The sequence below is a fragment of the Comamonas sp. NyZ500 genome (genome assembly GCF_016772095.1).
Lineage (GTDB): Bacteria > Pseudomonadota > Gammaproteobacteria > Burkholderiales > Burkholderiaceae_C > Comamonas > Comamonas thiooxydans.
Window position 1 is genome coordinate 1 of sequence record NZ_JAEIJE010000010.1, and the last position, 57126, is coordinate 57126.

Sequence of the window (57126 nt, forward strand, 5' to 3'; positions counted from 1 at the left end):
TTCATGCTCATCTTGACGTTGGCGATGTCCACACCCGTGCCGTCCGACTTCACGCGGACCTTGACGTTGTAGTCCACGACACGCTTGACGGGTACAAGGATTTTCATGAGAAAGCTCTTTCCTGGTTTTGAAGAGTGAAAGGCTTAGCGGGCCAGGCCCGCGAGCCGCTCGTTGATCAGTGCATGGGCCTGGTCCATGATGCCGGTGATCAGCTGCGCAACCGTAGGCACATCGTGGATCAGGCCCGCAACCATGCCGCAAGACCAGACGCCCGCGTCCATGTCGCCGTCGTGCATGATGCGCGGATAGACGCCGGCCACTTCGGGCGCAATGTCGGCAAAGGTGATGGCCGCGCCCAGCTCGCGCTCTTTTTGCAGCAGGCGCTCGGTGGCGGAGTTGGTCAGCACGCGCTCGGTGTTGCGCAACGGGCGCATGACCAGACGGGTGTCGAGCTCGCTGGCCGCCACGATGGCCTGCTTGACCTTGTCGTGCACGGGTGCCTCTTTCGTGGCGATGAAGCGCGTGCCCATGTTGATGCCTTCGGCGCCCAGCGCCAGCGCGGCCACCAGGGAGCGGCCGTCGGCCATGCCGCCCGAAGCGACAAAGGGAATCTTCAGTTCTTCGGCAGCGCGCGGCAGCAGGATGAAGTTGGGGATGTCGTCCTCGCCCGGATGGCCGCCGCATTCGAAGCCGTCCACGCTGATGGCATCGCAGCCGATGGCCTCGGCCTTGAGCGCATGACGCACCGAGGTGCACTTGTGAATCACCTTGATGCCGGCTTCCTTGAGCGCGGGCAGCCATTTCTGCGGGTTGTTGCCGGCCGTCTCGACCACCTTGACTCCGCCTTCGATAATGGCCTTGACATAGCCCGGGTAGTCAGGCGGGTTGACCGAGGGGAGAAAGGTCAGGTTCACGCCAAAGGGCTTGTCCGTCATCTCGCGGCAGCGCGCGATCTCGCGCGCCAGCAACTCGGGCGTGCGCTGGGTCAGGCCAGTGATGATGCCCAGGCCGCCCGCGTTGGAGACGGCGGCGGCCAGCTCGGCCAGGCCCACATGGTGCATGCCTCCCTGGATGATGGGGTGCTCTATGCCAAAGAGTTCGGTGATGCGTGTCTTCATGTCCTTGTCACTCCACTGCAATGCCCTTGTCGCGGATCAGCTGGCCCCAGCGCGTGTAGTCCTGCTGGATGCGCTGGCCCAGCTGGGCGGGATTCTGGAAAGTGGCGATGGCGCCCGCGTGGAGCAGCTTGCTCTGGACATCCTTGTCGGCCAGTATCTGCTGGACTTCGGAGGCGATGCGCTCGACCACCGCCTTGGGCGTGCCCTTGGGCGCGAGCAGACCGCCCCAGGAAACGGCGTCATAGCCCTTGATGCCCTGCTCGGCAATGGTCTTGATGTCGGGCAGCATGCTCACGCGCTGGGGCGAGCCCACGGCGATGGCTCGCAGCTTGCCTGCCTGAATATGAGGCAGCGCGGCCACGAGGTCGGCATACATGATGGGCACCTGGCCGCCGATGGTGTCGGTGATGGCGGGCACGCCGCCCTTGTAGGGCACATGCTGCATGTCGAAGCCGGCCATCTGCTTGAGCAGTTCCATGCTCAGGTGGCCAAAGCTTCCGGCGCCCGAGCTGGTGTAGTTGAGCGCTGATTTCTGAGCCTTGGCGTGGGCGATCAGGCTCTTGAGATCGGTGACATCGGGCAAAAGCGTGGGATTGACCACGATGACGATGGGCAGGTCATAGACCGTGGCCACGGGCGCGAAATCCTTGACGGTGTCGTAGCCGGCCTTCTTGTACAGATGGGGGGCCAGCAGCGTGGGCGTGGCCAGCATCATCAGCGTGTAGCCGTCGGCCGGACTCTTGGCGACCTGCACGGCCGCGATGGAGCCCGAGGCGCCGGGGCGGTTTTCCACCACCACGGTCTGCTTGAGGCGCTCGCCCAGCTTCTGGCCCACGATGCGCGATGCCGTATCGGTAGGGCCACCGGCCGGAAAAGGCACGACCAGGCGCAGCATCTTGGCTGGCCAGTCGGTCTCGGCCAGTGCGCCGCCGGCCAGGCCGGCCAGCAACGGCGCTGCGGCCAGGGCCAGAACGCTGCGCCGGCTGGTGCAGGCCTTAAGTGCGGGATTGCGCTTGTGCATGTAGTCTCCTGTCAAAGCTGTCTCAGCAGTCGTCGGTGGTGGCCCACTGCCGCAGGCCGTAAAAATCAGTCATTCAGTGATCCATGGCGCTGCGCGCCACCCACTGCCCATGAATCCGGCATGTCCCAAGGCGAGGGACACCGAGGAAGGGCCTACGCCGGCCGCGCCGCCCCGCGCCGAGGGTGTCGTCCCCCTCCCGCGAAGCGAGAGAGGGCGCCGTGCACACGGGGGAAGGCGCGGGGCCGCCCAGGCGAAGCGACTCAGGGGGTTCAATCAAGCTTGGCGCCGGCCTGCTCGACCAGCGCTTTCCAGATCGGCATATCGCGCTGGTAGTTGTCGCGGAAAGCCTGGGGACTGTTCATCATGGGTATGAAGCCGGCGCCCGCGATGCGCTCCAGCACCTTGGGGTCCTTGATGATTTCGCGCAGGTGGCCGTAGAGCTGGTCCACGACCTCCTTGGGCGTGCCTGCGGGTGCGCCCATGGCCACCCAGCCGAAGATGGAGTAGGCGTCGTCATGCACGCCCTGCTCGTAAATGGTGGGCAGCTTGGGCAGGATGTCCATGCGCTCCTTGCCGGTCACGCCGATGGCCTTGAGACGGCCAGAATCGATGAAAGGCTTGGTGTTGAGAGCGCTGGAAAAGCACAGCTGCAGCTGACCGCCGATCAGTTCCTGGATCATGGGTGCCTCGCCCTTGTAGGCGGCATGGTTCATGTCGGCATCCATGGTCTTGCTCATATAGGCACCGGCCAGATGGGCATACGAGCCCACGCCCCAGGACCCGTACGAGAGCTTGCCCTTGTGCGCCTTCACATAGGCCAGCAGCTCCTTCATATTGTTCGCCGGCACCGAAGGATGGACGACTAGCGTGACGGGCGCTGCGGCGATCTGGCTGATCAGCGCGATGTCTTTTTGCGGGTTGTAGGGCAGCTTGGTGTAGAGGAACTGGTTGATCAGCATGGAGGTGCTGAGCGAGACCATCAGCGTGTGGCCATCGGGTGCGGCCTTGGCCACGGCCTCGGTGCCGAGGATGCCGGCCGCGCCGCCGCGGTTGTCGATGACCACGGGCTGGCCCAGGCGCTTGGCCAGGACCTCGCCGATGGTGCGCGCGATGATGTCGGTGGCGCCGCCCGCGTTGAAGGGCACGACCACGCGGATGGGCTTTGCGGGCCAGGCCGGCTTGCCTGCCTGCGCGAGGGCGCTGCCGGCGCCCGTGGCCAGCAGGCTGCCGCCGCCGATGGCGGCCAGCCCTTGCAGAAGATCGCGGCGTGTGACTGGGATGCTCATGGTTTGTCTCCTATGAAGTCGCTGTCTTTATCTGCCGTCTTGCGCGGCCTTTAATCTTGCTTTTGAGTTATTTATGGCTCTAGAAGATGTCCGCGGCCTGTGAGCCTGACACGGCCCAACAGGGACACCGAGCAAGGGCCGCCCCCGCAGCGAGGGTGTCGTCCCCTCCCGCGAAGCGAGAGAGGGGAAGCCGCACAGCGGCTCAGGGGGTGCTTCATGAAGGCTCCTGGGGCAGCGTGAGAACGCCCTTGGCTTGCAGGTCCTGCAGTTGCGCATCATCGAGCGTCAGCAGGCGCTGCAGCACTTCTCGCGTGCCCTCACCCAGCGTGGGCGGTGCATGGCGGATGGGCAGACGCTGTCCGTCCAGGCGGTAGGGCGGCGCGAACACGGGCGTGGTGCCGACCACGGGATGGGGCATGTCGCGCAGCAGCCCGCTGCGGCGCGTGCGCTCGCTGGTCAGGGCCTCGTGCAGGCCGGCCACACGGCCGCAGGGAATGCCTGCAGCCGTCAGGCGCTCCAGCAGCAGATCGCGCGGGAAGCTGCCAATCAGTGCCTTGAGCATGGGCAGCAACTCCAGCCGGTTCCTGGCCCGGTTGACATTGGTGGAGAAGCGCTGGTCCTCGACGATGTCGGGGCGCATGATGACTTGACGGCAGAACTTGTCGAACTGGCTGTTGTTGCCCACGGCAATGATCAGCGGGCCGTCGGCGGCTTCGTACATGCCGTAAGGCACGATGGAGGGGTGGGCATTGCCGTAGCGCTCGGGGTCGTGCCCCAGTTGCAGGGCATCCAGGCCGTAGTAGCCGGTGACCGTGATGCCGCTGTCGTACAGCGCCATCTCTATGAGCCGGCCCTTGCCCGTGCGCTCGCGGCGGAACAAGGCGGCCAGCACGGCCTGGGCTGCATACATGCCGGTTACCAGATCCACCACGGCCACGCCGAATTTGAGCGGCGGCATGCCTGCCTCGCCGTTGAGCGCCATCAGGCCCGCCTCGCCCTGGATCACCAGATCGTAGCCGGGGCGCTTGGCCTCGGGGCCGCTGCTGTCATAGCCAGCCACTGCGCAATAGATCAGGTCGGGCTTGATGGCCTTGAGCTGCTCGTAGCCCAGACCCAGCTTCTCGGCGCCGCCGGTCTTGAAGTTGTGGATGAGCACGTCGAACTGAGGCAGCAGTTCATGGAGGATCTTCACGCCCTCGGGCGTTTGCAGATCCAGCGTGATGGACCGCTTGTTGCGGTTCATGCTGTTGTAGTAGGTGGTCTCGGTCTTGCCGATACGAATGCCCCAGTCACGCGTGTCGTCGCCGCGGCCCGGGTGCTCGACCTTGACCACCTCGGCGCCGAAGTCGGCCAACACCATGCCGCACAGCGGCCCGGCGAAGACGCGGGACAGATCGAGTACCTTCACTCCCTCCAGCGGGAAGTCGATGTCCTGGTTCTGTTCGGTATTGCTGTCGGCCATCTGCCTTGTCTCCTTGGAAAATCTTGGTTTGTTGAGCGCTCAAGCACGCAATTTGCTGAAGTCGGCGCTGCGCTTTTCGAGAAAGGCGGCAATGCCTTCACGGGACTCTTCGCTGCCCTGGGAGCGCACCATGTGCTGTGCCTCCAGCTCCAGCTGCTGCTCCAGCGTGTTGCGCGGTGCCTGGCGGCACAGGTCCTTGATCAGGGCCGTGGCCTGGTCCGGGCCGGTCGCGATCTGGGCGGCCAGCGCAACGGCATCGGCCAGAGCCTGGCCGGGCTCGGCCAGGCGATTGACGGGGCCCAAAGCGTGCATGCGTTCGCCGCTGATGCGCTCGCCGGTCAGGCACAGCTCGGTCAAGACCTGCCGCGAAACGAACTCGGCCAGAAAGGCCGTGGCGCCGCCGTCGGGCGTCAGACCCACTTTCACATAGGCCACGGAGAACAGGCTGTCGCGGGCGGCCACCAGCATATCGCAGGCCAGTGCCAGCGACAGGCCAGCGCCGGCCGCCGCGCCTTCGACGGCAGCGATGACAGGCTTGGGACAGTCGCGCACGGCGCGAATCAGGTCGTGCAGGCCTTCAAGCTTTTCTCGGCGCTGCTCCACGGGCAGTTCGCGGCGCCTGGCCAGTTGGCGCAAATCGCCACCGGCGCAGAAATGCCCGCCCTCGCCCGTGAGCACGACCGCGCCCACACTGGCGTCAGCCGCAGCCTCCGCCAGCGCGGTCGTGACGGCCGCGTAGAACGCGGGCGACAACGCATTGCGCGCAGCCGGGTTGTTATTGCTCAGCACCAGCACGGCAGCTTCGCGGCGGGTCAGCAGGACTTCACTCATCTTCGTTCTCCAGTTTTAGGCAGCACTTACCGCCTGTAGCCGACCCACTCCGCCAGGGACAGCCCGCCGGCCGCGCCGCAGCGAGGCTGTCGTCCCCCTCTCCTAGCGCGCAGCGCGTAGAGAGAGAGAGGGGGAAGGCGCGAAGCGACTCAGGGGGGAGCTCATTTCAGCTCAAGGCCATGAAACGCGCCAGATGATGGTCCTCGTCGCCAAACTGGTGGTCGATCATGATCAGTCGCTTGGCGTAATGCGCCAGCGGCAGCTCCCAGGTCATGCCGATGCCGCCATGCATCTGTATGCTTTCCTCGGCCACCAGGGTCCCCACCGAGCCCACGGTGTACTTGGCGGCAGACAGCATCTTCTCGCGCTGCGTGCCCTGGACGTTGTCGATGGCATCGGCCGCATTGATGACGGTGGAACGCACCTGCTCCACCTCCAGCAACAGATCGGCCATGCGGTGCTGCAGCGCCTGGAAGCTGCCGATGGCCACGCCGAACTGCTTGCGCGTCTGCAGATACTCCAGCGTGTTCTGCTTGGCTACATCCATGGCGCCCAGCGCCTCGGCAGCCAGCGCCAGCAAGGCAAAGCCCTGAACATGCTCGAGCACGCCATGGCCCTGGCCCTCGGCACCCAGCAGCACATCCCCGGCCAGCTGCACATTCTCGAAAGTCAGCTCGGCGGCGCGGCCGCCTTCCATGCGGCTATAGCCGCGCTTGGCGATGCCGGAGGCCTTGCCGTCGACCAGGAACAGGCTGATGCCGGCAGTATCGAACATGCCACCTGCGGTGCGCGCGGACACCAGCAGCAGATCGGCTTTCTCGCCAAAGGCGACCACGCTCTTGGCGCCGTTGAGCACCCAGCCCGTGGCGGTCCTGGCCGCCGTGGCCGTGACCTTGTTGAGCTCGTAGTGGCTGCCCGGTTCGTCGTGCGCCAGAGCGGCGATCGCGCTGCCGGCGATGATGTCTTCCAGCTGGCGCTTTTGCGCTTCGGTGCCTGCCGCAATCAGGGCCTGGCCCACGACCAGCGCGCCCAGCAAGGGCTCGGCCACCAGGCCACGGCCCAGTGCCTCGAACACCACGCTGATGTCAAAGCCCGAGCCGCCAAAGCCGCCCTCCTCTTCGGGGAACAGCGCGCCGATCGCACCCAGCTCGGCAAATTGCGCATACAGCGCGGGGCTGTGACCTTCTGCCCCATAGGCCAAATGGTTGCGCTGTTCGATACCGTACTGCTCAGAAACAAAGCGGTTCAGGCTGTCCGCCAGCATGCGGCGGTCTTCGGTGTGTGTGAAGTTCATGACAAATTCTCTCTACCCAATCGAACGAATCGGTGTCGCATGCCACCGCCCGGTTCGCCAGGGACGCCCTGCAAGGGCCGCCCCGCAGCGAGGGCGTCGTCCCCCCGGGGGGAAGGCGCGCAGCGACTCAGGGGGGTGGACATTTACAAGCCCAGAATCATCTTGGAGATGATGTTCTTCTGGATTTCGTTGGAGCCGCCGAAGATCGACAGCTTGCGGTAGTTGAAGTAGTTGGCCGAGGCCGTGGCGGCTTCGTCGATACCGCCCAGGGGCGCCTGGTCATAGCCTTCGTACTGGGCCTCGTCGATATAGGGCACGGCATACACGCCCATGGCGCGGCGGATCAGCGACAGGATCTCCTGGCGGATCTCGGTGCCGCGGATCTTCAGCATGGAGCTCTCCGCACCGGGCACGCCGCCACCGGCAACGGCCGCGATCACGCGCAGATTGGTGGTCTTCATGTTCTCAAGGTCGATCTCGACACGGGCCATGCGGGCCGCGAACAGCGGGTCCTGGTTCAGCGGCTGGCCGTTCTTGTGCACCTTGGCGGCGATGACCTTGAGCTTGGCCAGGGCCGAGATGCAAAAGCCCACGCCCGCAATGCCGGTGCGCTCGTAGGTCAGCAGATACTTGGCATAGGTCCAGCCCCGGTTTTCCTCGCCCACCAGGTTCTCGGCCGGCACCTTCACATCGGTGAAGAAGACTTCGTTGACTTCCTTGTCGCCGTCCAGCGTGCGGATGGGACGCAGCTCCACGCCGGGGCTGTTCATGTCCACCAGCAAAAAGCTGATGCCGGCCTGGGCCTTGGCCTCGCGGTTGGTGCGCACCAGGCAAAAGATCATATTGGCGTGCTGACCCTGGGTGGTCCAGGTCTTCTGGCCGTTGACGATGTAGAAGTCTCCATCGCGCACGGCCGTGGTCTTCACCGAGGCCAGATCGGAGCCCGCGCCGGGCTCGGAATAGCCCTGACACCACCAGTCCTGCCCGCTCAGAATGCGCGGCAGCCAGTACTTTTTTTGCTGCTCGTTGCCGTACTTGATCAGCACCGGCCCCAGCATGTTCACGCCGAAGGGCACGATGCGCGGGCCGCCCGCCAGGGCGCACTCGGTGTCGAAGATGAACTTCTCGACCGCCCCCCAGCCCGGACCGCCATGCTCCTGGGGCCAGTGATTCGCATACCAGCCGCGCTCGTTGAGAATGGCATGCCATTCATCCTGATCAGCCTTGCTCAGGCGCTGTCCGGCCTTGACCTTGGCCGAAATATGCTTGGGCAGCTTTTCCTTGAGAAAACTCTGCACCTCGGCGCGAAACGCCTCTTCCTGGGGGGTGAATTGCAAATCCATTGCTATTTCCTGGTAATCCATGGCGCAGCGCGCCTTTGCAGCCTCTGACACCGGCACGCTCTGAACCAGAGGCGCCGAGCAAGAGCCGTCTCGCAGCAAAGGCGTCGTCCCCCTCCCGAAGAGAGAGGGGGAAGCGGCGCCAGCCGCTCAGGGGGTGTTTAGAAAATCTCGAACAGGCCCGCAGCGCCCATGCCGCCGGCGATGCACATGGTCACCACGCCGTACTTGACCTTGGGGTTGCGGGCCTTGCGGCGCTGGCCTTCAAGCAGGATGTGGCCGGTCAGGCGTGCACCCGTCATGCCGAAGGGGTGGCCGATGGCAATCGCGCCGCCGTTGACGTTGAGGCGCTCGTTGGGAATGCCCAGCTGACGCTGGCAATACAGGGCCTGCGAGGCAAAGGCTTCGTTCAGCTCCCAGAGGTCGATGTCATCCACCGTAAGGCCGTGGCGCTTGAGCAGCTTGGGCACGGCAAACACCGGGCCGATGCCCATCTCGTCAGGCTCGCAGCCGGCCACGGCGAAGCCGCGGAAAGCGCCCAGGGGCTTGAGGCCCAGGCGCTCTGCCAGCCTGGCCTCCATCACCACGCAGGCGCTGGAGCCGTCGGACAGCTGCGAGGCATTGCCGGCCGTGATGAAGTTGCCAGGGCCCTTCACAGGCTCCAGCTTGGCCAGTCCCTCCAGCGTGGTGCTGGCGCGGTTGCAGTTGTCCTGCGTGGCCACCACGTCGCGGTAGGTGACTTCGCCGGTTTCCTTGTTCTTCTCCATCATGCGTGTGGAGCAGGCAATGATCTCGTCCTTGAACAGATCGGCGGCCTGGGCCGCAGCCGTGCGCTGCTGGCTTTGCAGCGAGAACGCATCCTGGTCTTCACGCGTGATGCCATAGCGCTTGGCCACCACATCGGCGGTGTCGATCATGGCCATGTACAGCTCGGGCTTGTGCTCCACCAGCCAGGGGTCCATGTCGGTGGGCAGATTGTTGCCGGCCCGGATGCCGGAGATGGTTTCGATACCGCCGGCCAGCATCACGTCCACGCCCTCGGCCACGACGCGCCCCGCCGCGATGGCGATGGATTGCAGACCCGAGGCGCAAAAGCGCGTGATGGTGGTGCCGGCGATCGACAGCGGCAGCCCGGCGCGCAACACGGTCTGGCGACCCAGATTGCGGCCCTGGAAACCGTCGGGGTTGCCGCAGCCCAGAATCAGGTCCTCGATCATTTCGGGATCGACACCCGAGCGCTCCACCGCCGCCTTGACGGAGAAAGCAGCCAGTTGGGCGGCAGGAGTGATGTTGAACTCGCCACGATGCGACTTGGTCAGCGGTGTGCGGGCGGTGGAAACGATAACGGCTTCACGCATGGTGCTTGTCTCTGTGAATGTTGAAAACTATTTTTGATAGCTGTCTTCGCTTGTCATTCATTGCTTTCAGATACTTTCCATACTGAAAACCATACAAATAAAGCGCTAGCAGCTACTTTTTTAAATTAACCGGGCGATAAAAACTGGCGCACTCCAAGCGCGAGACGCCGAGCAAGAGCCGCCTCGCGGCGGGGCCGCCCAGGCGATGGCGTCGTCCCCCTCCCGCGAAGCGAGAGAGGGGGAAGGCGCGAAGCGCCTCAGGGGGTGTTACTTATTCAAGCTTTCGAAGTCCCGGCCCTCGGCCACCAGCTTTTGCAGCAGCGGCGCGGGCTTCCAGAACAGCGCGTCTTCCTTGGCAAAGGCCTCGATATCGGCCAGCACCTTGGGAAGGCCCTGCATATCGGCCCATTTCATGGGGCCGCCGCGGTGGCGAGGAAAGCCATAGCCGGAGATAAAAGTCACGTCTACATCCAGCGGACGCAGCGCAATGCCCTCGCCCACCACCTTGGCACCTTCGTTGACCATGGCGGCCATGTAGCGGCGCATGATTTCCTCGGCCGTGAACGAGCGCGGCGTCACGCCCTTCTTGGCGCGTTCGGCATCCACGATGGCCAGCACCTCGGGGTCGGACTGACCGATGCGCGCGCCTTGCGGATAGAGATAAAAGCCGCGTCCCGTCTTCTGGCCGAACCAGCCGTTTTCACAGATGCGGTCGGCAATCTCCACATAACGGGCCTTGGGGTCGCGCGTGGCAGCACGGCGCTTGCGCGTGGCCCAGCCGATATCGCCGCCGGCCAGGTCGGTGACCTGGAAGGGCCCCATGGCAAAGCCGAAGCCGCGCACGGCCTCGTCGATCTCGTAGGGGCTGGCACCGTCTTCCATCAGGTAGTCGGCAGCCTGCTTGTAGGTGGCCAGAATGCGGTTGCCGATAAAGCCGTCGCAGACGCCGGCGCGCACGGGCACCTTCTTCATCTTCTTGGCCAGCCCGAAGGCCGTGGTCACCACATCGGGCGCCACCTTGGCGGGCACGACGATCTCCAGCAGCTTCATGATGTTGGCCGGGCTGAAGAAGTGCAGACCGATCACGTCCTGCGGACGGCTGGTGACGGCGGCAATCGCGTCGATGTCCAGATAAGAGGTGTTGGTGGCCAGCACGGCGCCGCTCTTGCAGACACGGTCCAGCTCCTTGAACACGGCCTTCTTGACTTCCAGGTCTTCGAAGACCGCCTCGATCACCAGGTCCACATCGGCAATGTCGTCATAGCGGGTCGAGGGCGTATAGCGCGCAAGAATAGCGGCCTTGGCTTCCTCGCTCATGCGGCCCTTGGCGATCAGGCCGTTGTAGACCTTCTCCACATTGGCCTGGCCGCGTGCGATGGATTCTGCATCGCGCTCGATCATGGTCACGACCAGGCCGGCATCCAGCGCAGAGACGGTGATGCCCGCGCCCATGGTGCCGCCGCCGATGATGGCGATCTTGCTGAAGGCGCGCGGCTGGGCGGCGCGGGCTTCGGGAATCTTGGCCGTCTCGCGCTCGGCAAAGAAGGCGTGGATCAGGCCGGCGCGCTGCGGGCTGTCGATGCAGGCCAGAAACTGGGCACGCTCGAACTTCAGGCCTTCGGCAAAAGGCAGATCCAGCGCGGCCTGAACGCAATCGATGATCTTCAGCGGCGAGAACAGGCCGCGCGACTTCTTGGCCGTGTCTGCACGCAGCACATCGAGCTCTGCCTGGGCTGCGGCCTTGTCGGCCAGACGACCCGGCGTGGCGCTGACGGGACGCAGCGGCGCGCCCTGGGCCAGCAATTCACGCGCATAGGCCAGGCCCGCGGCCACGGGGTCCGAACCCTCTTCCAGCTTGTCCACCAGACCGGCTGCCAGTCCGGCTTTGGCGCCGATCTGCTGGCCGCTGAGCATCAGCTCGGTCGCGGCCTTGACGCCCATCAGGCGCGGTGCACGCTGGGTGCCGCCGGCGCCGGGAACCAGACCCAGAGAGACTTCGGGCAGACCCAGCTTCGCGCCAGGCAGCGCCAGGCGGTAATGCGCCGACATGGCGATCTCCAGACCGCCGCCCAGTGCCGCGCCATGAATCACGGCCACCACGGGCTTGCTGCAGGCCTCGATACGGTTGCAGACATCGGGCAGGAAAGGCTGGACCGGTGGCTTGCCGAATTCGCGGATATCGGCACCGGCGATGAAAGCCTTGCCCTCGCCCACGATCACCACGGCCTTGACCGCGGCGCTGGCATCGGCCTGCTCCATGGCCGCCATCAGACCCTGGCGCACGGCAGCGCCCAGCGCATTGACGGGCGGATTGTTGACGCTGACGAGCAGGACGTCACCGTCTTGCCTGAGTTCGACGACAGAGGTGCTGGCTTGGGCGGTCATGCGAGTCTCCTGAATCTCTTTATGGAATGGGCTTTATTTTTACGACGACAATGTTTTCTAACAATCCCATGAATCATTGACAGACTGTCAAAGGAAATTGGACAAGCACGCCATGGACTCCCAATCGCTGACCCTGCTGGTCGAAATCATTGATAGCGGCAATCTCAGCCAGGCAGCGCGCAAGCTCAAGATGACGCGTGCCAATGTGAGCTATCACCTGAGCCAGCTGGAGAAGTCCGCAGGCGTGCAACTGGTCAAGCGCACCACGCGCCGCGTGGAGCCCACGGAGATCGGCATGCGCCTGTACGAGCACGGGCGCAACATCCACAACGAAATGCTGGCCGCACGCGAGGCCATCACGGCGCTGGGCCAGAGCCTGCAGGGGCGCGTTGGCATCAGCGTGCCCAGCGGCTACGGCCAGATCGTGATGAGCGAATGGCTGATCGAGTTCAAGCGCCTGTACCCGGGCATCGTGCTCGACGTGCTGTTCGAGAACCGGGCCGACAATCTGCGCGACGATGTGGACATCATCGTGCGCGTGATCCAGGAGCCGCCCCTGTCCCTGGTGGCGCGCAGCCTGGGCACGGTGCGCTACCTGGCCTGTGCCTCGCGCGAATACGCCCAGACGCACGGCCTGCCCAGAACCCTGCATGCGCTGCGCGCCAGCCCGCTGATCACCGCCGGTGTCACGGGGCGGCAATTGCGCCTGGCCGCCTATCTGGGCACCGAGCGCCACGAGGTGATGCTGGAGCCCACCATGATCTCCGAGCATTTCCCTTTTCTGCGCGACGGCATCCTGGCCGGCCTGGGGGTAGGCCTGGTGCCCGACTATGTGGTGCAGGACAAACTGGCCACGGGCGAGGTGCTGAGCACGCTGGATGAGTACCGGCTCAGCATTTTCGGCACCCACATGTATCTGCTCTACCTGCCCAACCGGCATCAGACCAAGGCCGTGCGCACCTGCATCGATTTTCTGCTGGCCAAGGCCCAGCCCGAGGCAACCCGGCTGGCCGCGATGCCCCAGCCCTGAGCCGCAACGCAAAACGCCAGCGAGCAGGCTGGCGTTTTCATTCGGACAGAGGCCTCAGGACAGGCTGCGGTTCAGATTCTGCTGGCGCCAACTGCTGGGGCTTTGCTGAAAATGCTTGCTGAACCAGCGCGTGAACGAGCTGTTCTCGGCAAAGCCGGCCTGAGCGGCCGCTTCGCTCACCGACAGCTGCGGATTCTGCAGCGCACGCAGCGCGGCCTGGCTGCGTACGGCGTCCAGGGTTTCCTGAAAGCTGGTGTTCTGGGTTTCGAGGTGCCGCTGCAGCGAGCGGGCCGTATAGCCAAGCGCGCCGGCCACATGGGCAATGCTGTGGCGCCCATGGGGCAGCAGTGACTGCAAGGTGCTGCGCACCTGCTGCTCCAGCGATCTGGTCGTGGGCCGCGGCGCATGGCTCTCCATCAGGCTGCGGGCGTGGCTCTCCATCAGGCTGTCGTGATCGGGATCGATGGCCTCCAGATCCTCGTTGCTCACCACGATGCCATCGAAGTCCGAGCCGAACACGATCTCGCTGCCCAGCACGCGGCGATGGCTCATGGTGCTGCCTGGCGAGCTGTGCGAGAAGTGGATGCTGGTCGGGCTCCAGCCCCTGCCCAGCTGATATCGGCACAGACTCATCAGCGCCGTGATGCCCAGCTCGACCGGGTGGCGCCCCGGGTTCTCGCGCTCGGTATCCAGGTTCAGCTGGATGATGGAATAGCGCCCCTGGGTCACCACCTCCGTGCCCACGGTGGTGCTGATCATGTGGTCATAGTCCTTGAAGGTCTTGAGCATGCTGGAGAGGCTGGCCTGGTGCTGCAGCAGCAGGCTGATCGGCCCGAAGTCGGACAGACGCCAATGCGAGCCCATGAGCAGGCCCAGCGAGGCATGCCCGGCCTGGGCGGACGAAGCCTCGAGCAACTGCGCAAACGCAGCTTCGGGAACCATGAGATCGGGAGAATTCAGGCAGCTGTGGTCCAGCCCCACCTGGCGGAACATGCGCAGCGGGTCGATGCCGAGCTCGTTCGCCACCTTGGCGTATTTGCACAGGCTCACACTTCGGATACGGGGCTTCATCGTGACCAAGAAAACGGTTGACCCGGGTACTGCGCAACAGGCCCGGATTTCATGGATGGACACAGGCCTTAAGGGCAACCTGCGTTTCGGGTGTTGATGTTTATCAATATCACAACAAGCAGTCAATCAATGGATACCAGTAGATCACGACAGATATGACGGTTCGGCGCGCAGATGCGTCCACTTCAAGACACCCCAGGCCCGGCCCTAGGGTTTTCCTTGCACCCACCCAAGAGGGCAACAAGCTGACGCGATCGGTCAAGCCCCGGGACTGTTGCTGCGCCGAGAATTTTTCCATCAGACGGCGGCGCCCTGCATCAAGGCCTTGCCGGGTACTTAGGAGAAGACCATGAAAGTCGAACAACTGACCTGCAGCATCGGCGCTGAGGTTTCCGACATCCACCTCGGCGATGCGTCCCGCGACAAGGGCCTGGCCGAGGAAATTCGCGCCCTGCTGCTGCAGCACAAAGTGCTGTTCTTCCGCGACCAGGACATCACGCGTGCCGAGCATGTGGGCTTTGCCCGCCACTTCGGCGATCTGGAGGATCACCCCGTGGCCGGCAGCGACCCCGACCACCCCGGTCTGGTGCAGATCTACCGCAGCGAAAAGCGCGAAAACTACGAGAACACCTATCACACCGACGGTCAGTGGCGCGAGAACCCGACCATGGGCTGCGTGCTGCGCTGCATCGAAGGCCCTGCCGTCGGTGGCGACACCATCTGGGTCAATATGGCCGAGGCCTACCGCAATCTGCCCGAGGACATCAAGAAAAAGATTGACGGCCTCAAGGCCAAGTCCAGCATCGAGCACGGCTTCGGCGCCGTCATGCCCGAAGAAAAGCGTCTGGAGCTGGGCCGCCAGCATCCTCCGGTCGAACATCCCGTGGTGCGCACCCACCCCGAAACCGGCGAGAAGATTCTCTACGTCTGCAGCTTCACCACCCACTTTGCCAACTACCACACGCCCGAGAACGTGCGCTATGGCCAGGACAAGACGCCCGGTGCCAGCATGCTGCTGAACTATCTGATCAGTCAGGCGGCCATCCCCGAGTACCAGGTGCGCTTTCGCTGGAAGCCCGGCAGCGTCGCCATGTGGGACAACCGCTGCACCCAGCATTACGCCGTGCAGGATTACTGGCCCGCCGCGCGCAAGATGGAGCGCGCAGCCATCATCGGCGACAAGCCTTTTTGAGCGAGCTATCCGAGCCGCTTTTCTGCCCCTTTTTCTGACCAGCTATTGCCAGCCACCTGCGCCGCATGCCGGCGCCGGAACACGGCGCATCACACCGGCGCTGCGCAAAAACAATAGCTTGTATCGCTTGACTGCCATTGAAGATAAAGTCATAGCTGCCTGAAACGCTTTTAAATCAAGCGCAGGCAGCTATTATTTTTCTGTCATCACCTCCTGCATGAATGTGCGCCTGACCAGGCCCCGCCTTGCACCAATCGCGCCCTGAGGCCGATGACAGAGTGCAGGCCCGGGAGGGCGACAGCACTGCAAGATACAGAGATACAGCCGGCCATTGCTGTGAGCCATGGCACGCGCGAGCCCGACGAGCCTAAATACCACAATGGTGATCCTCGTCAACCGCGCCTGCAGCATCTCTGCTCGGCGAGCCTCTGGCGAGCACTGCGGCGTGCGGCGTGCGCATCACGGACCTCCCGCTCCTCCCGCGCCTTGACAGCTGCGAGCTGGCCATAGACATGCTCAAGACCATCCATCCGCAGCCGCCGGCCCAGACGACTTCACCAGGCCTGTCTCAGGCCCGGCCCCAGCCTTGCCAGAGCTATTTTTCCAGGTCTGCCCGAAATCATCCGCGCATGAAAAAGGCCTCCATCGCGGAGGCCGTTTTTGCGCATGTCGGTTCAGCAGAGACCGCTGCAGGCGAGGCCGTGATCGCCTTGCCTGCAAGCCGTCCCGGAAGATCAGGAGGTCTTCCTGAGGAAACCCTGGTTGGCACCGGGCCGGTTGGGCGCAAAGCCGTTGGCGGCCAGGCTTTCCTCCACGCTGTCGTAGAACACGCCGATCTTGCTGATCTCGCGCGCCTCCTTGGCGGTGGCGACAGGACGACCGAATTCGCGCGAGATGCGCACCAGTTGCTCGATCTGCGAGACGGTGCTGGCCTTCTCGGTACGCGTCTGGTTCCACAGGCAGTCTTCGGTGCCGCAGCGCACATGCAGACCGGCGGCAATGCCCCACATATTCACGGGCAGCACGTTGCGCACATTGCTTTCCACGGTCAGCACGGCGCCATCGGGCACGGCGCGCACAAAGTTGGCCAGGCTGTACAGGCTGGGCGTGTCCATGCCGCCGGCGATCGCCACCCAGTTCATGACCAGCGGGCCCATGTAGAAGCCACGGCGCATCAGGCGCTCCACCGACTCGAAGCTGTTCAGGTTGTAGCACTGGAAAGCGCTCTGGATGCCGGCCTTGGTCAGGCGGCGCACATGCTCCTCCACCCAGCCCGGCTGGGCGGGCACGGTCATTTCCTTGTAGGCATTGAACAGCGTGGGATTGGCGCGCGAGGTACCGGCAAAGTCCGCGTCTTCGGCCTGATCGGTCACGTTCATCTGCGAGGTGTTCACCGTCACGGTCACCTGATCGGGCACCGGGTCCAGATCGGCCAGCATGTGGCGGGTGTCGTCGGAGAGCCATTTGGCCGCCTGGCCTTCGTCTTCGGGAGCAAAGCTGATGGAGCCACCGACCTGGATGATCATCTCGGGCACGGCCTTGCGCACGCCGGAGATCAGCTCGTTGAACTTGGACAGGCGCTTGCTGCCCTTGCCGTCAAGCTCGCGCACATGCAGGTGCAGCACCGTGGCGCCCGCGTTGTAGCAGTCCACGGCTTTCTGGATCTGCGCCTCCATGGTGACGGGAATGTCTTCGGGGAAGTCCGAAGGCAGCCAGCCCGGAGCATAGGGCGCCGCAGTAATGATCAGGGGTTGCTGGTTTTCGGGGAACAGATGGCCGTCGAGGAAGTTCATGACATGTCTCCAAGTGAATGCGGGCTTCGACGGACAGCCATGGCCGCGGCTTGCCCGCCCTGTGCAATGCCGCCAGGCATTCAGAAGGCATGGGCAACACCGGCTGGCAGGCACCGAATCGTCGAAATTGAAAGCAATTTCACTGTAGGAGAGCTGTCTGCAAAGCGTTTGCCCTAGGACGCTCAAAGCTTGGCAAAGTGCGCCAGAGCACGCGGACGCTCCGATGCATCCTTGCTCCGAACCGGACCGTCGCAGTTGCTCTGCAGCCTGCCAGCCTGTCGCTGCTCCTATCGCAGCCGCCCGCCTAGCCGCGCCAGGCAGCCTCGATGGCGGCGATATCGATCTTCCTCATCTCCATCATGGCTTCAAAAGCCCGTCTGGCCGCCGCGCGATCCGGGTCGGCAATGGCCGTGGTCAGCACACGCGGCGTGATCTGCCATGACAGCCCCCAGCGGTCCTTGCACCAGCCGCACTGGCTTTCCTGACCGCCGTTGCCGACGATGGCGTTCCACAGGCGATCCGTTTCCTCCTGGTCGTCCGTCGCGACCTGAAACGAAAACGCCTCGTTGTGCTTGAAGACAGGGCCGCCGTTCAGGCCCAGGCAGGGAATGCCCATGACCGTGAATTCGACCGTCAGAACATCGCCCTGCTTGCCGGAGGGGTAGTCGCCCGGTGCGTGGTGAACCGCGCCCACGGCGCTGTCGGGAAAAATCTGGGCGTAGAACCTGGCGGCTTCCAGGGCCTCGCCCTCGTACCAGAGACAAATCGTGTTTTTGCTGACCATCTTGGCTCTCCTGAACAGGAACTGATGAATGTCTGCAAACCCGCAGACCGCGGACCCCTCTCTATCGGGACACCGATGCACTGGCGGCTTTCGGCGTCTGTGCATTGAAGCCGCATTTCCCCAGCGCTTCAATCCCCATATCAGAGGCGCAGGGTCATCCCCCCGATATAGCCATGGCACCTCTGCTCTCACGAAGACGCCGGAAATGGATCAGGCTGCATCAGCCCTGACGGTTTCAAGTCCGGTGGAGGCCGCCTCCGGAACCACGCCAGTCCCGCCCTGCTGCCGCAGATCCGGGCTCAGAAGCCACTCCTGGGCACCGGCCCGGCCTTGCCTCGCTGGCGCACACCAGAGCAATCGAATCTGCTTTAGATCAAGCCAATGCATTTTATTTTTGTCTAGTCATATAATTGACTACACATATACAAGACTGACTCCTTGAACCCTACGATTTGTTGACGTCATGAAATTCACTCTGAACGGCCAGGAAGTGGACGCGCAAAGCGCCGCTGCCGACACACCTCTTTTGTATGTGCTGCGCAACGACATGCAGCTCAACGGCCCCAAGTTCGGCTGCGGCCTGGGCGAATGCGGTGCCTGCGCCGTGCTGATCGACGGCAAGGTGGCGCGCTCCTGCTCCGTGCCCCTGAAGGCCGTCGACGGCAAGAAGGTCACCACGCTGGAAGGCCTGTCGCCTGACGCCAGCAAGGCCGCCAACGCACAGGCCCTGCAGGACCGCGCCGTGCTGGATGTCAGCGCCGCCGAGACAAAGGCGCCTGCCACCGCACGCACCTACACCCTGCATGTGGTGCAGCAAGCCTTTGTCGACGCACAGGCTGCGCAGTGCGGCTACTGCACCAACGGAATGATCATGGCGCTGGTCGCCCTGTTCAACCAGCAGCCCAAGGCCAGCGACGAAGAAATCAGGCATGCCCTGTCCGGCCATCTGTGCCGCTGCGGCACCCATGTGGAAATCATGCAGGCCGCCGCGCGCGCCCGTGAGCTGATTGCCAAGGGCCACAGCCCGGCCCTCCCCGCCGCCGGCGCATCCACAACCGCAAAGGCTGCCTGATCATGAAATTCTTCACCAAAGACAATCACGCTCAACTGACTCGTCGCCAGCTGCTCAAGGCCGGCGGCATGCTGATGGTCGGCTCCGTGGCAGGCGGCCATCTGCTGATGGCCCAGACCGCCCCCGAAGCGGCTGCCAAGGGCGCTTTCCCCATTCCCTCGGCCAAGCTGGTGGACAGCTTCATCGCGATTGGCGCCGACGGCTCCGTCACGGCCTACAACGGACACGTGGACCTGGGCACGGGCGTGCGCACGGCTCTGGGCCAACTGGTGGCCGACGAGCTGTATGTGGACTTTGCCGCCGTGACCATGGTGCTGGGCCACACCGCCCGCACCCCGGATCTGGGCCCCACCATTGCCAGCAACACCATCCAGGTGTCGTCCCTGCCCATGCGCCATGCCGCAGCGCAGGTGCGCCAGCTGCTAATCAAGCTGGCCAGCGAGAAATCCGGTGTTCCCGCTGACCGCATCACCACCCAGAAAGGCTTTGTCATCGCCGGCGGCAAGCGCTACGGCTATGGCGAGCTGGTTCAGGGTCAGGATCTGCAGATCGAGGTCGACGACAAGATCGCGCTGCGCAAGTCCGGCTTCGAATACATCGGCAAATCGGTGCAGCGCGTGGACATCCCCAACAAGGTGCTGGGCGCGCTGACCTATATCCACGACCTGCGCGTGCCCGGCATGCTGCACGGCCGCGTGATCCGTCCTCCCTACACCGGCGCCGATGCCACGGCTCCGCTGGGCTCCAGCCTGGTGTCGGTGGACGAGAAGTCCATTGCCCATCTGCCCGGCATCGTCAAGGTCGTGGTCAAGGGCGACTTCGTGGGCGTTGTGGCCGAACGTGAAGAGCAGGCCATCGCTGCCATGCGCCAGCTCAAGGTCACCTGGAAGGAATGGAGCGGCCTGCCCGATATGTCGCTGAGCGGCCTGCACCAGACCCTGGTGGACCACGCCAAGACCGACCGCGTGCTGCAGGAAGACGAAGGCGCGCTGCAGGCCATCGAGCAGGTCAAGACTGCGCTGACCCGCGACTATGTCTGGCCCTATCACGCTCACGGCTCCATCGGCCCGTCCTGTGCGATTGCCGAAGTGGGCAACGGCCAGATCCAGGTCTGGACCGGCTCGCAAAACCCTCACGACGTGTGCAAGGACATTGCCAAGCTCATGGACGTGAATGCCGACAACATCAACGTCACCCGCCTCGAAGCCTCTGGCTGCTACGGCCGCAACTGCGCGGACGACGTCTGCTCGGACGCCGTGCTGATGTCTGCCGCCGTGGGCAAGCCCGTGCGCGTGCAGCTGATGCGCGAGCAGGAAGCCGGCTGGGAGCCCAAGGGCACGGGCCAGCTGATTCGCGTGCGCGGCGGCCTGGATGAGCAAAACAATGTGGCCGCCTACGAGCTGCGCACCTGCTACCCCTCGAACAACGCCTCGGCGCTGGCATTGATTCTGACGGGCAAGGTGTCCGCCAAGATCGAGGCCCAGCAAATGGGCGACCGCACGGCCATCCCGCAGTACGAGTATCCCAAGATGCGCGTGATCTCCCAGGACGCCGTGCCCATCGTGCGCGCCTCGTGGATGCGCGGCGTCTCCGCCCTGCCCAATGTGTTCGCCCATGAGTCCTGGATCGACGAATGCGCCTACCTGGCCAAGGCCGACCCCATCGAGTACCGCCTGCGCTACCTCAAGGATCCGCGTGCCGTGGCGCTGATTGCCGAGGCCAAGAAGCAGTGCAACTGGCAAGAAGGCCCGGCGCGACGCAATGCGGCAGCTGACGATCAGCGTCTGGTCAAGGGTCGCGGCTTTGCCTATGCCCGCTACTTCCACAGCAAGTTCCCCGGCTACGGTGCAGCCTGGGCGACCTGGGTGGTCGACGTGACCGTGGACCGCGAAACCGGCGAAGTCAAGGTCGACAAGGTCTTTGTCGCCCAGGACACCGGTGCCATGGTCAACCCCGCAGGCGTGCGCCATCAGGTGCACGGCAACGTGGTGCAGTCCACCAGCCGCGTGCTCAAGGAGTTCGTCACCTTCGACAAGAGCGGCGTCACCTCCGTGGAATGGGGCGGCTACCCCATCCTGCGCTTTGACGAGCTGCCCGAGATCGACTCGCTGCTGGTCGAGCGCCCCAACGAAGCGCCCATGGGTGCCGGTGAATCGGCTTCCGTGCCCAGCGCCGCCGCCGTGGCCAACGCCATCTTCGACGCCACCGGCGTGCGCCTGCTGGAAGTGCCGTTCACCCCCAGCCGCGTGCTGGCCGCGCTCAAGGCAGCCAAGAGCAGCGCCGCCTCGTCCAAGTGACTCCACCGATAAAGAACATAGATATGCGAACGTTCCAAAAGATTCTGGCGGGCGGTGCGGCCGTAGTGGTCGTGCTGGCTGCCGCCGGCCTGGCGCTCACCCACCAGGGCGAGATTGCGCCCCAATCAGCCATTCCCGCTGCCGACTTCACGCCCCAGCAGATTGCCAAGGGCAAGCTGCTGGCCGCCATGGGCGACTGCGCCGTCTGCCACACTGCTCCCAACGGCAAGACCAACGCAGGCGGTCTGGCCATGCCCAGCCCCTTCGGTACCATCTACACCAGCAACATCACGCCCGATCTGCAGACCGGCATCGGCCGCTGGAGCTATGAAGCCTTCGAGCGCGCCATGCGCCACGGCGTGGACCGCGAAGGCCAGTACCTCTACCCCGCCTTCCCCTACACGGCCTTCAGCCGCGTGACGGATGAGGACATGAAGGCCTTGTACGCCTTTCTGATGAGCGAGCCCGCCGTGGAGAACGAGGCGCCCAAGACCGCGCTGAACTTCCCCTACAACGTGCGCCGCGGCATTGCGGCCTGGAACTGGCTCTACCTCAAGCCCGGCGTCGTCAAGGACGATGAAAAGCAGGCTCCCGAGTGGAATCGCGGCGCCTATCTGGTCGAAGGCCTGGGTCACTGCAGCGCCTGCCACACACCGCGCAACGGCCTGGCCGCCGAGAAAACTGGTGAATTCCACCTGAGCGGCGGCAGCGCCGAAGGCTGGGATGCCCCCGCTCTGACGGACAAGACGGCCTCGCCCCTGCCCTGGACCAAGCAGGATCTGGTCGACTATATGAAGACCGGCTTCTCGGCCCGTCACAGTGTGGCAGCCGGCCCCATGGCTCCCGTGGCCCACGGCCTGTCGCAGCAAAGCGATGCCGACATCGACGCCATTGCTACCTATCTGATGAGCTACCGCAAGGCCGACGCCGCCCCCGGCGATGCCAAGACACTCATCGAAGAGAAGACCGCCAAGCCCAAGCTGGCACTCGATGCCGAAGGCTATCGCCTGTACCAGGGCGCCTGCATGGCCTGCCACAAGGCAGACCCTTCGGGCAGCAGCTTCGGCGTGCGTCCCCAGCTGGCCCTGAGCACCAGCCTGCACTCCGCATCGCCCGACAACGCCATCATGGCCGTGCTCGAAGGCGTGCAGCATCCGGCCCATGCCGACCTGGGCACCATGCCGGCCTTCCGCCATGCGCTCAGCGATGCACAGATCGCCACCCTGCTCAACACCATGCGTGCCCAGTACGGCGTGGACGAGTGGAAGGACCTGCCCGCCAAGGTAGGCCAGTTGCGCAAGCAGACCCAGGCGCATTGACAGCAGGCGCTGCCAAAGCGCTGCACAGCTCTGCACAAGCCGGCCTTCCCTGTCCTTCAGGCCTCGGAAGGCCTTTTTGCGCGTGATCATTTACGGGTAGCACCGCTACCCGGTGCCCGCCTGATGCTTCAAAATTGCAGCGAGCGAGAGAAACAGAGAAAGCAAGCAATGGACAATATCGACGTCTTGGTACTCAAGGCACTGCGTGACTGGCGCTCGGCCGGCCAGCACGCCTTGCTGGCCACCGTGGTGCGCACCTGGGGCTCGTCCCCGCGCCCCGTGGCCTCCATGATGGCCTTGCGCGAGGACGGTCGCGCCATTGGCTCGGTATCGGGCGGCTGCATCGAAGACGATTTGATCGCCCGCCACACCAAGGCCCTGAACCAGAACCTGGGAATTCCCGACGGCCCGCCGCAGCTGGTGCGTTACGGCGTGAGCGCCGACGAAGCCCACCGCTTCGGCCTGCCCTGCGGCGGCACGCTGGAGCTGCTGCTGGAATTCAACCCCGATGCGGCCAGCCTGCAGCAACTGGTGGCCGAGCTTGAAGCAGGATCACTGGTGAAACGCAGCGTCGACTGCAGCAGCGGCGAAGTCCGCCTGCAGACGGCCGAGCACCCCGACGCGCTGGAGTTTGACGGCCAGCAACTCGTCAATCACCTCGGCCCCGGCTACCGCATGCTGCTGATAGGCGCAGGCGCCCTGGCCGAATACCTGGCCACCATGGCCTTGTTCAACGGCTTCACGGTCACCGTCTGCGACCCGCGCGAGGAATACATGGGCAGCTGGTCGGTGGCCCAGGTCAACACCGTCACCGACATGCCGGACGATGCAGTCACAGCCTTCAAGCCCGATGCGCGCAGCTGCATCGTCGCCCTCACCCATGACCCCAAGCTCGACGACCTGGCCCTACTCGAAGCCCTGCACAGCCCGGCCTTCTATGTGGGCGCCATCGGCTCGCGCCGCAACAACCACTCCAGGCGCGAGCGCATGATGGAACACTTTGGCGAGACCGAAGCCTCGCTGGCCAGGCTGCGCGGTCCCATCGGTCTCTATATCGGCAGCAAGACTCCGGCAGAGATCGCGGTGAGCGTAATGGCCGAGATTCTGGCCGTGAAAAACGCCGTGCCGCTGCCGCAAGCCATGTCGGTGGAAGTAGCCAAGCACGAGCATGACATCGCCATGAACGAGGCCAGCACGCATTGCGCCATTCCGGAAATCCTCCCGCCGGGCTCGGCGCGCTGATATCCGGCGGTTCAGGCCTGTAGCGCAAAATCCACGGCCGCTGCGGCGTGCAAGGCCGTGGTGTCCAGCACCGGCAGTACGCTGTCTGCGGGCTTGATGAGCAAGCCGATTTCCGTGCACCCCAGCACCACGGCCTGCGCCCCGCGGGCCGCCAATGACTCGATGGCACGCTGATAGAGCTTGCGCGACACATCGCTGATCTGCCCCGCGCAAAGCTCCTCATAGATGATGCGATGCACCTGCGTGCGCTCGACCTCGCCTGGCACCAGCACCTTCAGGCCGAACTGCTGCTCCAGCCTCTCGCGCATGAACGGCTGCTCCATGGTGAAACGCGTACCCAGCAGCCCCAGTACCTGCACACCGGCTGCACGCGCAGCCGCCCCGACCGGGTCGGCTATGTGCAAAAACGGGATCGACACGGCTGCTGCCACCTGATCCGCCACCTTGTGCATGGTGTTGGTGCAAAGCAGCACACAGTCGGCGCCCCCGGCTTGCAGGCGCCGGGCAGCATCGGCCAGCAGCGCTGCCGCATCGTCCCAGCGGCCTTCATGCTGGGCCTGCTCGACAGGGCCGAAGTCCACGCTGTACATCAGCAGCCTGGCCGAGCGCAACGCGCCCAGACGCTCCCGGACACCCTGGTTGATCAGGCGGTAGTACTCGGCGCTGGACTCCCAACTCATGCCGCCGATCAGGCCTATGACGCGTTGCGGCCCGGTGCTTGTTTGCAGGTTTTGATTCATGAGCGGCAGTGTGATGCCGGCCGGCCGCCATCGTCTATCATGAAATTTCAGCAAGCCATGAAGACCCACCTGATTCAGCCTTCGGCAACCGATACGCCAGCGGTACAGATCCATTTGCTCGGCCGCGCGCCCTACAGCAGCCGCGACCCGGTGCGCATGCATGCGCTGGGCATTGCGCTGCAAAGACAGCAAGGCGTTCACGCCATTGCCTCCGACAGACGCGTGGACTTCGACACCTGGCCCGGCACCCTGAGCTATACGCCGCCGGGCGTCGAGGTATTTTCCGAGTCGGCCACCGGCGGCGAATACCTGGTGCTGCGCCATGCGGTCCATGAGACTGACGCTCCCGGGCCATCGCAGCGCGTCACACGACACGGTCAGCGCGCAGCCTTGCAGATAGCGCAGCATCTGCGCCTGCTGCTGCTCAGCCCCTGCCCTGACGCTCTGGCCATCGAGCAGGCTGCGCTGCGCTTCATGGCCTGCCAGGAGGGCAGCGCCTGCGGGGCCGATGCTCGCCCCGGCGCCGGCTATGCGCGCGTGCTGGACCGCATTGCCGCCGAGTTCGAGCGGCCGCTGAGCATTGCCGATCTTTCCGTCATGGTGGGCACCAGCCCCTTGCGCTTTCTGCGTGAGTTCACACGGCTCACGGGCATGACGCCGCATGCCTGGATCATGGAGACCCGGCTGCAGGCGGCCCGCGTCATGATTCAAGGCTCTGATCAGCCCCTTCCGAAAATTGCACTGGACTGCGGCTTCAACCACCAGTCGCATATGGGCCATGTGTTTCGCAAACACCTGGGCCTGACGCCAGGCCAGTACCGGCAACATCACGGTCTGAAGCACGCAGACTGCCCCTGAATCGCAGGCCTCTGGGCCTATGGTTCACATACGGTTTCATTGCCGGACACACAAAGTGCGGCCTGCGGCCCGCACCTCGCTTCAAGCAGCATTCAAGCGGCGTACCATTGCCGCCTCAATGACGACCGCCAAGAAAAAGAAAACGCCTGCGCGCAAGCGCGGCAAAGCTTCCAGGACTGCTGGCAACAGCCTCTCCCGCATCAGGCGCTTTGCCCTGTCTGCGGGCGCTGCGGCACTGGCCAGCTTCCAGATCGCCAGTTGCAGCTTCAATCCCAGCGTCTCCGCCGAGAGACTGCTGGGCCAGGCGCTGGCAGCCCTGCATATTCCCGCACTCGATGCGCTCGGCCAGACCCTGCAGGCCTTTCGCAAGAACGGCTGGCCGGATCTGGATGATCTGCGCTCCGGTTCCGGCTCCGGCGCCCACACGCCCAGCGTGGGCGGCAAGGTGGACAAGGCCGATGTCACGGCCACAGCCCTGCCCACGCACTTTGCCCGCTGCCCCCAGTTCTTTCCCGGTGGCAAGGCTCCGGCCCTGCAGCTTCAACCCCGTGAGCGCGAGCTGTGCTTTTCGGGTTTTGCCGTGCTGCACAACGGCAGCACCAAGACCCCGGTGTTTGTGGCCGAGCGCCTGAATCGCCAGATGCTGCAGCAGGCCCAGGGCTTGCAGCGCAGCGACAAGTTCTATGCCGACGCCCGCCTGCCGCGCGCTGAGCGCTCCGAGCTTGACGACTACAAGCGCTCCGGGTTCTCACGCGGCCATATGGCGCCGGCGGCCGACATGAGCACGCCCGAGGCCATGGCCCAGAGCTTCAGCCTCGCGAACATGGTGCCGCAGAACCAGGTGCACAACGCGGGCGCCTGGAGCCAGGTGGAACAGGCCACGCGCAAATATGCGCTGCGCGCCCGGGGCGATGTCTTTGTCTTCACCGGCCCTGTATTCAACAAGAACGCCTCCACCATCGGTGAGAGCAAGGTGGCGGTGCCCGACTACCTCTTCAAGCTGGTCTATGACGCCAGCACCGGCAAGAGCTGGGTGTACTGGCAGGCCAATAGTGCCGACACCCGCATGGGCCCGCCCATCAGCTACGAGGAGTTCACGCGCCGCACCGGCATGCCGCTGCTGTCGGCCGTACATCTGCCTCAAGCATAAAAAATGAGCTTACTACGTAAGTCATTCAATGATTTCAATAGCATTTGATATTGAAATCATTGAATGACGAGCGCAACAAGCTCACTTTTCAATAGCCACAAAACTCCACAGAGATTGCAGGGAGCTCAGGCCGGCTCGCCCGCCAGCCGGCGCACCACCTCGGACAGCACCTGGGCCTTCTGGCGGGTGCGCTCATTGGCCATGCCCGTGAAGCCACGCTTGGTGGCCGTGTGGTGCAACGTATGGCCGACCTGCCGGCGGTACAGCGCACGTGCCCGATCGCGCATGGCGCGGGCGCGCTGCAGCTGCAGGCGGCGCTGGGCCGGGCTCAGCCTGACCAGGGCCGTATCGGACTGGGAAAGATCGTAGAGCTCACGCTCATTGGTGGCGAGAAGTTCATGCGCGGAATGGATGGCACGTCCCATGGCTTGCTCCTGTCATCAAATGCAATGAAAAAGCACCTTGAATGCATGCACATCCAAGATGCTTCGGTGAGTACAGAACAGCACTCTAGGACAGATTCCGGCTCCAGCCCCCAATACCGCACCCATGCAAGCGGTATTGGGTGGTGCAGCGAAGCGATGGGCCTTCCGCCAGCCTCTGCAGACGGCGCGCGCCTCTGGCTTACCTGACAGCGGACTCTGCTGCGGCCGCTGCCGGTGCGGTGACCGCTGGCGCGCTGGCCGCCTGGACATGCTGCCAGCTGACGGGCAGCACGGCATCCAGCCAGTGCATGCGCCAGGCCAGCAGCGCGGCGGCTGCCATCAGTGCCAGCACACACAGGCTGTTGCGCAGGCCGTGACTGTCCGCATAAGGGTCGGCAATATTGCGCTTGGCGTTGACCGGTACCTTGGCCGTCTGCGACAGGCTGCGGCCCAGGCCCAGATTGATATTCATGCGGCCATTGATGGCCCAGCCGCTGGCATCGAGAATCGGTCCCAGGCTGCGCTGACGCAGCTTGAGCCAGGCAATCAGCATGCTGGGACCGGAGATGGCCAGGATAAGGCCCAGTATGGCCACCGGAATCCACGGCCCCAGTTCGATGAACTTGCCGAAGATGCCAACGATCACGGCGCTCAGCGAGCCCAGCGCCACGCCGATGGCAGCCACCGTCCCCACATCGGTTTTGCGCGCTGGAACAGGTGCCTGGGCCAGGTCCTTGGGCGCCGTCACCAGCTTGGTCGCGTTGTCGCTGAGGCTGGTATTGACCACATCGTTCTTGGCTGCGGCATGCTTGGCGACCTGCTCCTCGATCATGCGCAGGAACTTCTTGTAGGGCGAAAAAAAGGCCTGGCCGATGCTGGTCGGGTTGTCGATGAGCTTGACGATGGTGGCATCCCAGTCATTGCCCGCACGGTCGTAGAAGACGCCGTTGCGCCCCACGAACAGAAAGTCCACATCGCCTGCCGTGAAGGCCGCGACGATCGTCTTTTTCTGCCCCTCGCGCTTGCATTCGCAGTAGGCCAGATAGGTTTTGGCCATGGCGGCCAGCGTGGAGTGGGCTGCCGCATCGGCAACCTCCACGGTCAGATCGCAGCTGCGGCCGTCCAGGAACAAGGTACCGGCCTGGAAGGCCGCGCCTTCGCGGCGATAGAAGCGGGAGAAGGAGACAAAGTTGTTGAGCAGCTCCAGCAGATCGCGTTGCAGACGGATCAGCTTTTCCAGAGCCATGGCCTGGACGGCATGCTCTTTTTCGGCATCGTCATGGTCCAGCAACTGCATCACTGCGTCTTTCAACCCGCTGGACAGCAGTTGCTGAATTTCGGCCTCGCTCACTGCGCCCAGCGGCGTTGCCGGGCACTCCGACAACCATTGCTGGCAATGGGCCAGCATGGTCTTGAGCTGATCCCACTGTACCTCGGTCAGCGCCGTCAACGCTTCGCCGAACACGGGCTGCACGGCCTGCTCGCGCAGGGTCTGCAGGACTGCCGCCCAGGCGGGGTTGACGCCATGCACCAGCGGCAGGCTGCGCTCGCCGGTGACGGCGGCCAGCGGCAGCGCCGCCAGAGACTCCGAGGCATTGCTGAGCACCTGCGCGCCCAAAGCGGCATAGCCTTCTTCCGTTGGGTTGAGCGGTGCACGTGCATTGGCATCGAACTCCACCAGGCGCGTGCGGGCAAAAAAGTCATCGACTTTGGCCTGCACTGCGTTCACGGCCTCCGCAGCTGCCAGCGCCAGTGCACGCGGCTGCAGATTGCAACCCAGCTCTGCCGCCTGGGCAAACCAGGTCTGCAGGGCTTGCACGTCCTCCCAGAAGGCCTCGGCCTTGCTGCGATCGATGCCTGGAACGCCATCGCTGCCGTCCACCGCGCCGTAAAGCTCCTGAATGCGGGCAATCAGACCAGCCAGGGCCTCATCGCCTTCGGCCGTGGCTGCACTGACGACGCCGTCGCCATTGAAACGCAGGGCCTGCAGCGAAGCCATGCGCTCCTGCACCTGGGCCAGCGTGATGGCCTGGGCATCGGGCAGGCCCGCGAGCTCCAGCACGCGTCTGGCCTCTGCCAGCAACAGCGCGCCTTCCTCCGTCGCATCGTTGATGCTGTTCAGTTGCAGCACATCGCCGCCATCGGCCAGAACCTGCGGATCACGCACTCTTGCCACGGCCCATTCACAGGCGGCCACCAGCTCCGGGGGGCGAATACGGCCGTCCTTGCTCTCGTCAATCAAATCCAGCGTTGCGCTGTCGAACTCGATACCTCGCGTGGGACAGGCCAGAGCCACCCACAGCTTCTGATCCAGCTCACCAATATGGGCAATGTCCTGGCCCGTGCGAATCACCACCTGGTCCACCTCGCCGGCGCGGAAAAACTGCCACTCGTACTGCTTCTGCATGAAACTACCAACTCCCAGGCAAGGATTGCCCTTGTCAAAGCACATTGCAACCAATGGCTGCCTGCACTATCCGCTATCAAAAGCGAGGAGTTTAAAAGTCATTTGCACCCCATGAATGGTGACATTTGTGAACTCTTGCGCTTCCTTGGGCTGGTTTGCACTCCCGCCCGCGGCCTTATGGCGCCATCTTGAGTGTCTGCTGGTCTTTTTCAATAAAGTACTTTTTTAGATACTTTATTTGCTACACTGCACCGCAAAACCGTGCCTATGACTGCGACGTCCACCGCCCCCCAAACCCGCGACAAGTTGCACCTGCAACTGGCCCGGCTGTTTCGCAACAAGATAGCGACGGGCGAGTGGCCGATCGGACAAAGCATTCCCACGGTCGAGGAGCTCGAGGCCTTGCACAGCGTCTCGCGCACCACGGTGCGCATGGCCGTACATGCGCTGGTCGATGAAGGCCTGCTGGAGACCCGCAAGCGCGGCGGCACCAAGGTCGTAGGCCAGCCCTACAAGCCCCCATCCTTTTTGCTGCCAACGACCTGGCAGGAGCTGGTGGCCTTTGGTGAGCAGATTCAGCAGACCACGCTGCAGCAAGCGAATGACTGCGTGCCGCCCATTCCGGCCGGCTTCCCTTCCCCTGGCGAACTGGCCTCTGCCTATACCTATTTTTTGCGCGTACACAAGCACGGCGATGCACGCTTTTGCCTGTCCGAGCTGTACCTGGAACAAAACCTCTACCCCAGGCTGCAGGAACAGCTGGAGCGCACCACGCTGGCTCAGGCGCTGGGAAATGACCCAGTGCAGATCGCCACGGCCCGCCAGTACCTGAGCGTAGCCCCGGCCGACGAGCTGATTGCCGAGCATCTGGGCGTGCCGCTGGGCACGCCGTTGATGCAGGCGCTGCGCTGGGCCTGCAATCCACAGGGCTTGATCGTCTACTGGGCCAAGGTACGCTTTATCAGCGAATACGTGCATATCGAAATGGACCTGCTCAAATGACCATCGTCCTGCCCCAAGTCCGGCAGCTCTCCAGGCCCCATAGCGGCCGTGTGGCCTGGATCACCGGCTCCACCAGCGGCATCGGCTGGGCCATTGCCAGGCAACTGGCCGGCGAAGGCGCCGCCATTGCCCTGCATGGCAGCGCCCAGGCGTCTGCCAGCACCGATGAACAGCTGGCCGAGCTGCACGCACTGGGTGTGGCCGCCCGCTATTACCCACTGGATCTGAGCGACGGCCTGGCCATTGTCCCGCTGGCCCGGCGCATCGCCGCCGAGCTCGGCGCCGTGGACATTCTGGTCAACAACGCGGGCATGCAGCATGTGGAATCCGTGCTCAGCTTTCCGCCAGACCGATGGAACACCATGCTGGCCGTCAACCTGAGCGCACCGTTTCACACCATACAGGCCTGCACGCCGGCAATGCTGCAGCGCGGCTGGGGGCGCATCATCAATATGGCATCCGTCAGCGGCCTGGTCGGCGTGGCCCACAAGCCCGCCTATGTGGCCAGCAAGCACGGCCTGCTGGGCCTGACCAAATCCGTGGCGCTGGAGCTGGCCACCACGCCCGTGACCTGCAACGCCATTTGCCCCGGCTGGGTGCTCACGCCGCTGGTGCAGGCCCAGATCGATGCCCTGGCGCAGCGCGAGCAGCTGGACGAGGCGGCAGCCCGCGCCAGGCTGCTGGGCGCCAAGCAGCCCTCGCAGGCTTTTGTGACGGTGGAACAGGTCGCGGCACTGGTCGGCTTTCTGGCCAGCGACAACGCCGCCCAGGTGCGTGGTGCACAGTGGAATATGGATGGAGGCTTTACCGCAGCATGAAGGATCCACAAGCCAGCACAAGCCAGATCCCATAGATCAGTCATAGATCGATGGCTGACAGCGCACAGCAGATCAGCGCTGCAGCCTGTTTTTATTCAAATCGTTTAAGGAGACGAACATGGCATTGAACGAAACCCACGACGCCGGCCTGCAAAGCTGGGTCGCCAGCGCCAACACGGGCAGCAGCGACTTCCCCATCCAGAACCTGCCGTTTGCAGTCTTTCGTCGCAAGAACAGCAGCGAGGCTTTTCGCGGCGGCGTGGCGATTGGCGACCAGGTGCTGGACATGGCGGCTGTTCGCGATGCCAAGACACTGGGCGGCGATGTGCAGGCCCAGGTCGACGCAGCGGCGCAAGCTCAGCTCAACAGCTTGATGGCCATGGGCCCGGCGTCTTGGTCGGCCCTGCGCCTGGCCCTGTCGCGCACCCTGCGTGCCGGCGCTGCCCAGGAAGCCGCCCTCAAGGCCTGCCTCGTGCCCCAGGCCGATGTGGAATACGGCGTACCCGCACAGGTGGGCGACTACACGGACTTCTACACCTCCGTGCACCACGCCACCAATGTGGGCAAGCTGTTCCGCCCCACCAACCCGCTGATGGAAAACTACAAGTGGGTGCCCATCGGCTACCACGGTCGTGCCTCCAGCATCCGCATCTCGGGCGTGGACTTCAAGCGCCCCAACGGCCAGCTCAAGGCTCCCGATGCCGACCCCGTGCTCAAGCCCTGCAACCGCCTCGACTATGAGCTGGAGATGGGCATCTATGCCGGCTCGGCCAATGCCTGGGGCGATGCCATCGGCATCGAGGACGCCGAAAACCATATCTTCGGTCTGTGCCTGCTCAACGACTGGTCGGCACGCGACGTTCAGGCCTGGGAATACCAGCCACTGGGCCCCTTCCTGTCCAAGAACTTCGCCACCAGCATCTCGCCCTGGATTGTGACGCTGGAAGCACTGGAGCCCTATCGCACGGCCTTTGTCCGCCCGTCCGAGGACCCACAGCCCCTGCCCTACCTCAGCTCCGAAGCCAACTCGCAGCGCGGTGCGCTCGACGTGCAACTCACGGTTGCCATCCAGACCGAGAAGATGCGCGCCGAAGGCAAGGCCGCCGAGCAGATCACCCGGACCAGCTACCGCCACGCCTACTGGACCATGGCCCAGCTGATTGCCCACCACACCGTCAACGGCTGCGATCTGCAACCCGGTGACCTGCTGGGCACAGGCACGCTGTCCGGCCCCACCATGGCCGAAGCCGGCGCCCTGCTGGAAATCACCGAAGGCGGCAAAAAGCCCCTGAGCCTGAGCAACGGCGAAACCCGCACCTTCCTGCTCGACGGAGACGCCGTGGTCTTTGCCGGCTGGTGCGAAAAGCCCGGTGCCGCGCGCATCGGCTTTGGCGAATGCCGTGCCACCGTTCTGCCCGCGCACCAGGCCTGAGCGGGCCTCGGCCATCCCGCAAAAAACCGGCCTGGTGCCGGTTTTTTGTTGGAAATCTGTCTTCGGCCTGCTCGTAACGCCATGACACAATTGCAGCCATGCCTTCCGCTTCGGACACCCCCACCCCTGCGCTCGCCCCTGCTGGCCGAAACCAGCGCCAGGAGCCCGTACTGAACCAGCCTGCGCGCTCGGATGCCAGCCCCTTGCCTGCCTCCATTGCAGGAGCCTTTGCAGCCGCGGCCTATTCCATGCAGCACAGCCTGCAACACGAGGCTGAGCAGAGCACTGCACCCGAAGAGGAGGACAGCGGCCTGCTGCCCCAGCTCTATGCCAGCCGCCTGAGCCCACGTTCACGCGACTTTTACCTGGCCCAGTTCAAGCGCTTCGATGCCCTGGACCGCAGCCTGCCCAGCTGGAATATGGCGGCAGCCTTCCTGACCCTGGCCTGGTGCAGCCTGCACGGTCTATGGCGCGAGGCTGGCAAATACCTCGCAGCCGTCACGGCAACCGCGCTGATCTGGTGGTTTGGCCTGCGCCCGGCTCTGCCCGAGGCCATGGCTCTGGGCCTGGGCATTGCACTTTGGCTGGTGGCTGTGGCCGTGCCCGGCCTGCTGGGCAATGGCTGGTACTGGCGCAAGATCAGGGCCCAGACGCTGCAGGCGATTACGGACGCGCCCAATATGGCCGCCGCCCATGCCGCCTTGCAGGCGCAGGTCGGCTCTCCTCGCAACAGAACCGCAGCCATGCTGGTGCTGGCCCTGCCTGTGGCAGCGGCCGCAGGCGCGGGCCTGGCCTTGCTGCCCGCCGATGGCCCGGCACCGACCAAGAGCGCAACGCCTGCAGCCACCGCCGTGGCCAATCGTCCAGCTGCCAGCCCGGACCTGGCAAAGCCCGCCCCCGAGGCGACCTCTGCTGCCGCCCAGCCAGAAAACCGCCCGGCAGAGCCCGCGCCTGTGACTGCCACCGAGACAGACACACGCGCAGAGCAGGCTGCGCCCGACGCAGCTGCCTCAGTGCCGAGCAAAGCGGCGGTCAAAGCCGAGCTGAGCGAAAAGCCGACAGCCAGGCCCGCGACAGATACAAAGGAACAAGCTGCCCCCTCGACACCCCATGCCGGCTCGGACCTGGTTCCTGGCAAGTTCTATCTGAATCTGGGCGTCTATTCCGAGGCCGGCAATGCCGACAAGGTGCTGGCGCAGCTGCAAAAGTCCAGACTGCCCGCGCTGACGCAGAAGATGGCCAGCAACAAGGGGGAAGTCACCCGAGTACGCAGCGGCCCCTTCGAGAGCCGAAAGCGCGCTGAAAAGGCTGCACGCAAGCTGCAGGCCGCGAATATCGATGCCGGCATCTTTCAAAGTGCAGAAGGAGCCCACAAGCCATAGACTCTGGCGCTGAAAATTCACAGTCAAAATGCGACCATTCCCTTGATGGAATTGCGCATGAAGCTATCAAATTTTCGCATTGCTTTGTTGCACCCGCTTGCACATCAAGGCTTGGTCTGGCATGCGCGAGCACCTGGGGGCGCTATGGTGTGGGGCATGAAGCATCGAACACCCACTCTGCATATTTCCACCCGCCCTTTGCTCGGCATGGCTGCTGCCAGCATGGCTCTGCTGATGGCAGGCTGCGCCAGCAACGGCATGGTCGCAGGCGGCAAGACCGCCCCGCCTGCGCGTCAGCTGCAGGTATGCCACGCGGAGCCGGTACAGATCTACATCGGCCACAACACCGTGGCATCGACGCTGGAAACCATCCGCCAGAAATCCGGCTCGTACCTGCTGCGCGTGCTGCGCGAGGGTCAGCCCGCGACCATGGATTACAACCAGGAGCGCCTGAACGTCATCACCAATGACGCAGGCAAGATCACGGCGCTGCGCTGCGGCTGAACACCCGCCAGGACTTACAGGAACATTTCCTGCAGGTCGCTCAGAAAGTCAAAGCCGCGTTCGGTGGGCACCACGCGGCCCAGATCGCGGCTGATCAGGCCCTTGGCCTGGGCCTGATTGAGCCCCTTGGCAATGGCCGACATGGGCAGGCCCGTGCGCTCCATGAACTCCTGCAAGGCAAAGCCGCCGCGCAGGCGCAGCGCGTTGAGCATGTATTCGAACGGCAGATCGGCGCGCTTGACCTCGTTGTCCTGTGCCAGCGGCGTGCCGGCCAGTGCCATGTCCATATAGCGGGCCGGATCGCGGAAACGCACCTGACGCACGATGCGGTGGGCAAAGCTCAGCTTGCTGTGCGCACCGGCGCCAATGCCCAGATAGTCGCCGAACTGCCAGTAGTTGCTGTTGTGAAAGCACTGATGGCCGTCCTTGGCATAGGCCGAGACCTCATAGCGCTGCATGCCCGCGGCCCTGGTGCTGGCCGTGATCAGGTCCAGCATCTCATAGGCCGTATCGTCCTCCGGCACCACGGGCGGATATTTGGCGAAATAAGTGTTGGGCTCGATGGTCAGGTGATAAATCGACAGATGTGGCGGTGCAAACGACAGTGCCGTGTCCACATCGCGCTGCAGATCGACCATGCTCTGGCCGGGCAACGCATACATGAGATCGATATTGAAGGTCTCGAAATTGTCCGCCGCCTCGCGCACCGCAGCCTGGGCCTGCGCCGCATCATGCACACGGCCGACAGCCTGCAGATAGCGGTCGTCAAAGCTCTGCACCCCGATTGACAGGCGGTTCACGCCAGCCGCACGGAAGGCCTTGAAACGGTCCTTCTCGAAGGTGCCAGGGTTGGCTTCCATGGTGATCTCGCAATCGGGCTCCATACGCAGACGCGCGCGCAGACCGGCAATCAGCTTGTCCATGGATTCGGGAGAAAACAGGCTGGGCGTGCCCCCGCCCATGAAGACGCTGTGCACCGTGCGCCCCCAGATCAGCGGCAGCGCAGACTCCAGATCGGCCATCAAAGCATCGATGTAGCGATCCTCGGGCAGCGCATCTCCCTTGGCCCAGGCATGCGAGTTGAAGTCGCAATACGGGCATTTCTTGAGACACCAGGGCAGGTGCACATACAGAGACAGCGGCGGCAGGCTGCCCAGCTGCAGCGTGCCAGGCCGCATGTAATGCTGAATATCGCGCTGCACCGCCGCTTCGGCGGTCTCTGTTTGATGCTGAATGGGAATCATGGGAAATATGCTTTTCTAGCGCAAACAAAACCGACGCCGCTAAAACTAGCACACCCCAACCATGGGACAGCAAGCAAGGGCCCAGGCGGCCCCGCCGCCCCGCAGCAAGGCCGTCGTCCCCCTTCCATAGCGCGCAGAGAAAGGGGGAAGGCGCGGGGCCGCCTAGGCAAAGCGCCTCAGGGGGAGTGCGGTCAAAGACCGCTGGTTATAACCATCTCTCTTTCACCATCGCGATCATCTTCCGAGAAGAAAGTCCACGATGGCTGTGCGCATGCTTGAGCTCGGGCTCCATCTCGGCAAAGGTCAGGCCCAGCTCGGGAATAAGCAGTACCGGGTCAAAGCCGAAGCCATTGCTGCCACGGCGCTCGGTCGTGAGCAGAGCCTGCACGCGTCCTACGGCAATCAGCGGCTCGGGGTCCTTGGGCGAGCGCACGCCCACCAGGGTGCTGACCATGGCGGCACGGCGGTTGGTCACACCCTGCATCTGCTCGAGCAGCGCGCGCACATTGTTGTCGTCGCTTTTCTCGTAGCCGAACTGGGTGCAATAGTAGGCCGTGTCCACACCGGGCAGACCGCCAAAATGATCCACACACATGCCGGCATCATCGGCAATGGCGGGCAAGCCGGTCTTCTCGGCCGCAAAGCGCGCCTTGGACAGCGCATTCTCTACAAAGGTGCCATAGGGCTCGGGAGCTTCTCCCTCGAACAGATCGCCCTGACGAATCAGCTCCACGCCCAGCGGGGCAAACATGGCTTGCAACTCGGCGAGCTTTCCGCGGTTGTTGGATGCCAGCACAATTTTCATAATAAAAATCCATGGAAGCGCTTATGGCGCTTACGCAATCAGCTATTGATTCAGTAGTTTCAAGCCAGCGCCTATTGCAGCGTGCAACCGTGTTCAGGTCTTGGCTTTCTGGCGCTGTGCCGAACGGCGTATGGCCTCGTTGATTTCGGCAATCGATCGCTCGATGGCCTCGTCGTCGAGCTCATCCTCGCAGTCTTCGATCGGCCCCACCTGTATCGTGGACTCGAAGCCCTGATCCTCGATTTCCTGTGTGGAAATGGAAGACGGCTCGAAATTATTCGGTGTTTCCCATACCAGTGCCAGCACGGTGACATTGTCGCTGCCGTCCCCGGCTCGCTTGAGCGCCGTATCGACCAGCATGGGCACAAAGTGGGCCACGGCCTTGCCGTTCATGATCTGGAGAATTTCCGGCGTCGGCACCGCCCCCCAGAGGCCATCGGAGCACAGCATCAGCTGATCGCCCTCCTCAAGCCGCCTTGTCTCGCTCACATCGAAGATGGGCTTGGAAGGCGAGCCCAGGCAGGTGAACAGCACATTGCGGTTGGCCGGCGCCAGCGCACCGGAGACCTTGCGCATCTCGCTGTACGAATGATCACGTGTTCGCTCCACGAGCTGCCCGTCGCGCACCCAGTACAGACGCGAGTCGCCGCAGTGTATCCAGGTCACCTTGCCGTCCTGCAGCACGGCCGCCACCAGCGTGGTGCGCGGCGTGTCCATCATGCCCTTGGTGCTGGCATAACGCAGTATCTGGCGATGGGCCTGCAGCAACGCCTCTTCCAGAAACAGGGCAGGCTCTTCCAGCATGGGCTTGGCCTTTTGCTGAAAAAGCGTGGAAACCACCTGCAATGCTATCTGTGCGGCCACTTCGCCGTCCGGATGCCCGCCCATGCCGTCCGCCAGCACGAACAATGCCGCCTCTCGCGTGTAGCAGTAGCCCATGCGGTCTTCGTTGAGGGCACGGCCTCCACGGCGGCTGAGCTGGAAGACGGAAAATTTCATGGTTTGCGATTGCTGTCGGTCACCGCTCCACGTTCGGAGCCGCCGAGTTTCTGAAGATTCTTCCTGGCGTCATGCACCATGTTGTCAAACTGCATGCGCATGCGCTCCTGCATGCTGAGCTTGGTATAGCGACGCTCGCCTTCGCGGCTCAGCTCTTTTTGCAGGGCAAACACCGACTGCGGGCGCGAGAGCGGATCCATGGCCATGCACCACTCCACCACCTCGATCAGATTGTCCGAATACACGCCGCGCAGCTTGTTCAAGGCAAGGGCCAGTCGGTCCTTGTCCTGACGCTGCGGAGCTTCATTGGGCGGTATGCCCTGCATGCAGGCATAGATGCAGGCGCCAATGGCGTAAATATCGGTCCAAGGACCCAGCTGGGAATCGCGCCGGTACATCTCAGGGGCAGCAAAGCCCGGCGTGTACATGGGACGAATGAAGTTGCCCTCCTTGGACAGCACTTCGCGCGCGGCGCCGAAATCGATCAACACGGCCTTGTCGTCATTGGTGATGAAGATATTGGCGGGCTTGATGTCCAGATGCAGCATCTTGTGCTGATGCACGATGCGCAGGCCGCGCAGCACCTCGTCAAACAGAGAGCGGATGGTCGACTCCCTGAACACCTTGTCGGCCTTGAGCTCGCGCGCCGTGACGATGAACTCCTGCAGGGTCGCCCCTTCCAGGTAGTTCATCACCATGTAGACGGTTTCGTTTTCGCGAAAGAAATTCAGCACGCTCACCACGGAGGCGTGGGAAATCTGCGCCAGCGAGCGCCCTTCCTCGAAAAAGCTCTTGAGCCCGAGGCGATAGAGGGACAGTTTTTCTGGCGCCACCATGGGCTGCAGTTCGGCAGGCGCCCGAGTGGCAAGCGAAGCCGGCAGGTACTCCTTGATCGCTACCTGCTGGCCATCGGCGTCCAGAGCCAGGTAGACAATCCCGAACCCCCCCGAGGAAATCCTGCGCACCACCCGGTATCCGCCTATTGTGCTGCCCGACGGTAGGGGGGCTGGCTTGGTTTTTGTAGACATTTTTTACCGGTAAACCTCAAGGATGATACGAAACCCGGATAATCGGGAAATTGCAAGCATCCATCAAAAGTCCAATGCCAGTTTACAGCATGACCGGATACGCCAGTGCCCAGCACAGCGCATCCGTTGAGGGTGGTCAAGAGTCCCAGTCCAACAGCCGTCTGGGCCTTGAGATCCGCGCGGTCAATAGCCGCTTTCTGGATTTGTCCTTCCGCCTTCCCGACGAACTGCGCGCCCTTGAACCGGCCCTGCGCACCTTGCTCACCGCGCGCCTCAAGCGCGGCAAGGTGGAAGTACGAGCCGCCATCGACGTCTCCAGCAACCAATCCCTGCCCATTCCCTCAGCCACCCAGCTGCAACGCCTGGTGACCCTGCAGGACTCGGTTCAGGCCTGGCTGCCCAAGGCACGCGACCTTTCCGTGGCCGATGTGCTGCGCCTGTGCAGCGGCACCGCCACCGCCACCACGGACTGGAGCGAAATCGCTCCGGCCCTGGCCGAACAGGCCGTCACCGAGCTGCTCGCGGCTCGCGCCCGCGAGGGCGAGCGCCTGGCCGACATGCTGCTCGACCGCATCAAGCAACTGCGCGAACTGGCCAAGACCGCCACGCCGCTGGTGCCGCAGTTGGTGGAGCAGCAGCGCCAGAAGTTCCTGGAGCGCTGGAAGGAGGCCATGGCCCTCGGCGAAGGCTCGGTTGCACCCGAAGCCGCCCAGGACCGCGCCCTGGCCGAAGCCACGGCCTTTGCCATCCGCATCGACGTGGCTGAAGAAGTCACGCGCCTGGGCTCTCACCTCGACGAAATCGAGCGCCTGCTCAAAAAGGGTGGCGACATCGGCAAGCGTCTGGACTTCCTGATCCAGGAGTTGCACCGTGAAGCCAACACCCTCGGCTCCAAATCAGCCACGCTGGAGCTGACCCGCATCAGCGTCGACATGAAGGTGCTGATCGAGCAAATGCGCGAACAAGTGCAGAACATCGAGTAAGCAAGCCCTGGGCGTACCTACCCCGTACGCTCGATTCATGCCCAAAGTCATGCCCAAAGTCATGGACCATCCCGGAAATCTATTTGTCGTGTCGGCACCCAGCGGTGCCGGCAAATCCTCTCTGGTACGCGCCCTGCGTGAATTCGACGCACGCGTCTACCCCTCCGTCTCTCACACCACGCGCGCGCCGCGCGGCCAGGAAAAACATGGCCGTGAGTATTACTTCGTCTCGGACGCCGAATTCGACGCAATGGTCGCCAACAACGGCTTTGTGGAATGGGCCAATGTGCACAGCCGCCGCTACGGCACGGCCAAGAGGTCTCTGGAAGAGCGCATCCAGAGCGGCACCGATGTGCTCCTCGAAATCGACTACCAGGGCGCATTGCAGGTCAAACGGGCATTTCCCAATGCCGTGCTGATCTTCATCCTGCCGCCCAGCTGGGACGAGTTGCGGGCCCGCCTGGAAAACCGTGGCGAGGACGCTCCCGAAGTCATCGAGTTGCGCCTGAAGAACGCCGAAGAGGAAATGGCGCAGGTCGCAAAATTCGACTTCGTTATAATCAACGAACTGTTTGAGAGTGCGCTCTTTGATCTCAAGGCGATCATTCACGCGCAACGCCTCAAATATGCGGCCCAGCGGCGCCTTCGCGCCGACACCTTCGAGTCGCTCAATATCCCTGAATCCAACTGACCGTTCCCGGAGTTCCTGATGGCACGCATTACTGTTGAAGATAGCCTGGAGCAGATCCCCAACCGCTTCCAGCTCGTTTTGGCCGCGACTTATCGCGCCCGCATGCTCAATCAAGGCCATACCCCCAAGATTGAAACCAAGAATAAGGCCAGCGTCACAGCCCTGCGTGAAATCGCAGACGGCAAGGTAGGCCTGGAAATGCTGAAGAAGGTGCCGGGTTGAGCTGTTGCATCGCAGCACCAAAATAGACAATTAAGCACCGCTCGTCGGTGCTTTTTTGTGCCTAGCAGCTTGCACTCCATACTTGCAGGCTACATTTAAGGAATATGACAGCGGCCCAGAACTCGACGATTGCTCCTTCCTCTACGGCACCGGCCAAGCCTCAGCGCATGCCCGCTGATCAGGCTGCACGTGTGTCGGCTGCTGCTTTTGAGGGCTTGATGGAGCATCTCGGCTATCTGGATGCCGACAGCGCCGAGCGCGTGCGCCAAGCGTATATCTACGCAGATCAAGCACATACCGATCAGTGGCGCAGCAGTGGAGACCCCTATATCACCCACCCCATCGCGGTCACGGGAATCTGCGCCAACTGGAAGCTCGATGCCCCCGCCCTGATGGCGGCCCTGCTGCATGACTCCATGGAGGATTGCGGCATCACCAAGCTGGATCTGAAGGAACGCTTTGGCGAGGATGTGGCCGAACTGGTGGACGGGCTGACCAAGCTGGACAAGCTGCAGTTCAATACCCGCGAGGAAAACCAGGCAGAGTCCTTTCGCAAGATGCTGCTGGCCATGGCGCGCGATGTGCGCGTCATCCTGATCAAGCTGGCCGACCGCACCCACAATATGCGCACCATGAGCGACATGCCGCGCAGCAAGTGGGGCCGCATCTCGTCCGAAACGCTGGAGATCTACGCCCCCATCGCTCACCGCCTGGGTCTGAACCAGACCTATCGCGAGCTGCAGGACCTGTCGTTCAAACATCTGCACCCCTGGCGCTATGCCACGCTGGAAAAAGCCATCGGTCGCTCGCGTACACGCCGCCGTGACCTGGTCCATCGCGTGCAGGATGAAGTCAGCACCGCTTTTGCCACGCACAGCCTGTCGGTTCGCCTGCTGGGCCGCGAGAGCACGCTGTATTCGCTGTACCAGCGCATGCAGAAGAACCAGCTGAGCTTTGCCAAGGTCACCGACATCTACGGCTTTCGCATCATCGTCCCCAAGACGCTGGACTGCTACACCGCCCTGGGCGTGCTGCACCAGAAGTACAAGCCCATGCCGGGCCGCTTCAAGGACTACATCGCCATTGCCAAGAGCAATGGCTACCAGTCGCTGCACACCACGCTGGTCGGTCCCTCCAGCGTCAGCATCGAATTCCAGATTAGAACGGAAGAGATGAACATCGTGGCCGAGGCCGGCGTCGCGGCCCACTGGCTGTACAAGGCGCAGCAAGGTCATGACTCCGAGCATCTGTCCACCCAGTGGCTGCAGTCCCTGCTCGACATCCAGAACGAGACCCGCGACGCGGCGGAGTTCTGGGATCACGTCAAGGTCGATCTCTTCCCCGATGCCGTGTACGTGTTCACGCCCAAGAGCGAGATCATGGCCATGCCGCGCGGTGCCACGGTGGTGGACTTTGCCTACGCCATCCACAGCAAGATCGGGCATCGCACCACGGCGGCCAAGATCAATGACGAGGAAGTGCCGCTGCGCACCGAACTCAAGAGCGGCGATGTGGTGCAGATCATCACCTCCGAAACCTCCACGCCCAACCCGGCCTGGCTGAGTTTTGTGAAAACCGGTCGCGCGCGCTCCAAGATTCGCTCCTACCTCAAGAATGCGGCCCAGACCGAAGCCGGTCAGCTCGGAGAAACGCTGCTGGCCCAGGCTCTGCGTGCCGAAGGCATTGACAGCGTACCGTCTCAGGACGATGCCAACAAGAACGTCTGGGACGAAATCTTGCGCATCACGGGCAACCGCACGCCCGCAGACCTCATGGTCGATATCGGCATGGGCCGCCGCATCGCCTCGCTGGTGGCGGCGCGCATGACCGCCTTCATGACCAAGCAGGGGGTGCGCCCGGATGCCCTGCTCATCACGCAGGAGCGCTTCAATACGCACAACCGCCCCTTCCAGGGTGCGGTCACGCTCAACGGCGACGAGAGCAGTTCGGTCTATTACTCGCACTGCTGCCGCCCCGTGCCTGGCGACCCGATTCTGGGCTACCTGGGCGGTCAGGGCCTGGTCGTGCACCACGCCCATTGCAACAATGCCATCAAGCTGCGTGAAAAGGATGCCGACCGTTTCATCACCGTGGACTGGTCCGACGACATCACGCGCCTGTTCGAGGCGGGAATCGTGGTCACCGTGCAAAACAACAAGGGCGTGCTGGCCCGTGTGGCGGCCGAGCTATCGAATGCCGAAGCCGATATCGTGCGCGTCGAGATGACCGATGAAGCCGCGATCGGCACCACCGACCTGCGCTTTGTCATCTCCGTGCAGAACAGCGTTCAGCTGGAGAATGCGCTGCGCAATCTGCGCCGCCTGCACTCGGTCATTCGCGCCAGCCGCGTCATGGCCTGACCTCTTCCATGCTCCACAAGGCCGCCTCGGGCGGCCTTTTTCATGGGCGAAAGATTTTGTTGCATTCTGCGGGAGCTATCCCGCCATGCAACAGTCCCCAGGCCACGGCAGCAAGCGACAATGGCATTCATGCTCCAAACCGCACCTTCGCTTCTGAATGTCCGTCAGCCGTTGCTGATCACCGCCATCGCAGCAGCCCTGCTCGCAGGCTGCGCCACCCGGTCCGAGCCTCCTGCGGCGGTGGTGCCCGAACCGGCACAGCCTGCCAAAACAGAGCAAGGCACTGACGAAGCAGCGATGGAAAGTCCCATACAGGCCAGCAACTTCGCACACTGGAAGCAGGAATTCGCCCCACGCGCACGCGCAGCAGGCATTTCGGAGCGCACACTGCGCAGCGCATTGGCCGGCGCCAGACTCCAGCCCAGCATCGTCAGGCTCGACCGTTCCCAGCCCGAGTTCACGCGCACGCCCTGGCAGTATCTGGACAGCGCCGTCTCCGCACAACGCATCAGGACCGGCAAGCTCAAGATGCAGGAATACGCAGCCAGTCTGCAAGCGGCCAGCCAGCGATATGGCGTGCCGGCGCCCGTGATTACAGCCATCTGGGGCATGGAGAGCAATTACGGCAGCAACTTCGGCAGCTTCTCGGCCGTGGATGCGCTGGCCACTCTCGCCTTCGACGGCCGCCGTGCCGAATGGGCGCAGAAGGAGCTCATTGCCGCTCTGCGCATCATCGACAACGGCGATATCGACGCCGCCCATATGATCAGCTCGTGGGCCGGTGCCATGGGCAACACCCAGTTTCTGCCCTCAGTCTTCCTGCAATATGCAGTCGATGCCGATGGAGACGGTCGCCGCGACATCTGGGGCTCCATGGCCGATGTGGCCGCCTCCACGGCCAACTATCTTGCAAGCTCGGGCTGGAACCCCGGCGAACCCTGGGGCGTTGAAGTGCGCCTGCCAGCCAATTTCGATTACGCGCGCACCGAGCTTTCCACGCGCCAGAACAGCAATGCCTGGGCGACAGAAGGCGTGCAAAGCATGAACGGACAGGCCTTGCCTGCGATGGCCGGAGCCAGCATCATTGCACCGGCCGGTGCCCGTGGTCCGGCCTTCATGGTGGGCAGCAACTTCCGCGCCATCCTGCGCTACAACAACTCCACCAACTATGCACTGGCCGTGAGCCTGCTCGCATCGCAACTGGCAGGCAATGGTGGTGTCAGCGCCGAATGGCCGCGCGATCTCAGCGCACTCACACGTGAGCAGACACGGGCGCTGCAGACCGCACTCAGCCAGCGCGGCTTTGCCACCGGAGCGGCCGACGGCGTGATGGGTCCGGCCACCCGGGCCGGGCTGCGTCAATACCAGCAAAGCGAGGGCCTGGTGGCAGACGGCTACCCCACGCTGGAGCTGCTGCAACGCCTGCAGGCTGGCAACCCATCTCAAAAACAATAGCTTTTAGCGCTTGTTGATCAACGATTTCAATTCTAAAACCATCTGAAATCATTGAACATCAAGCGAGTGAAGCTCACAAAATAAAAGCGCAGCTTCCACACGGAAGCCGCGCTTTTTTGTTGCCCCTGAAATCAGGATCGAGATGTGGGCTGAGGATAGCTGACGTCCAGAATCTCCAGCATGCGCACACCGGCCGGCGTGGGCAAGGCCACCTCGTCGCCCACGCGCGCCTTGAGCAGCGCACGCGAAACCGGGGCAATCCAGCTGACCTGGTTCTGCGCGCTGTCCGCCTCGTCAATGCCCATGATGGTGATGGTGCGCTCCACGCCCTCGTCATCGACATAGCTGACCGTGGCGCCAAAGAAGACCTGGTCGCTGCCCGCATGCACGGCAGGGTCGACCACCTCGGCAATCTCCAGTCTCTTGGTGAGAAAGCGGATGCGGCGGTCGATCTCGCGCAGACGCTTTTTGCCGTAGAGATAGTCGCCGTTCTCGGAACGGTCGCCGTTGCTGGCCGCCCAGTGCACGATCTCCACGATCTTGGGGCGCTCGTTGTCGATCAGATCCAGCAGCTCGTCCTTGATGCGCTGGTAGCCCTGGGGCGTGATGTAGTTCTTGCCGCCGACGGGCAATGGCGGCAGAGCGCCGACGTCATCATCGTCGTCGCCGTCCGATTCTTTGGTGAAAGCCTTGCTCATGAGGCCGATCTTCACACAGATCCGGGCCTGATCAGAGCATGGCTCGTCAAAGCCCGGAAACGAAAAAACCTCAGAACCTTGCAGTTCTGAGGCTTGTCGTTTGGTGCGGCTGGCAGGAATCGAACCCACGACCCCTTGGTTCGTAGCCAAGTACTCTATCCAGCTGAGCTACAGCCGCTAAGCCTCGAATTATATACAGATTTTGGAGCCGCTCGGTGAAAACCCGGATTTTTCTTCAAAGACATCCAGCACCGGCAGTCCTGCCGCCACAGGCAAGGCAGAAACGAAAAAGCCTCAGAACTTTTCAGTTCTGAGGCTTGTCGTTTGGTGCGGCTGGCAGGAATCGAACCCACGACCCCTTGGTTCGTAGCCAAGTACTCTATCCAGCTGAGCTACAGCCGCTAAGCCTCAAATTATATACAGTTTTTGGAGCCTGCAGAAAAGGTCTCCAGGAATTTCAGATCCCGCGCGCTGCTTCAGGCTTGCGACCACATGAAAAGCCTGATTCCAAGCACATGCATATGCGCTAATCTTGAGCGTTGAAACCGGTCCGCCAGCAAGCTGCTGGCGGCCTCTGCAATGCCGCGTTCATGGACCCCAAAGAGCCAGCCCCCGCGCGTCAGGGCAGCCGGTCGCTCCAGGCCGCCGCACGCTGCGGCAGTGCATTCAGAACCATCAATGACGACAGACAGACAACAGGCCTCGCCTTCGATTCCTCCATCCGTGGCCATGTGGGAGCAGCTGTTTCGCCGCAGCGCCAGGCCCTCTCTAAGCCTTCAGGGTCAGATTCGCGAAATGCTGGTCGATGCCATCCTCAGCGGCATTCTCGCGCCCGGCGACGCTATCCCCTCGAGCCGGGAACTGGCCAAGCTGCTGGGCGTGGGTCGCATCACCGTGGTCATGGCCTACCAGCAGCTGACCGAAGAGGCCTTCTTGCTGAGCCGCGAGAGAAAAGGCCATTTCATACACCCCGATGTGCTGCAGGGCCGCACGGCCGAGCGCACGCCGGGCAGCGGCAGGAGCACGGACGCCGAGGCGCACACGGACTGGTCGCGCCGCCTGTGGCTGCGCCCCAGCCTGCAGCGCAGCATCGTGAAGGAAGACGACTGGCAGCGGTTCCCCTATCCGTTTCTCTACGGCCAGTTCGACAAGGAGCTGTTTCCCACGGCCGCCTGGCGCGAATGCTGCCTCAAGTCCCTGGGCGTGGTGGACATCCGCATGTGGGCGCCCGATCACATCACCCGCGACGACGACAGCCTCATCCAGCAGGTGCAGACCAAGATCCTGCCGCGCCGCGGCGTCTGGGCGTCACCCGACGAAATCATCATCACAGTCGGCGCCCAGCATGCGCTGTACATGGTGGCCGATTTGCTGATGCGCGAGGGCACCTCCATCGGCATCGAAAACCCCTGCTACCCCGATGCGCGCAATATCTTCAGCAGCCGCACCTCGCAGGTCATTCCCATTGGCGTGGATGGCGATGGACTGCCTATCGTCAATGCCATGCGCAAGCTCGAGTACCTCTACGTCACGCCCAGCCATCAGTGCCCCACGGGCGTCACCATGCCGCTGGAGCGGCGCGAAGCCTTGCTGGAGGCCGCACAGAAGCACGACCTCATCATCATCGAGGACGACTACGAAAGCGAAAGCAGCTTCGACGAACAGCCCATCCCGGCACTCAAAAGCCTGGACCGCAACAACCGCGTGATCTATATCGGCAGCCTCTCCAAGAGCCTGGCACCCGGCCTTCGCGTGGGCTATATCGTGGCTCCGCCCGAGCTGATCAAGGAGCTGCGTGCCCTGCGCCGCCTGATGATCCGCCATCCTTCCACCTTCATCCAGCGCACATTGGCCATGTTCATCTCGCTGGGCCACTACGAGGCCCAGCTGCGCCGTCTCGGCCAGGCCCAGAAAGAGCGTCATGCCGAGCTGACGGCAGCCATGGCTCGCTACCTGCCCCAATGCCGCATCACGCCGGTACGCGGCGGCGGCTCGTGCTGGGTGCAACTGCCCGACCATGTGCCCGCGCAGGCACTGGCACGCCAGGCCGCCGAGCATGGAGTGCTGATCGAGCCCGGCGATGTGTTCTTCACCTCCCCTCGCAACACGGGCAACTTCATACGCCTGGGCTATCAGTCCATTCCCGCGGGACAAATCGCCCAGGGCATCAAGGCCCTGGCAGAAGCCATGCACTGCATGTAGAGGCGCAAAACAAAAAGCCCCGGACTCAGGGTCCGGGGCTTTTTGTCGGTCTCATCAATTCTTGCGCAGCTTGGGCGGAGCCAGCTCGTCGAGCAGCCCCTCGGGACTGATTCCGCGCCGCAATGTCTGACGCACGCGATAGGCAATCAGCAAGATGCACAGGCTGGCCACACCCAGGGCCAGCGGAGTGCGCTGTTCGGGAATGAAGCCCATGGCCACCACGATGGACAGCATGCCCGCAATCGCCAGCCAGGTCAGATAAGGAAAGCACCACATGCGCACCTTGAGCAGATGCGGAGCCTCGTTCTCCAATCGATAGCGCAGGCGCAACTGGGAAATCGCAATCAGGATGTAGACGAAGATGGCCACGGTGCCATAGGAGTTCACGAGAAAGGCGAACACCTTGTCGGGAGACAGATAGGACATGACGATGGCACCGTAGCCGAACAAGGTGGCCACCAGAATCGCGTACACGGGCACGCCGTTGCGGCTGACCTGGGCCAGCACCTTGGGCGCATCGCCGCGTCGCGTCAGCGCAAACAGCATGCGCGAAGAGGCATAAAGCCCGGAGTTGAGCGCCGACAGCACGGCGGTCAGCACCACGGCATTCATGATCTGGGCAGCGGCCGGCACGCCCATGGCATCGAGAGCACTGACATAGGGCGTGGACATGCCGATGGAGTTCCATGGCACCAGGCATGCCACCAGCAGCACCGATCCCACATAGAACACCAGCACGCGCAGGATGACCGAATTCGTGGCCTTGGCCACGGCCTTCTGGGGCTCGGCGGTTTCGGCGGCCGCAATCGTCACGATCTCCGCGCCGAAATAGAAGCCGGTCGCGGCCACGGCGCCCGTGAGCACCGGAACAATGCCGTTGGGCATGAAGCCGCCGTTCTGGCTCAGGTTGGCGACATGCATTCCGCTGCCGCCCGGTGTCAGGCCCAGCACATAGACACCGGCAATGAACAGAAACACCACGATGGCGGCCACCTTCACGGATGCCAGCCAGAACTCGCACTCGCCAAAGGATTTGACCGAGACCAGATTGGTCAGCGTCATCATGATCAGCAGGACCAGGCTGATGCTCCAGGCCGGCACGTCGGGCAGCCAGTAGCGCACCAGCTCCGCCCCCGCCACCGCTTCGATCGCCACGACGATGACCCAGAAATACCAGTACATCCAGCCCGTGAGAAATCCCGCCAGTTGGCCCACGGCGGGCCGGTCGCGCCAGGCTTCCCGGGCGTACTCGTAAAACGAGCCTCCCGTCATGGAGCAGGCCATCTCGCCCAGCATGCGCATGACCAGCACCACCAGCAGGCCGGTGATCAGAAAAGAGATGACGGCCGCCGGCCCGGCCGACTTGATGACCACGCCACTGCCGACGAAGAGCCCGGCACCGATGACACCGCCCAGGGCAATCATGGTCATGTGCCGCTGCTTGAGACTGTGCGACAGCCCGTCCGGCGACGAATGCGGATTTCCAATCATTTTTGTCTCCTGTCTTGCCGGCCTGGAAATGCCGGTCGCCACGGCTTTATGTATCTGGCTGTGCCTTGCTGCTCATGCAGGCCGTTGCCGTGGTCGTTCAGTTATCTGCTTGAAAATTGTTGCGCGAAGCCATGCGTGCAGCGCCCCCTGCCGCGAGACAAGAATGCGCGCACGCAAACCAGGCTCGTGTCAGGAAATCGCCACAGGCGGGCGATCCTTGCGGTAGGCGTTCTTGACGGCGATCTTGCCGTCACGGAAGGTGAACACATCGACCATGCGTGCCTCTACACGCAGGCCGTCGGCCTTGGTGCCCTTGAAGGTGCTCTCCGAAACACCGCGCGTGCCTTGCACAAAATGCTCTCCATCCACCCAGGCCGCATCGGGGAATGCCTGCCAGGCCAGCTGAAAGCCCTCACGCACGGCTTCACGACCCACGAAGCTGCGTCCCATCAGATCAGGGCCGGCAACGGCATGAAACTCGCACTCGTCGGCCATGAAGTCCATCAATGCGTCAATGTCATGGCGATTCCACGCGTCGGAGAAACGCGCCAGAAACTGGACATCGGGTTGGGATTCTTGCTTGCTCATATGCTCTCCAGATTGCTGTCATGTCATGGGGGTCGACCATTGCAAAAGCGCCCCCTTTCTATCGAAAAATGCCTGAAATTCCGATGGCTCATGGTAGGTAGCACTGGCTCCATTTCGTAGGGCCAGTTGCCGGCTATCGTTAAGTCCAAGGCCTTGCCGCGCAGGGCAGTGATCCCTCGCGAGATGACGGCGGCGCGCACCGAAAAATGCCTTGAGAAAGTCCGCTTCTCCTCTGAGCGCGACGCTCTGTCCCAGCTCTTGCGGATGCAGACCGAAGCCCGCCGGCAAATGCCTCTTGTGCCGCTTCATTTAGGTGAAAACGATAGGAGAACATCAACACGCTCAATGCGGTCATCGCTGCCACAGGCGCAGGGGCAGTTCACGGCCACGCCCGCTGTCTGCACAGGTGGCGGTGGACTCCAATGCATCCCCCTGAGGTTGCGGCTGACACAGCCTGTGTCATGCCGATCTGAAGCAGGCCGGCGCGCAGCCCCGCCCGGCGAGCGCGACTCGGTGGGTCGCCCGGTTTGCAGGAGACTCGCTGCCGCCCGTCTGCGGCAATCCCGAGATTCGGATGGCCAGGCTTGCGCGCTGGCTCCATCAAAACCTGTGCCGTGGCCCTAACCAGCTGCGCAAGGGGCTGGCTATGCTGCTCTGGACATCGCAAGCAGTGCATCTGCATTGACTTTGCGTCCATCAATTCCATAGCAATAGAGCGCCGCTTCAAACGCAGCCACACCAGGAGACGACCGCCATGAAAGCCGAGGACATCCGCCCCAGCCATCTGAATCCATACGACCCGCAGTACGACCCCCTGGTGGCAAGAAACCCCGGACATGGTGCCGGCTACGCTCCGACCTACTGGGTAGGGACGGCAGGCCGGCCACCCGAGGACGATGGTCCGGTCTGCGGCGACATGGAAGCCGATGTGGTCATCGTGGGCTCGGGCTTCACGGGCCTGTCCACTGCGCTGTTTCTGGCCCGCGAACACGGCATTCGCGCCGTGGTTCTCGAGGCCAACCAGAGCGCCTGGGGCTGCACCAGCCGCAACGGCGGCCAAGGCCAGAATGCCAGCGGCCGCCTCTATCGCTCGCAGTGGATAGAGCGCTGGGGCAAGGACACAGCCCTGAAGCTGGATGCGGAGATCCGCGAAGGATTCGACACGTTCAAGAAACTGGTTGCGGAGTTTCCAGAATGCGAGCCGCAACCGGGAGGGCATTTGTATATTGCCCACCGCGACAGAAAAATGGATTTTCTGCGCAACGAGACCAGCGTCATGCGCGAAGTCTTCGGCTACGACGCCCGCATACTCAGCGTCGATGCTGTGCGCCGCGACTATGTCGATGACGCCGACTGCCGTGGCGCGATGCATGAGCCCGACGGCATTGGCGTGCATCCGCTCAAGCTGGCATTCGGCTATCTGCGCAAGGCCCGCGAGCTGGGAGTGAAGGTGCATCCCGCCAGCCCCGTGCTGGGCATGGAGACACGCAACGGCGTGCATTACCTCCAGACACCGGGCGGCACGGTCAAGGCACGCGCCGTCGGCTTTGCCACCGGTGGCTATACCAGCAACGGCCTTCACCGCAGTCTGCGCTCCAAGATCATGCCGATTCTCTCGAACTCGCTGGTCACCAGACCCTTGACGGAAGAAGAGCTGGCAGCCACCAATTTCAAGACCACGCAAGTCATCACCGACACGCGCACGCTGCGCTTTTACTACCGCAAGCTGCCCGACAACCGCGTGCAGATCGGCAGCCGCAGCGCCGTCACCGGCGCCGATGCGCCCAATCCGGTCCATATGGCCAAGTTGGTCGAGGGCCTGCACCACAAGTTCCCGGCCCTCAAGGGAATCCAGGTGGACTACTCCTGGTGGGGATGGGTCGATGTAAGCCACGACATGATGCCGCGTATCACCCAGCCCGATCCAAGGGAAAGCGTCTTCTATGCGGTCGGCTATGGCGGCAACGGCGTGTCGTTCTCTGCGCATGCGGGCCGGCGCATGGCCCAGCGCATCGCAGGCCAGAACCTCAAGGCCTTCGAGTTGCCAATCTACAACTCATCGCTCGAATATCCGAATGTGTTCAATATGGTGCGCTCGGAGGCATTTGCACCATTTCGCCGCATGGGGCAGCGCTTTCTCTACCACTGGTATCACATGAACGACGAGAAGAACTGACCCTGCCAGCCGCCGTTCGGGCTTCACGCAACGAAGAGCACCTTCCGCCAGGAAGGTGCTTTTTTTCATGCTATCTACGGATGCGGTGCGGCGCACACCCCGGAGCCCCGGCCACAGGAAAAACCGCCTCTCTGGCACGCATATTGCGCAAGCATTCATGCCTCCCGGCCAGCCCAATCCGCCCTCATCTGTCTGCGATCAGTGAAACCACCTAAGCCCAAGCAGATGCCGCAAAAACGCCCTTCACCAGGACCGAGATATCCCGCGCAAGCCGCGCCATGCAAGGCTTTGCAATGCACGGTCGCGGTGCACGCCAACCCATGCTGCGCGCCCCATCCGGGGCCGTGCGCGACTGGACCTAACGATTCACAGCAACTGGCCCTACTGGCTGCGCAAGGTTGCTCACTACGATCCGCTCAGAAAGCTCTTTGAGCCTCGCGATGCGGCTTTCTACCGGTTCAGCCAGAAGCGGGAATGGGAAAGCAAGTCAGCAAGAGTGAGCACAGCAAGGGTTCTCTGGTCTAAGTCTTCAACCGATATCGCTCTAACCATGGAGAAATTGGCAATGAAAATGCAAAAACGATGGATGCTGAAAGCGGGTGCCGCAACAGCAGCACTGGCCATGACCGGCTTCGCGCTGGCGCAGCAGAAAACCGTGACCTTCGCCAACCAGGACATGCTGGTGCCTCTGCGCCTAGTCATGGAGTCGGGCGAGGTGGAAAAGGAGACGGGCTACAAGATCAACTGGCGCATGTTCTCGGGCGGCGGCGACGTGATACGGGCGATGGCCTCGGGCGACGTGCAGATGGGAGAGGTGGGATCCAGCCCGCTGACCGCTGCCGCCAGCCAGGGGCAGGACATCAAGCTGCTCTGGATCTCCGCGGATATCGCCGGTGCCGAAGCCCTGGTGGCACGCGATGGCGGCGGCATCAGCAATTTCAAGAGCATGGAAGGCAAGCGCATTGGCGTGCCGTTCGTCTCCACCGCGCACTACCAGCTGGTCGCTGCCCTGGGCAAGGAAGGCGTCGACGCGCGCAAGGTCAACATCATGAACATGCGCCCGCCAGAGATTGCCGCGGCATGGGAACGCGGCGATATCGATGCCACCTTTGTCTGGGATCCGGTGCTGGCCAAGGTCAAGCAAAAGGGCAAGGTGATTGCCACCTCCGGCTCCATTGCGCAGATGGGCTATCCCACCTTCGAGGGCATTGCCGTGAGCAGCAAGTTCGCCCAGGAAAATCCCCAGTTCATGGTGGCGTTCATCAAGGCCCTGAATCGGGCCAGCGCCCAGGTGCGCGACAACCTGGCCAGGTGGACTCCCGACTCGCCCGAGATCAAGGCGATTGCCAAATGGAGCAAGGCCGACCCCAAGGACGTGCCCGCAGCCATGGCGCTTTACCGCTTCCCCAGTGCCGAAGAGCAGCTCGGCGTGCAGTGGCTGGAAGGCGGTGCGGCCAAGGCAATGACCAATACCGCAACGTTTCTGAAGTCGCAGGGACGAATCCAGGAGGTCAGGCCCGACTACGCCGCGTACGTGACCAGCAGCTATGTCAAGCAAGCGCTCGGCCGTTGACTGCCCGCCCACGACGGCCAACCCCGTCGTGGCTCCCAGCTTTGTTTCACATAGGAGGGCAATGTCATGCCGACTCTGGATATACGCGACCTGACCGTCAATTACGAGGTCAAGGGCGGACACTTGCAAGCCCTGGCACCCGTCAACCTGACCATGCATGAAGGCGACTTCGTGGTCGCTCTGGGTGCATCGGGCTGCGGCAAGACAACACTGCTCAACTGCATGGCTGGCTTTCTGGCGCCTTCCAGCGGCCAGATCCTGCTGGACGGCAAACCCATTCAGGGCCCCGGAGCCAACCAAGGGGTGGTGTTTCAAAAGCATGCGCTGATGCCATGGCTCAATGTGATCGACAACGTCGCACTGGGACTGCGCATGCGCGGCATGGACCTGAAGCAGCGCACACAGATCGCGGAAGAGAAACTGGGCCTCGTCGGCTTGCAGAACTACGCCAGGCGTGCCGTCTATGAACTCTCGGGTGGCATGCAGCAACGTGTCGGCATTGCCCGTGCGCTGGCCAACGATCCCGCACTGCTGCTGATGGATGAACCCATGGGTGCGCTGGACGCCTTCACGCGCGAGCAGGTTCAGGAAATCCTGCTGCGTGTCTGGCACGCCACCCACAAGATGGTGTTCTTCATCACCCACTCGGTGGAGGAGGCGCTGTTTCTCGCCAGCCGGCTGATCGTCATGAGCCCCAGCCCGGGCCGCATCTCCCATGTCTACGACGATATGCCGTTCTGCCATGAGTTTCTGCGCACCGGCGATGCGCGTGCCGTCAAGTCGCGCCCCGACTTCATCAGGATGCGCGAGGAAGTTCTAAGTCTGATTCACCACCGGGAGCCTGCCAATGTCTGAAGCAGTCCAAATCAACCATCTGCCCGCCACGACAGCGCGCGTGCAGCCCAAGACCACTGCCCCGCAGGCGTCGGGACCGGTGAAGACCAGTCGCTTCAAGACCCCTGGCGAAGGCTCCAGCCTCGGCATCAGCATCGTCACCGTGGCCTTGCTGCTGGCACTGTGGTTTGCCGCCACCAATCTCGGCTGGATCAAGCCCTTGTTCCTGCCCAGCCCGCAAGCGGTGTTCCAGCAGTTCTATGAATACCTAACCGGGCAGGCCAACGACAAACCGCTGTGGCAGCATTTCTCGGCAAGTCTGCTGCGCGTGACCGTGGCGTTCTGGCTGGCCTTCATGATTGCCGTTCCGCTGGGCATTGCGATGGGAATGTCACGCTTTGCACGCGGCGTCTTCGACCCCCCCATCGAGTTCTACCGTCCCCTGCCGCCGCTGGCCTATCTGCCGCTGATCATCATCTGGTTCGGCATCGATGAAACGCCGAAGATTCTGCTGATCTTCCTGAGCTGCTTTGCCCCCCTGGCCCTGGCAGCCCGCTCTGGCATGCGCAGCGCAGCACAGGAGCAGATCAATGCCGCCTATTCGATGGGAGCAAGCTACTTCCAGGTGATCCGCCATGTGATTCTCCCCGCAGCCCTGCCCGACATTCTGGTGGGCATGCGCATTGCCATCGGCTTTGGCTGGACGACTCTGGTTGCCGCCGAAATGGTGGCGGCGAACGTGGGTCTGGGTCAGATGGTGCTCAACGCCTCGAACTTCCTGCGCACGGACATCGTGATCATGGGCATCATCGTCATCGGTGTGATCGCCTATGTGTTCGACCTGTTCATGCGCTGGGTCGAAAAGCGCCTGGTTCCCTGGAAGGGACGCATGTAAGGGCTGCCGACTCCCCGGCGGGGATGGCTCCGGCAAGCAGACAGCGGGCAGGCATTGCGCCTTCCCGCTTTTCTGTTTTCCGGTTTTTCGGCTTGTTGCCCGAGCTTGCCCGGCCTTGTGCGATACCTGCCGCACGCGCCATTCCTGTCATCGTTTGCACAGCATCTCGGCCACCGAAAACAGCAAGGTCTCGTCGATATCGTGCTGCAGATCGACAGCAAGCCTTTGACGGTAGAAGACCCCCAGGTCCAGTCCTAGGCCCAGGGCGCAGACCTTCACGCCGCCCATGCGTTCCTGGGCGGCAAGGACCTGCCTCAGATGCTGATCCAGATAATGCTCGTCATTGGCCTGATGGGTGGCCGTATCCATGGGACAGCCATCGGAGATGACCAGCAGGATGCGACGCTGCGCGGTCTTTGCACGCAGCCTCTGGCACGCCCATTCCACGGCCTCGCCGTCAATGCCTTCACGAAAGATGTCGAGCTTGCGCAGTGCCGCAATGCCGTGCCGGGCATGACGCCAGGGCTTGGCCCCGTCCTTGAAGACAATGTGCAGGCGCTCGTTGAGACGCCCCGGAAACTGCGGCTGGCCGGCGCGCTGCCAGCGGCGGCGTGCTCTGCCGCCATTCCAGGCCTGCGTGGAAAAGCCCAGTATCTCCACGCTCGCTCCAGCCATCTCCAGCGCCCGCCCCAGCACGTCGAGCAATAGCGACAGGGGCCTGGCAAAGGTTTTCATCGAACCCGAGCAGTCCATGAGAATGGTGACAGCGGTCTCGTTGACAGGACGCTGCATCTCGTCCTTGAAAATCGCGCGCTGCTGCGGGTCCGTCACCAGTTGGGACAGGCGACTGCCGTCCAGATGGCCTTCCTCCAGCCCGAAGTTCCAGCCATTGCGCTGCGTGCTGGCCAGGCGCTGTTGCAGATAGCGCGCCAGCCGCCCGGCCTGCTGCAATCCCGAACGCGCCAACTCCTCATCCATCTGCTCCCGGAACTGGGCCAGCTGCAACGCACGGATCAGCTCAGCGGCCTGCACCTCCCTATCGAACTCACGCGTGAAGACCCGGTAGCTTTGCGCGGTGCCGGCCCAGGCCCGGCTATCGCCGCTTTGCGCCACGGGCATGCCGTCCTGACTCTGGGATTCAAAGTGCAGAGGCAGGGAAAAACTGCTCCGCCGCCTGGGGCCGCCGGCACCGCGCGGCGCATCCTCCTGCGCCGCACGCACCGCCATGCCGACCCAGCGGCTGACGGCCAGGGCAGGCTCGATAAACTCCAGCTGCCGGTCTCTGAAGCGCCGCAGCCCATCCCAGTGCCGGCCCAGCGGAGAAGCCATGGACATCCGCGTGGACTCCACCAGATCGGCCATGCGTTCCGGTATCTCATGCCCTGTCAGTCGGCTCCAGGCCGTGATGGCCACCGTAAACAGCAAAATTCCCAGACTGCTCTCCGTCAGGCCGGAATCCATGAAGGCCTGGCACCAGTTCACAAAGCGCTGGCGCATGTTCTCGCGCGCTCCGGGCCAGGTCTCGGGAACCAGGCTCTCCACGCGCAACTGCTCCAGCAGCTCGAACACCATGCGCTCCACCGGGTCCTGGGGCAGGTGGGCCTGGAACAGTGCCTGGTCGCTCCAATGCAGACGCAGTCCCATGCTGTCGAGCATGCCGCGCTGATCCGTCTGCTGCGCCGGCACCTGGCTATGATGGGCCGCCGCCTGGGGTATGGGAGTGGTGCCGCGGTACAGCGTCTGACCGCTCCATTGCAGGCCGGCGTCACCGGTGACGGCGCGCAGCATGGCGCCACCCCAGGCTTCCATGCGGGACAGCGAGGCAGGGCCGGAGGTCCCGGCGCTCATGCCAGAAACGCCGGTGCTGGTTCTGCGGGCTGCATCAGCTCCTGGGCAAAGCAGCGCTGGAAATATTCGCTCACGATGGCGCGCTCTGCAGGCTCGCATTTGTTGAGGAATGACAGCTCGAAGGCCTGCTTCAGGTCATGGAAGATGGCGATGTTCTCGGCCCAGGTAATCACCGTGCGCGGAGACATCAGCAAGGACAGATCCCCCACTGCAAAGCCCTTGCGTGTCAGCCCGGCCAGCGCCACCATGGCGTCCACCTTGCGACGCCCATCGGTCGTGGCAAGCTCCGGCACACGTGCCAGCACGATGGCCGCCTCCTCGGCCGGGGGCAGATAGTTCAGGCTGGTGACCAGATTCCAGCGATCGAGCTGGGCATGGTTGAGCTGCTGCGTGCCGTGATAGAGCCCGTTGAGATTGCCCT

At 63.3% G+C, this 57126-nt stretch carries 47 protein-coding genes, 2 tRNA genes and 1 pseudogene (1 of these 50 only partly in view); 23 read left to right on the forward strand and 27 right to left on the reverse strand.

Annotation, left to right across the window (positions count from 1 at the left end; translation table 11 throughout):
* The 10 genes and pseudogenes from JAO85_RS15510 to JAO85_RS15555 all read right to left on the reverse strand — a co-directional run.
* A pseudogene (locus JAO85_RS15510) lies at nt 1-107 on the reverse strand (electron transfer flavoprotein subunit beta/FixA family protein); the annotation flags it as partial.
* 36 nt (nt 108-143) lie between these two features.
* The gene (locus JAO85_RS15515) at nt 144-1118 is read right to left on the reverse strand and encodes a nitronate monooxygenase family protein (RefSeq protein ID WP_012839556.1); all 975 of its coding nucleotides are present in this window, start codon (nt 1116-1118) and stop codon (nt 144-146) included.
* A 7-nt stretch (nt 1119-1125) separates the two neighbouring features.
* A complete protein-coding gene (locus JAO85_RS15520; protein ID WP_003062613.1) occupies nt 1126-2139 on the reverse strand; it encodes a tripartite tricarboxylate transporter substrate binding protein in 1014 nt (337 codons plus the stop codon).
* Between the two features lie 269 nt (nt 2140-2408).
* Nucleotides 2409-3425: a tripartite tricarboxylate transporter substrate binding protein gene (locus JAO85_RS15525; protein ID WP_202788469.1), complete on the reverse strand. Its 1017-nt coding sequence runs from the start codon at nt 3423-3425 to the stop codon at nt 2409-2411.
* A gap of 214 nt (nt 3426-3639) precedes the next feature.
* On the reverse strand, nt 3640-4887 hold the full coding sequence (locus JAO85_RS15530) for a CaiB/BaiF CoA-transferase family protein (RefSeq protein ID WP_054075557.1): 1248 nt from the start codon (nt 4885-4887) through the stop codon (nt 3640-3642).
* A gap of 39 nt (nt 4888-4926) precedes the next feature.
* Nucleotides 4927-5718 carry an oxepin-CoA hydrolase, alternative type gene (locus JAO85_RS15535; protein WP_003062619.1) on the reverse strand — a complete coding sequence of 264 codons (792 nt, stop codon included), beginning with the start codon at nt 5716-5718 and terminating at the stop codon, nt 4927-4929.
* A 166-nt stretch (nt 5719-5884) separates the two neighbouring features.
* Nucleotides 5885-7012, reverse strand: coding sequence for an acyl-CoA dehydrogenase family protein (locus JAO85_RS15540; RefSeq protein ID WP_202788470.1), 1128 nt, complete (start codon nt 7010-7012; stop codon nt 5885-5887).
* 143 nt (nt 7013-7155) lie between these two features.
* Nucleotides 7156-8355, reverse strand: coding sequence for an acyl-CoA dehydrogenase family protein (locus JAO85_RS15545; RefSeq protein ID WP_202788471.1), 1200 nt, complete (start codon nt 8353-8355; stop codon nt 7156-7158).
* A 158-nt stretch (nt 8356-8513) separates the two neighbouring features.
* Nucleotides 8514-9710, reverse strand: a complete 1197-nt coding sequence (locus tag JAO85_RS15550; protein ID WP_003062624.1) for an acetyl-CoA C-acyltransferase — start codon at nt 9708-9710, stop codon at nt 8514-8516.
* A 267-nt stretch (nt 9711-9977) separates the two neighbouring features.
* Nucleotides 9978-12095: a 3-hydroxyacyl-CoA dehydrogenase NAD-binding domain-containing protein gene (locus tag JAO85_RS15555; protein WP_202788472.1), complete on the reverse strand. Its 2118-nt coding sequence runs from the start codon at nt 12093-12095 to the stop codon at nt 9978-9980.
* Between the two features lie 112 nt (nt 12096-12207).
* On the opposite strand from JAO85_RS15555, the gene JAO85_RS15560 reads away from it, so the two are divergent.
* Entirely contained in the window at nt 12208-13125 is a 918-nt protein-coding gene (locus tag JAO85_RS15560) for a LysR family transcriptional regulator (protein ID WP_202788473.1), read from the forward strand.
* A 54-nt stretch (nt 13126-13179) separates the two neighbouring features.
* Here the strand turns inward: JAO85_RS15560 and JAO85_RS15565 are convergent, their stop codons facing one another.
* Nucleotides 13180-14196: an AraC family transcriptional regulator gene (locus JAO85_RS15565; protein ID WP_237734869.1), complete on the reverse strand. Its 1017-nt coding sequence runs from the start codon at nt 14194-14196 to the stop codon at nt 13180-13182.
* A gap of 349 nt (nt 14197-14545) precedes the next feature.
* Between JAO85_RS15565 and JAO85_RS15570 the strand changes: the two genes are divergently transcribed.
* The gene (locus JAO85_RS15570) at nt 14546-15388 is read left to right on the forward strand and encodes a TauD/TfdA family dioxygenase (RefSeq protein ID WP_003062631.1); all 843 of its coding nucleotides are present in this window, start codon (nt 14546-14548) and stop codon (nt 15386-15388) included.
* Nucleotides 15389-16122: 734 nt separating this feature from the next.
* On the opposite strand, the gene JAO85_RS15575 is transcribed toward JAO85_RS15570, so the two are convergent.
* A complete protein-coding gene (locus JAO85_RS15575) occupies nt 16123-17181 on the reverse strand; it encodes a 3-keto-5-aminohexanoate cleavage protein (protein WP_034356064.1) in 1059 nt (352 codons plus the stop codon).
* A 304-nt stretch (nt 17182-17485) separates the two neighbouring features.
* Nucleotides 17486-17965 (reverse strand): VOC family protein, encoded by a 480-nt coding sequence (locus JAO85_RS15580; protein WP_034377747.1) that lies wholly within the window; start codon nt 17963-17965, stop codon nt 17486-17488.
* 463 nt (nt 17966-18428) lie between these two features.
* Here JAO85_RS15580 and JAO85_RS15585 point away from each other — a divergent pair, with 463 nt between their 5' ends.
* The 4 genes from JAO85_RS15585 (at nt 18429) to JAO85_RS15600 (ending at nt 23895) form a co-directional block, all read left to right on the forward strand.
* Nucleotides 18429-19037 (forward strand): (2Fe-2S)-binding protein, encoded by a 609-nt coding sequence (locus JAO85_RS15585; RefSeq protein WP_202788474.1) that lies wholly within the window; start codon nt 18429-18431, stop codon nt 19035-19037.
* Between the two features lie 2 nt (nt 19038-19039).
* Nucleotides 19040-21334, forward strand: a complete 2295-nt coding sequence (locus tag JAO85_RS15590) for a xanthine dehydrogenase family protein molybdopterin-binding subunit (RefSeq protein ID WP_202788475.1) — start codon at nt 19040-19042, stop codon at nt 21332-21334.
* Between the two features lie 23 nt (nt 21335-21357).
* A complete protein-coding gene (locus JAO85_RS15595) occupies nt 21358-22653 on the forward strand; it encodes a cytochrome c (protein WP_202788476.1) in 1296 nt (431 codons plus the stop codon).
* A 168-nt stretch (nt 22654-22821) separates the two neighbouring features.
* Nucleotides 22822-23895, forward strand: coding sequence for an XdhC family protein (locus JAO85_RS15600; protein WP_202788477.1), 1074 nt, complete (start codon nt 22822-22824; stop codon nt 23893-23895).
* Between the two features lie 11 nt (nt 23896-23906).
* Here JAO85_RS15600 and JAO85_RS15605 read toward each other — a convergent pair whose 3' ends face one another.
* Nucleotides 23907-24635 carry an aspartate/glutamate racemase family protein gene (locus JAO85_RS15605; RefSeq protein WP_202788478.1) on the reverse strand — a complete coding sequence of 243 codons (729 nt, stop codon included), beginning with the start codon at nt 24633-24635 and terminating at the stop codon, nt 23907-23909.
* 57 nt (nt 24636-24692) lie between these two features.
* On the opposite strand from JAO85_RS15605, the gene JAO85_RS15610 reads away from it, so the two are divergent.
* Both JAO85_RS15610 and JAO85_RS15615 read left to right on the forward strand, forming a co-directional pair.
* The gene (locus JAO85_RS15610) at nt 24693-25493 is read left to right on the forward strand and encodes an AraC family transcriptional regulator (RefSeq protein ID WP_202788535.1); all 801 of its coding nucleotides are present in this window, start codon (nt 24693-24695) and stop codon (nt 25491-25493) included.
* 118 nt (nt 25494-25611) lie between these two features.
* Nucleotides 25612-26643: a DNA/RNA non-specific endonuclease gene (locus tag JAO85_RS15615; RefSeq protein ID WP_039049726.1), complete on the forward strand. Its 1032-nt coding sequence runs from the start codon at nt 25612-25614 to the stop codon at nt 26641-26643.
* Between the two features lie 125 nt (nt 26644-26768).
* On the opposite strand, the gene JAO85_RS15620 is transcribed toward JAO85_RS15615, so the two are convergent.
* A complete protein-coding gene (locus JAO85_RS15620; RefSeq protein ID WP_003062668.1) occupies nt 26769-27068 on the reverse strand; it encodes a hypothetical protein in 300 nt (99 codons plus the stop codon).
* Between the two features lie 199 nt (nt 27069-27267).
* Nucleotides 27268-29475, reverse strand: coding sequence for a hypothetical protein (locus JAO85_RS15625; protein WP_202788479.1), 2208 nt, complete (start codon nt 29473-29475; stop codon nt 27268-27270).
* Between the two features lie 267 nt (nt 29476-29742).
* Between JAO85_RS15625 and JAO85_RS15630 the strand changes: the two genes are divergently transcribed.
* The 5 genes from JAO85_RS15630 to JAO85_RS15650 all read left to right on the forward strand — a co-directional run bounded on the left by JAO85_RS15630 (nt 29743) and on the right by JAO85_RS15650 (nt 34613).
* Entirely contained in the window at nt 29743-30477 is a 735-nt protein-coding gene (locus JAO85_RS15630; protein ID WP_202788480.1) for a GntR family transcriptional regulator, read from the forward strand.
* Complete coding sequence (locus tag JAO85_RS15635) at nt 30474-31295, forward strand: 3-hydroxybutyrate dehydrogenase (protein ID WP_202788481.1); 822 nt, start codon at nt 30474-30476, stop codon at nt 31293-31295. Before JAO85_RS15630 ends, JAO85_RS15635 begins: the two co-directional genes overlap by 4 nt.
* Nucleotides 31296-31413: 118 nt before the next feature.
* Complete coding sequence (gene fahA, locus JAO85_RS15640) at nt 31414-32727, forward strand: fumarylacetoacetase (RefSeq protein WP_202788482.1); 1314 nt, start codon at nt 31414-31416, stop codon at nt 32725-32727.
* A gap of 98 nt (nt 32728-32825) precedes the next feature.
* Nucleotides 32826-34109 (forward strand): SPOR domain-containing protein, encoded by a 1284-nt coding sequence (locus JAO85_RS15645; RefSeq protein ID WP_202788483.1) that lies wholly within the window; start codon nt 32826-32828, stop codon nt 34107-34109.
* A gap of 156 nt (nt 34110-34265) precedes the next feature.
* The gene (locus JAO85_RS15650) at nt 34266-34613 is read left to right on the forward strand and encodes an I78 family peptidase inhibitor (RefSeq protein WP_237734871.1); all 348 of its coding nucleotides are present in this window, start codon (nt 34266-34268) and stop codon (nt 34611-34613) included.
* A gap of 14 nt (nt 34614-34627) precedes the next feature.
* Here JAO85_RS15650 and hemW read toward each other — a convergent pair whose 3' ends face one another.
* The 4 genes from hemW to JAO85_RS15670 form a co-directional block, all read right to left on the reverse strand.
* The gene (hemW, locus tag JAO85_RS15655; RefSeq protein ID WP_202788484.1) at nt 34628-35857 is read right to left on the reverse strand and encodes a radical SAM family heme chaperone HemW; all 1230 of its coding nucleotides are present in this window, start codon (nt 35855-35857) and stop codon (nt 34628-34630) included.
* A gap of 205 nt (nt 35858-36062) precedes the next feature.
* On the reverse strand, nt 36063-36662 hold the full coding sequence (locus JAO85_RS15660) for a non-canonical purine NTP pyrophosphatase (RefSeq protein WP_087866217.1): 600 nt from the start codon (nt 36660-36662) through the stop codon (nt 36063-36065).
* Nucleotides 36663-36755: 93 nt separating this feature from the next.
* Nucleotides 36756-37661, reverse strand: a complete 906-nt coding sequence (locus JAO85_RS15665) for a PP2C family serine/threonine-protein phosphatase (RefSeq protein WP_012839581.1) — start codon at nt 37659-37661, stop codon at nt 36756-36758.
* Nucleotides 37658-38689: a serine/threonine-protein kinase gene (locus JAO85_RS15670; RefSeq protein WP_034358139.1), complete on the reverse strand. Its 1032-nt coding sequence runs from the start codon at nt 38687-38689 to the stop codon at nt 37658-37660. The genes JAO85_RS15665 and JAO85_RS15670 overlap by 4 nt, the downstream gene beginning before the upstream one ends.
* Nucleotides 38690-38778: 89 nt before the next feature.
* On the opposite strand from JAO85_RS15670, the gene JAO85_RS15675 reads away from it, so the two are divergent.
* The 5 genes from JAO85_RS15675 to JAO85_RS15695 all read left to right on the forward strand — a co-directional run bounded on the left by JAO85_RS15675 (nt 38779) and on the right by JAO85_RS15695 (nt 44400).
* Nucleotides 38779-39672 carry a YicC/YloC family endoribonuclease gene (locus tag JAO85_RS15675; RefSeq protein WP_034361489.1) on the forward strand — a complete coding sequence of 298 codons (894 nt, stop codon included), beginning with the start codon at nt 38779-38781 and terminating at the stop codon, nt 39670-39672.
* A gap of 61 nt (nt 39673-39733) precedes the next feature.
* A complete protein-coding gene (gene gmk / locus JAO85_RS15680) occupies nt 39734-40363 on the forward strand; it encodes a guanylate kinase (protein ID WP_003062692.1) in 630 nt (209 codons plus the stop codon).
* A gap of 18 nt (nt 40364-40381) precedes the next feature.
* The gene (gene rpoZ / locus JAO85_RS15685; protein ID WP_003052081.1) at nt 40382-40585 is read left to right on the forward strand and encodes a DNA-directed RNA polymerase subunit omega; all 204 of its coding nucleotides are present in this window, start codon (nt 40382-40384) and stop codon (nt 40583-40585) included.
* A 104-nt stretch (nt 40586-40689) separates the two neighbouring features.
* The gene (locus JAO85_RS15690) at nt 40690-42945 is read left to right on the forward strand and encodes a bifunctional (p)ppGpp synthetase/guanosine-3',5'-bis(diphosphate) 3'-pyrophosphohydrolase (RefSeq protein ID WP_034377764.1); all 2256 of its coding nucleotides are present in this window, start codon (nt 40690-40692) and stop codon (nt 42943-42945) included.
* A gap of 120 nt (nt 42946-43065) precedes the next feature.
* Nucleotides 43066-44400 (forward strand): lytic murein transglycosylase, encoded by a 1335-nt coding sequence (locus JAO85_RS15695; protein WP_039049720.1) that lies wholly within the window; start codon nt 43066-43068, stop codon nt 44398-44400.
* Between the two features lie 131 nt (nt 44401-44531).
* Here the strand turns inward: JAO85_RS15695 and greB are convergent, their stop codons facing one another.
* From greB to JAO85_RS15710, 3 genes are all read right to left on the reverse strand, one after another.
* Nucleotides 44532-45098, reverse strand: coding sequence for a transcription elongation factor GreB (gene greB / locus JAO85_RS15700; RefSeq protein WP_039049748.1), 567 nt, complete (start codon nt 45096-45098; stop codon nt 44532-44534).
* Between the two features lie 101 nt (nt 45099-45199).
* Nucleotides 45200-45276, reverse strand: a tRNA-Arg gene (locus JAO85_RS15705).
* 147 nt (nt 45277-45423) lie between these two features.
* Nucleotides 45424-45500, reverse strand: a tRNA-Arg gene (locus JAO85_RS15710).
* Between the two features lie 276 nt (nt 45501-45776).
* Between JAO85_RS15710 and JAO85_RS15715 the strand changes: the two genes are divergently transcribed.
* Nucleotides 45777-47300 carry a PLP-dependent aminotransferase family protein gene (locus tag JAO85_RS15715; RefSeq protein WP_039049719.1) on the forward strand — a complete coding sequence of 508 codons (1524 nt, stop codon included), beginning with the start codon at nt 45777-45779 and terminating at the stop codon, nt 47298-47300.
* Between the two features lie 54 nt (nt 47301-47354).
* Here the strand turns inward: JAO85_RS15715 and JAO85_RS15720 are convergent, their stop codons facing one another.
* Together JAO85_RS15720 and JAO85_RS15725 are read right to left on the reverse strand one after the other, a co-directional pair.
* Nucleotides 47355-48791, reverse strand: a complete 1437-nt coding sequence (locus JAO85_RS15720) for an amino acid permease (protein ID WP_202788485.1) — start codon at nt 48789-48791, stop codon at nt 47355-47357.
* A 189-nt stretch (nt 48792-48980) separates the two neighbouring features.
* Nucleotides 48981-49379, reverse strand: a complete 399-nt coding sequence (locus tag JAO85_RS15725) for a nuclear transport factor 2 family protein (RefSeq protein ID WP_012839588.1) — start codon at nt 49377-49379, stop codon at nt 48981-48983.
* A 754-nt stretch (nt 49380-50133) separates the two neighbouring features.
* On the opposite strand from JAO85_RS15725, the gene JAO85_RS15730 reads away from it, so the two are divergent.
* From JAO85_RS15730 to JAO85_RS15745, 4 genes are all read left to right on the forward strand, one after another.
* Nucleotides 50134-51555: an FAD-binding oxidoreductase gene (locus JAO85_RS15730; RefSeq protein ID WP_202788486.1), complete on the forward strand. Its 1422-nt coding sequence runs from the start codon at nt 50134-50136 to the stop codon at nt 51553-51555.
* A gap of 565 nt (nt 51556-52120) precedes the next feature.
* Nucleotides 52121-53128 (forward strand): taurine ABC transporter substrate-binding protein, encoded by a 1008-nt coding sequence (gene tauA / locus JAO85_RS15735; RefSeq protein ID WP_003062701.1) that lies wholly within the window; start codon nt 52121-52123, stop codon nt 53126-53128.
* Between the two features lie 66 nt (nt 53129-53194).
* Nucleotides 53195-53983 (forward strand): taurine ABC transporter ATP-binding protein, encoded by a 789-nt coding sequence (locus tag JAO85_RS15740; protein WP_003062702.1) that lies wholly within the window; start codon nt 53195-53197, stop codon nt 53981-53983.
* Nucleotides 53976-54857 carry an ABC transporter permease subunit gene (locus JAO85_RS15745; protein ID WP_202788487.1) on the forward strand — a complete coding sequence of 294 codons (882 nt, stop codon included), beginning with the start codon at nt 53976-53978 and terminating at the stop codon, nt 54855-54857. Before JAO85_RS15740 ends, JAO85_RS15745 begins: the two co-directional genes overlap by 8 nt.
* A 147-nt stretch (nt 54858-55004) precedes the next feature.
* Here JAO85_RS15745 and JAO85_RS15750 read toward each other — a convergent pair whose 3' ends face one another.
* The gene (locus JAO85_RS15750) at nt 55005-56705 is read right to left on the reverse strand and encodes a cobalt chelatase (RefSeq protein ID WP_202788488.1); all 1701 of its coding nucleotides are present in this window, start codon (nt 56703-56705) and stop codon (nt 55005-55007) included.
* Nucleotides 56702-57126 carry the final stretch of an AAA family ATPase gene (locus JAO85_RS15755; RefSeq protein WP_202788489.1) on the reverse strand. It continues 559 nt past the right edge of the window, so only the last 425 of its 984 coding nucleotides appear in the window; its start codon lies off the right edge, out of view; it ends in the stop codon at nt 56702-56704. Before JAO85_RS15755 ends, JAO85_RS15750 begins: the two co-directional genes overlap by 4 nt.

What these genes read in the sequence shown, in the direction of transcription:
- JAO85_RS15515 (WP_012839556.1), bottom strand. Translation starts at nt 1,118, where the DNA reads ATGAAGACACGCATCACCGAACTCTTTGGCATAGAGCACCCCATCATC.
- JAO85_RS15520 (WP_003062613.1), bottom strand. Translation starts at nt 2,139, where the DNA reads ATGCACAAGCGCAATCCCGCACTTAAGGCCTGCACCAGCCGGCGCAGC.
- JAO85_RS15525 (WP_202788469.1), bottom strand. Translation starts at nt 3,425, where the DNA reads ATGAGCATCCCAGTCACACGCCGCGATCTTCTGCAAGGGCTGGCCGCC.
- JAO85_RS15530 (WP_054075557.1), bottom strand. Translation starts at nt 4,887, where the DNA reads ATGGCCGACAGCAATACCGAACAGAACCAGGACATCGACTTCCCGCTG.
- JAO85_RS15535 (WP_003062619.1), bottom strand. Translation starts at nt 5,718, where the DNA reads ATGAGTGAAGTCCTGCTGACCCGCCGCGAAGCTGCCGTGCTGGTGCTG.
- JAO85_RS15540 (WP_202788470.1), bottom strand. Translation starts at nt 7,012, where the DNA reads ATGAACTTCACACACACCGAAGACCGCCGCATGCTGGCGGACAGCCTG.
- JAO85_RS15545 (WP_202788471.1), bottom strand. Translation starts at nt 8,355, where the DNA reads ATGGATTTGCAATTCACCCCCCAGGAAGAGGCGTTTCGCGCCGAGGTG.
- JAO85_RS15550 (WP_003062624.1), bottom strand. Translation starts at nt 9,710, where the DNA reads ATGCGTGAAGCCGTTATCGTTTCCACCGCCCGCACACCGCTGACCAAG.
- JAO85_RS15555 (WP_202788472.1), bottom strand. Translation starts at nt 12,095, where the DNA reads ATGACCGCCCAAGCCAGCACCTCTGTCGTCGAACTCAGGCAAGACGGT.
- JAO85_RS15560 (WP_202788473.1), top strand. Translation starts at nt 12,208, where the DNA reads ATGGACTCCCAATCGCTGACCCTGCTGGTCGAAATCATTGATAGCGGC.
- JAO85_RS15565 (WP_237734869.1), bottom strand. Translation starts at nt 14,196, where the DNA reads ATGAAGCCCCGTATCCGAAGTGTGAGCCTGTGCAAATACGCCAAGGTG.
- JAO85_RS15570 (WP_003062631.1), top strand. Translation starts at nt 14,546, where the DNA reads ATGAAAGTCGAACAACTGACCTGCAGCATCGGCGCTGAGGTTTCCGAC.
- JAO85_RS15575 (WP_034356064.1), bottom strand. Translation starts at nt 17,181, where the DNA reads ATGAACTTCCTCGACGGCCATCTGTTCCCCGAAAACCAGCAACCCCTG.
- JAO85_RS15580 (WP_034377747.1), bottom strand. Translation starts at nt 17,965, where the DNA reads ATGGTCAGCAAAAACACGATTTGTCTCTGGTACGAGGGCGAGGCCCTG.
- JAO85_RS15585 (WP_202788474.1), top strand. Translation starts at nt 18,429, where the DNA reads ATGAAATTCACTCTGAACGGCCAGGAAGTGGACGCGCAAAGCGCCGCT.
- JAO85_RS15590 (WP_202788475.1), top strand. Translation starts at nt 19,040, where the DNA reads ATGAAATTCTTCACCAAAGACAATCACGCTCAACTGACTCGTCGCCAG.
- JAO85_RS15595 (WP_202788476.1), top strand. Translation starts at nt 21,358, where the DNA reads ATGCGAACGTTCCAAAAGATTCTGGCGGGCGGTGCGGCCGTAGTGGTC.
- JAO85_RS15600 (WP_202788477.1), top strand. Translation starts at nt 22,822, where the DNA reads ATGGACAATATCGACGTCTTGGTACTCAAGGCACTGCGTGACTGGCGC.
- JAO85_RS15605 (WP_202788478.1), bottom strand. Translation starts at nt 24,635, where the DNA reads ATGAATCAAAACCTGCAAACAAGCACCGGGCCGCAACGCGTCATAGGC.
- JAO85_RS15610 (WP_202788535.1), top strand. Translation starts at nt 24,693, where the DNA reads ATGAAGACCCACCTGATTCAGCCTTCGGCAACCGATACGCCAGCGGTA.
- JAO85_RS15615 (WP_039049726.1), top strand. Translation starts at nt 25,612, where the DNA reads ATGACGACCGCCAAGAAAAAGAAAACGCCTGCGCGCAAGCGCGGCAAA.
- JAO85_RS15620 (WP_003062668.1), bottom strand. Translation starts at nt 27,068, where the DNA reads ATGGGACGTGCCATCCATTCCGCGCATGAACTTCTCGCCACCAATGAG.
- JAO85_RS15625 (WP_202788479.1), bottom strand. Translation starts at nt 29,475, where the DNA reads ATGCAGAAGCAGTACGAGTGGCAGTTTTTCCGCGCCGGCGAGGTGGAC.
- JAO85_RS15630 (WP_202788480.1), top strand. Translation starts at nt 29,743, where the DNA reads ATGACTGCGACGTCCACCGCCCCCCAAACCCGCGACAAGTTGCACCTG.
- JAO85_RS15635 (WP_202788481.1), top strand. Translation starts at nt 30,474, where the DNA reads ATGACCATCGTCCTGCCCCAAGTCCGGCAGCTCTCCAGGCCCCATAGC.
- fahA (WP_202788482.1), top strand. Translation starts at nt 31,414, where the DNA reads ATGGCATTGAACGAAACCCACGACGCCGGCCTGCAAAGCTGGGTCGCC.
- JAO85_RS15645 (WP_202788483.1), top strand. Translation starts at nt 32,826, where the DNA reads ATGCCTTCCGCTTCGGACACCCCCACCCCTGCGCTCGCCCCTGCTGGC.
- JAO85_RS15650 (WP_237734871.1), top strand. Translation starts at nt 34,266, where the DNA reads ATGAAGCATCGAACACCCACTCTGCATATTTCCACCCGCCCTTTGCTC.
- hemW (WP_202788484.1), bottom strand. Translation starts at nt 35,857, where the DNA reads ATGATTCCCATTCAGCATCAAACAGAGACCGCCGAAGCGGCGGTGCAG.
- JAO85_RS15660 (WP_087866217.1), bottom strand. Translation starts at nt 36,662, where the DNA reads ATGAAAATTGTGCTGGCATCCAACAACCGCGGAAAGCTCGCCGAGTTG.
- JAO85_RS15665 (WP_012839581.1), bottom strand. Translation starts at nt 37,661, where the DNA reads ATGAAATTTTCCGTCTTCCAGCTCAGCCGCCGTGGAGGCCGTGCCCTC.
- JAO85_RS15670 (WP_034358139.1), bottom strand. Translation starts at nt 38,689, where the DNA reads ATGTCTACAAAAACCAAGCCAGCCCCCCTACCGTCGGGCAGCACAATA.
- JAO85_RS15675 (WP_034361489.1), top strand. Translation starts at nt 38,779, where the DNA reads ATGACCGGATACGCCAGTGCCCAGCACAGCGCATCCGTTGAGGGTGGT.
- gmk (WP_003062692.1), top strand. Translation starts at nt 39,734, where the DNA reads ATGGACCATCCCGGAAATCTATTTGTCGTGTCGGCACCCAGCGGTGCC.
- rpoZ (WP_003052081.1), top strand. Translation starts at nt 40,382, where the DNA reads ATGGCACGCATTACTGTTGAAGATAGCCTGGAGCAGATCCCCAACCGC.
- JAO85_RS15690 (WP_034377764.1), top strand. Translation starts at nt 40,690, where the DNA reads ATGACAGCGGCCCAGAACTCGACGATTGCTCCTTCCTCTACGGCACCG.
- JAO85_RS15695 (WP_039049720.1), top strand. Translation starts at nt 43,066, where the DNA reads ATGGCATTCATGCTCCAAACCGCACCTTCGCTTCTGAATGTCCGTCAG.
- greB (WP_039049748.1), bottom strand. Translation starts at nt 45,098, where the DNA reads ATGAGCAAGGCTTTCACCAAAGAATCGGACGGCGACGACGATGATGAC.
- JAO85_RS15715 (WP_039049719.1), top strand. Translation starts at nt 45,777, where the DNA reads ATGACGACAGACAGACAACAGGCCTCGCCTTCGATTCCTCCATCCGTG.
- JAO85_RS15720 (WP_202788485.1), bottom strand. Translation starts at nt 48,791, where the DNA reads ATGATTGGAAATCCGCATTCGTCGCCGGACGGGCTGTCGCACAGTCTC.
- JAO85_RS15725 (WP_012839588.1), bottom strand. Translation starts at nt 49,379, where the DNA reads ATGAGCAAGCAAGAATCCCAACCCGATGTCCAGTTTCTGGCGCGTTTC.
- JAO85_RS15730 (WP_202788486.1), top strand. Translation starts at nt 50,134, where the DNA reads ATGAAAGCCGAGGACATCCGCCCCAGCCATCTGAATCCATACGACCCG.
- tauA (WP_003062701.1), top strand. Translation starts at nt 52,121, where the DNA reads ATGAAAATGCAAAAACGATGGATGCTGAAAGCGGGTGCCGCAACAGCA.
- JAO85_RS15740 (WP_003062702.1), top strand. Translation starts at nt 53,195, where the DNA reads ATGCCGACTCTGGATATACGCGACCTGACCGTCAATTACGAGGTCAAG.
- JAO85_RS15745 (WP_202788487.1), top strand. Translation starts at nt 53,976, where the DNA reads ATGTCTGAAGCAGTCCAAATCAACCATCTGCCCGCCACGACAGCGCGC.
- JAO85_RS15750 (WP_202788488.1), bottom strand. Translation starts at nt 56,705, where the DNA reads ATGAGCGCCGGGACCTCCGGCCCTGCCTCGCTGTCCCGCATGGAAGCC.